The 57671-nt window shown below is 74.6% G+C and carries 29 protein-coding genes and 2 pseudogenes (1 of these 31 running past the window's edge); 7 read left to right on the forward strand and 24 right to left on the reverse strand.

Features of this window, described 5'->3' with window-relative positions:
- Both IH54_RS0129645 and IH54_RS0129650 read right to left on the reverse strand, forming a co-directional pair.
- Positions 1 to 323, reverse strand: a 323-nt coding sequence (locus IH54_RS0129645; RefSeq protein ID WP_031522722.1) for an extracellular solute-binding protein, incomplete at its 3' end; no start/stop codon positions are given.
- Positions 324 to 727: 404 nt separating this feature from the next.
- A complete protein-coding gene (locus IH54_RS0129650) occupies positions 728 to 2821 on the reverse strand; it encodes a SpoIIE family protein phosphatase (protein ID WP_052398012.1) in 2094 nt (697 codons plus the stop codon).
- A 130-nt stretch (positions 2822 to 2951) separates the two neighbouring features.
- On the opposite strand from IH54_RS0129650, the gene IH54_RS0129655 reads away from it, so the two are divergent.
- From IH54_RS0129655 to IH54_RS0129665, 3 genes are read left to right on the forward strand one after another with little or no spacing between them, the layout of a single operon-like run.
- Positions 2952 to 4265, forward strand: a complete 1314-nt coding sequence (locus tag IH54_RS0129655) for an ABC transporter substrate-binding protein (protein WP_031522726.1) — start codon at positions 2952 to 2954, stop codon at positions 4263 to 4265.
- A complete protein-coding gene (locus IH54_RS0129660; RefSeq protein WP_052398013.1) occupies positions 4262 to 5230 on the forward strand; it encodes a carbohydrate ABC transporter permease in 969 nt (322 codons plus the stop codon). The genes IH54_RS0129655 and IH54_RS0129660 overlap by 4 nt, the downstream gene beginning before the upstream one ends.
- Positions 5227 to 6066, forward strand: coding sequence for a carbohydrate ABC transporter permease (locus IH54_RS0129665; protein ID WP_031522727.1), 840 nt, complete (start codon positions 5227 to 5229; stop codon positions 6064 to 6066). Before IH54_RS0129660 ends, IH54_RS0129665 begins: the two co-directional genes overlap by 4 nt.
- A gap of 29 nt (positions 6067 to 6095) precedes the next feature.
- Here IH54_RS0129665 and IH54_RS0129670 read toward each other — a convergent pair whose 3' ends face one another.
- The 5 genes from IH54_RS0129670 to IH54_RS0129690 form a co-directional block, all read right to left on the reverse strand.
- Positions 6096 to 6932, reverse strand: coding sequence for a LacI family DNA-binding transcriptional regulator (locus IH54_RS0129670; RefSeq protein WP_052398014.1), 837 nt, complete (start codon positions 6930 to 6932; stop codon positions 6096 to 6098).
- A gap of 176 nt (positions 6933 to 7108) precedes the next feature.
- On the reverse strand, positions 7109 to 9874 hold the full coding sequence (locus tag IH54_RS0129675) for an AAA family ATPase (RefSeq protein ID WP_031522730.1): 2766 nt from the start codon (positions 9872 to 9874) through the stop codon (positions 7109 to 7111).
- A gap of 37 nt (positions 9875 to 9911) precedes the next feature.
- Positions 9912 to 11225, reverse strand: a complete 1314-nt coding sequence (locus tag IH54_RS0129680) for a cation:proton antiporter (protein ID WP_052398015.1) — start codon at positions 11223 to 11225, stop codon at positions 9912 to 9914.
- A 43-nt stretch (positions 11226 to 11268) separates the two neighbouring features.
- Positions 11269 to 11874 (reverse strand): response regulator transcription factor, encoded by a 606-nt coding sequence (locus tag IH54_RS0129685; RefSeq protein WP_031522734.1) that lies wholly within the window; start codon positions 11872 to 11874, stop codon positions 11269 to 11271.
- A 706-nt stretch (positions 11875 to 12580) separates the two neighbouring features.
- Complete coding sequence (locus IH54_RS0129690) at positions 12581 to 14059, reverse strand: MFS transporter (protein WP_078862629.1); 1479 nt, start codon at positions 14057 to 14059, stop codon at positions 12581 to 12583.
- Between the two features lie 122 nt (positions 14060 to 14181).
- On the opposite strand from IH54_RS0129690, the gene IH54_RS0129695 reads away from it, so the two are divergent.
- Complete coding sequence (locus IH54_RS0129695) at positions 14182 to 14805, forward strand: TetR/AcrR family transcriptional regulator C-terminal domain-containing protein (RefSeq protein WP_031522736.1); 624 nt, start codon at positions 14182 to 14184, stop codon at positions 14803 to 14805.
- 16 nt (positions 14806 to 14821) lie between these two features.
- Here the strand turns inward: IH54_RS0129695 and IH54_RS40385 are convergent, their stop codons facing one another.
- The 11 genes from IH54_RS40385 to IH54_RS0129750 form a co-directional block, all read right to left on the reverse strand.
- Positions 14822 to 15832, reverse strand: coding sequence for an alpha/beta hydrolase (locus tag IH54_RS40385; protein ID WP_052398017.1), 1011 nt, complete (start codon positions 15830 to 15832; stop codon positions 14822 to 14824).
- A 105-nt stretch (positions 15833 to 15937) separates the two neighbouring features.
- Entirely contained in the window at positions 15938 to 16711 is a 774-nt protein-coding gene (locus tag IH54_RS0129705) for a thioesterase II family protein (RefSeq protein ID WP_031522739.1), read from the reverse strand.
- Positions 16708 to 23121: a type I polyketide synthase gene (locus IH54_RS42010; protein ID WP_052398018.1), complete on the reverse strand. Its 6414-nt coding sequence runs from the start codon at positions 23119 to 23121 to the stop codon at positions 16708 to 16710. The genes IH54_RS0129705 and IH54_RS42010 overlap by 4 nt, the downstream gene beginning before the upstream one ends.
- Before the next feature lie 197 nt (positions 23122 to 23318).
- Positions 23319 to 23888: a 4'-phosphopantetheinyl transferase family protein gene (locus tag IH54_RS0129715; protein ID WP_052398019.1), complete on the reverse strand. Its 570-nt coding sequence runs from the start codon at positions 23886 to 23888 to the stop codon at positions 23319 to 23321.
- Positions 23889 to 23897: 9 nt separating this feature from the next.
- Positions 23898 to 24152: a phosphopantetheine-binding protein gene (locus IH54_RS0129720; RefSeq protein ID WP_031522745.1), complete on the reverse strand. Its 255-nt coding sequence runs from the start codon at positions 24150 to 24152 to the stop codon at positions 23898 to 23900.
- The gene (locus IH54_RS0129725; RefSeq protein ID WP_031522746.1) at positions 24145 to 25008 is read right to left on the reverse strand and encodes an alpha/beta fold hydrolase; all 864 of its coding nucleotides are present in this window, start codon (positions 25006 to 25008) and stop codon (positions 24145 to 24147) included. Before IH54_RS0129725 ends, IH54_RS0129720 begins: the two co-directional genes overlap by 8 nt.
- Complete coding sequence (locus IH54_RS0129730; protein WP_052398021.1) at positions 24995 to 25999, reverse strand: NAD(P)H-dependent flavin oxidoreductase; 1005 nt, start codon at positions 25997 to 25999, stop codon at positions 24995 to 24997. The genes IH54_RS0129725 and IH54_RS0129730 overlap by 14 nt, the downstream gene beginning before the upstream one ends.
- The gene (locus IH54_RS0129735) at positions 25999 to 26826 is read right to left on the reverse strand and encodes a hypothetical protein (RefSeq protein WP_031522751.1); all 828 of its coding nucleotides are present in this window, start codon (positions 26824 to 26826) and stop codon (positions 25999 to 26001) included. The genes IH54_RS0129730 and IH54_RS0129735 overlap by 1 nt, the downstream gene beginning before the upstream one ends.
- The gene (locus IH54_RS0129740; RefSeq protein ID WP_031522753.1) at positions 26826 to 27068 is read right to left on the reverse strand and encodes a hypothetical protein; all 243 of its coding nucleotides are present in this window, start codon (positions 27066 to 27068) and stop codon (positions 26826 to 26828) included. Before IH54_RS0129740 ends, IH54_RS0129735 begins: the two co-directional genes overlap by 1 nt.
- On the reverse strand, positions 27065 to 27949 hold the full coding sequence (locus IH54_RS0129745; RefSeq protein ID WP_031522755.1) for a diiron oxygenase: 885 nt from the start codon (positions 27947 to 27949) through the stop codon (positions 27065 to 27067). Before IH54_RS0129745 ends, IH54_RS0129740 begins: the two co-directional genes overlap by 4 nt.
- A gap of 16 nt (positions 27950 to 27965) precedes the next feature.
- The gene (locus IH54_RS0129750) at positions 27966 to 28916 is read right to left on the reverse strand and encodes a hypothetical protein (RefSeq protein ID WP_031522756.1); all 951 of its coding nucleotides are present in this window, start codon (positions 28914 to 28916) and stop codon (positions 27966 to 27968) included.
- A gap of 360 nt (positions 28917 to 29276) precedes the next feature.
- Between IH54_RS0129750 and IH54_RS0129755 the strand changes: the two genes are divergently transcribed.
- Complete coding sequence (locus IH54_RS0129755) at positions 29277 to 33557, forward strand: type I polyketide synthase (protein WP_052398022.1); 4281 nt, start codon at positions 29277 to 29279, stop codon at positions 33555 to 33557.
- A 21-nt stretch (positions 33558 to 33578) separates the two neighbouring features.
- On the forward strand, positions 33579 to 36965 hold the full coding sequence (locus tag IH54_RS0129760; protein ID WP_031522758.1) for a non-ribosomal peptide synthetase: 3387 nt from the start codon (positions 33579 to 33581) through the stop codon (positions 36963 to 36965).
- A 60-nt stretch (positions 36966 to 37025) separates the two neighbouring features.
- Here the strand turns inward: IH54_RS0129760 and IH54_RS0129765 are convergent, their stop codons facing one another.
- Positions 37026 to 37874, reverse strand: a complete 849-nt coding sequence (locus IH54_RS0129765) for an ABC transporter permease (protein ID WP_031522759.1) — start codon at positions 37872 to 37874, stop codon at positions 37026 to 37028.
- Complete coding sequence (locus tag IH54_RS0129770; protein ID WP_031522760.1) at positions 37871 to 38896, reverse strand: daunorubicin resistance protein DrrA family ABC transporter ATP-binding protein; 1026 nt, start codon at positions 38894 to 38896, stop codon at positions 37871 to 37873. The genes IH54_RS0129765 and IH54_RS0129770 overlap by 4 nt, the downstream gene beginning before the upstream one ends.
- Before the next feature lie 64 nt (positions 38897 to 38960).
- On the opposite strand from IH54_RS0129770, the gene IH54_RS0129775 reads away from it, so the two are divergent.
- Positions 38961 to 39557, forward strand: coding sequence for a TetR/AcrR family transcriptional regulator (locus IH54_RS0129775; protein WP_031522761.1), 597 nt, complete (start codon positions 38961 to 38963; stop codon positions 39555 to 39557).
- Positions 39558 to 39666: 109 nt separating this feature from the next.
- Here IH54_RS0129775 and IH54_RS0129780 read toward each other — a convergent pair whose 3' ends face one another.
- The 4 genes and pseudogenes from IH54_RS0129780 to IH54_RS42020 form a co-directional block, all read right to left on the reverse strand.
- Positions 39667 to 46281 (reverse strand): type I polyketide synthase, encoded by a 6615-nt coding sequence (locus IH54_RS0129780; protein ID WP_031522762.1) that lies wholly within the window; start codon positions 46279 to 46281, stop codon positions 39667 to 39669.
- Between the two features lie 7 nt (positions 46282 to 46288).
- Complete coding sequence (locus tag IH54_RS42015) at positions 46289 to 49972, reverse strand: SDR family NAD(P)-dependent oxidoreductase (protein WP_420711807.1); 3684 nt, start codon at positions 49970 to 49972, stop codon at positions 46289 to 46291.
- A gap of 6 nt (positions 49973 to 49978) precedes the next feature.
- Positions 49979 to 52875: pseudogene (locus IH54_RS48160) on the reverse strand (type I polyketide synthase); the annotation flags it as partial.
- Positions 52876 to 53154: 279 nt separating this feature from the next.
- A pseudogene (locus tag IH54_RS42020) lies at positions 53155 to 57671 on the reverse strand (type I polyketide synthase) (its annotated part continues 3898 nt past the right edge of the window); the annotation flags it as partial.

Here is a 57671-nt window from a genome sequence, read left to right on the forward strand (position 1 = left end):
CCGCGCTGCAGGAACACGTCCGGCGCGGAGTTCGAGTTCAGCGCGGTCTGCAGCTTCCCGTCGAAGTCCTCGTTCTGCACGTACTGGATCTTGATCGTCACGTTCGGGTGCAGCGCGTGGTAAGCCGCCGCGGCGGTCTTCCAGTACTCCGCGCCCGGCCCGGGCGAAGCGTTCTCCCACAAGGTCACCGTGACCTTGGCGTCGGACGACCCGCCGCTGCCGCTGCCGCCGTCGTCGTCGCTGCCACCGGCACAGCCGGTCGCAGCGAGGGCGAGGCCCAGGCCGATCGCGACAGCCGTCGCGCCGCGCGTCTTCCTCATCATCGTGGAACTCCCTGATCTTTTCGTTGCTGAAGCAATCGGAGCGAGGGGTCATACGTGCGCGGCGGCCCGTCGGCCGGAGGCGCACTGTATGCAGACGGTCGCAGGGTGCCGGGGCACCGGCGGTAGGGAGTGAGCGCTCACACGCGGTTGTTCCCCCCCGTGACTCGTGATCAGGGGCGAAAATTTTCGGGCTTCTTGCGATCGTTTCGGGCACATTAGGTCAGCCATCGGAGCACGTCAATACATCTCACACAAAGAGCCGACGACCCCCACAGAAGCCCTCCGGCCCGGCAAGATGGCGTACGCGAGACGCGGCGTGACAGCGTGTGCGAAAACTTTCGCGTGTGGCGACTTATGTTTCGGCAGCGTTCGGTCGGGCCACCGGGCGGCTCGCGGGAGCCCGCTCAGAGGGCGGAGGAGAGGGGCTGCTCGGTCCAGATGACCTTCCCCCCGGAGGTGTGGCGGGTGCCCCAGCGGTCGGTGAACTGCGAGATCAGGAAGAGGCCGCGGCCGCCCTCGTCGGTGGTGCGCGCGTGGCGCAGGTGCGGGGAGGTGCTGCTGGCGTCAGACACCTCGCAGATCAGCGAGGTGCCGCGGAGGAGGCGCAGCCCGATCGGGCCGGAGGCGTGGCGGATGGCGTTGGTGACCAGCTCGCTGGTGACCAGTTCCGTGGTGTAGGCCATGTCGTCGAGATGCCAGTCGTCCAGTTGCGCGGCGACTTTCTCGCGGGCCTGCGCGACGGCGGCCGGATCGGCGGGGATGTCCCAGGAGGCGCACCGATCGGCGCCCAGGACGCGGGTCCGGGCCAGCAGCAGGGTCGCGTCGTCGACGGGCCGGGCGGGGAGCAGCGCGTCCACGGTCTGCCGGCACAGGTCGTCGAGGGACGCCGCAGGCCGGCCCAGCACCTGGCGGAGCCGTTCCCGCCGGGCCTCCGCGTTGCCGCGCGGGGACTGGAGGGCGAGCAGGCCCGCGGTGTGGAGGACGATGACGCTGCCCTCCGCGAGCTCCAGCCCCGCGCACTCGAACGGCAGTCCGCCGACACCCAGCGCGGGCCCCAGCGGCATGTCGGGGAAGTCGACCGTGCCGTCCGGGCCGACCACCGCGGGCGGCGGGTGGCCGGCGCCGGCCATGACGCACTGCCTGGTCACGGGGTCGTAGACCGCGTACAGGCAGGTGGCCCCCGACGTGTCGGCGCGTCCCTCGCGGGCGTCCCGGCCGACCGAGTCGTCGAGGCGGGCCAGCAGTTCCTCGGGGGAGAGGTCGAGGTCGGCGAGCGCCTGCACGGTGGTGCGCAGCCGACCCATGGCGGCCGCCGCGTCGATCCCGTGGCCGACGACGTCGCCGACGACCAGGCCGACGCGGGCCCCGGACAGCGGGATGACGTCGAACCAGTTCCCGCCGACGTCGGTGAGCTTCTCGGCCGGGCGGTAGTGGGAGGCGACCTCCACGGCCTGCTGCTGCGGCATGCCGCCCGGCAGCAGGTTGCGCTGGAGCGTCAGGGCCGCGTTGCGCTCGCGGGTGTAGCGGCGGGCGTTGTCGACGGACACCGCGGCCCGGTCGACGAGCTCCACCGCGAGCCGCAGGTCGTCGTCGCCGAACGGCTCGTCGCGGCGGGCCCGGAAGAAGCAGGCGATGCCGAGCGTGGCGCCCCGGGCGCGTACCGGTACCACCATGCCGGTGTGCAGCCCGAGGTCGGCGAAGCACGCTCCGCCGTCGCCCGCGAGGTCCGCGACCCACGCGGGGGCGTCCGGGTCCAGCCGCGCCTCCCGCCAGGACATCCCGCCGGTCAGGCTCTGCAGGGGCGGCGACCCGGGCCGGTAGGCGGCCGCGGCGCCGGTCGGGGCGGACCGCGGGGCGAGCCCGGCGTCCACCGAGCGGTGCCCGACACGCCGCAGCGCGGCGGCGTCGGCCTCGGCGAGCCTGCCGGAGGTGGTCTCGCCGCCCCGGGTCACGGCGTCCAGCAGGTCGACGGTGACGAGGTCGGCCAGCTCGGGCACGGCGACGTCGGCCAGTTCCTGCGCGGTCCGCGAGGCGTCGAGGGTGCGGCCGATGTACCGGCCCGCGCGGTCCAGCAGGGCCAGGCGCAGCCGGGCCCGGTGCCGGGGGGTGACGTCGGTGGCCGTCCAGAGCACGCCCTGGGGGTGGCCCGCGCCGTCGTCGAGGCGGACGAAGGAGAGCGAGAGGGCCCGCGGGCGCGCCGGGTCCGCGCGGCTGCTGCCGACGTGCTCGTAGCCGGTCAGCGGTACGCCGGTCTCCAGCACCTGGCGCATCCTCGCTTCGAGGTTGCGGGCGTCCGGACCTGGCTGGATCTCGCCGGGCCGCCGACCGAGCTGCTCCCCCGCCGGGCCGTCGCCCAGCTCCGCCATCGCGGCGTTCAGCCAGGTGCACCGCAGGTCGAGGTCCGTGACGGCCAGGCCCACCGGGGCGTGCGCGACGAGGCGGTCCGGCGCCGGAGGCCCCGGACCCGGTCCGGGCTCGTTCTCAGCGTCACGCGCCATGGCGACCCCTTCGTCCGCGTAAGGTCCATTTTCACCACGTTCCCTTCCGTGGGCAATGGAGGGGAATTCGTGCGGTATGTTCCGTTACGGGATCCGCCGACCGATCTCACGGAGGGCGACCGAACATCACATGGCTCTGATCACGCGCCGCGCCCTGATCGCCTGGGCGGCCGCCGTACTGGCCGCGGCCGGGCTCACCGGCTGCGCGGCGCGGTCGGCGTCCCCCGCGCACACGCTCACCTACTGGGCGAGCAACCAGGCGCCGAGCCCGGAGCTGGACCGGAAGGTGCTGCGGCCCGAGCTGGACAAGTTCCAGCGGCGGACCGGACTGCACGTGGCGCTGGAGGTCGTCCCGTGGGCGGACCTCCTCAACCGCATCCTCGCCGCCGCCGTCTCGGGGCACGGCCCCGACGTGGTCAACATCGGCAACACCTGGTCCGCCTCGCTGCAGGCCACCGAGGCCCTGGTCCCCTTCGACCGGGCCACGCTCGCGGCGGTGGGCGGCAGCGGCCACTTCCTGGCCACGTCCATGGCCTCCACCGGCGCCCCGGGCAAGCCGCCCGCCGCCGTACCGCTGTACGGGCAGGCGTACGGGCTCTACTACAACAAGCGGCTCCTGGCCGGGGCCGGCCTGCGGCCCCCGGCCACCTGGGAGGAGCTGGTCGCCGACGGCCGCCGGCTCACCGACGCCCGCCGCGGGCGCTACGGGCTCTCGGTGGTCGGGGCGAGCTACACCGAGGGCTCGCACTTCGCCTTCATCTTCGGCAGGCAGCACGGGGCGGACCCCTTCGTGCACGGCAAGCCGCGGTTCGACAGCCCCGGGATGGTGGCCGGCGTCCGGCAGTACACCGACCTGGTCGCACGGGACCGGATCGTCAACCCCTCCAGCGTGGAGTTCGCCACCGACACACCGTTCGTCGCCGACTTCACCTCCGGCAAGGCCGCGATGATCATGGCCCAGTCGAATGCGGACAGCGCCATCCGGGCCAACGGTATGAAGCCCGAGGATTACGGCGTCGAGCCGATCCCGCTGCCCGACCCCCTGCCCCGCGGCGGGCAGCGCATCAACAGCCACGTGGCGGGGACCAACATCGCCGTGCTCACCGGCACCGGCGACCGCGACGGGTCGCTGAGCCTGGTCAGGTTCCTGACCTCGGCGCCCGAGCAGCGCATCCTCAACAAGGCGTTCGGCACGCTCCCGGTCACCACCGACGACTACTCCGACCCCGCGTTCAACACCCCTGCCGCCAGGACCTTCAGGTACGTGCTCGCGCACACGTCGGCCCCCATGCCGATGGTCCCGGACGAGGCGCAGTTCGAGACGCTGGTGGGCAACGCGGTCGCGGCGCTGCTCGCGGACGCCGGCTCCGGCGGGGCGGTCGGCCAGGCGCAGGTGAAGGCGAAGCTGTCCGAGGCCCAGAGCCAGATGGAGGGCCTCGGATGAGGCCCGCCCCGCGCGCCCGGCGTGCCCGGTTGCAGGCGGCCGTACCGTACCTCTTCCTCCTGCCGGCGCTGCTGCTGGAGCTGCTCGTCCACGTGGTGCCGATGGCGGCCGGCATCGGCATGAGCCTGCTGCGGCTGACCCAGTTCCACATCCGCGACTGGACCACGGCGCCCTTCGTCGACCTGGCCCACTACCGCCTCGCCCTGGACTTCCACGGCCCGGTCGGCGCCGCCCTGCTGCGGTCCCTGGGCAGGACGCTGCTCTACACGCTGGTCGTGGTGGCCGGATCGTGGTGCGTCGGCTTCGCCGCGGCGGTCCTCGCGCACGACGCCCGCCGCGGCCGCGGGGCGATCCGGGCGCTGTTCCTGGTCCCGTACGCGCTGCCGGTGTACGCCGCCGTCATCACCTGGTCGTTCATGCTGCAGCGGGACACCGGCGCAGTGAACGCCGTCCTCGTCGACGGCCTGCACCTCACCGGCAGCCGGCCGTTCTGGCTCATCGGCGACCACGCGTTCTGGTCCGTGTCGGCCGTCGCGATCTGGCGGACCTGGCCGTTCGTCTTCCTCGTCGTCACGGCCGGGCTGCAGCCCGTCCCCCGCGAGCTGTACGAGGCCGCCGCGCTGGACGGCGCGGGGATGCTCCAGCAGATCCGGTCGGTCACGCTGCCGTGGCTCGCGCCGGTCAACGGGGTGCTGCTCGTCGTGCTGGCGCTGTGGACCTTCAACGACTTCACGACGCCGTTCACCCTCTTCGGCGCCGCGCCGCCGCGGTCGGCCGACCTGCTGCCGGTGCACATCTACCAGGCGTCCTTCATCACCTTCAACTTCGGTCTGGGATCGGCGATGTCCGTCCTCGTCATGCTCTTCCTGGCGGCCGTCGCGGCCCTGGGCGCTCTCGCCCTGCTCGCCGCCCGGCACGTACGCGGCGCCCGCCGGCCGCAGGCGGGGCGCGGGCAGCCGTCGTGATCACTCCCCCGTGGTTCCGCTGGGTGCGGCGCGCCGGGCTCGCGGTGCTCGCGGCGGCGGTGCTCCTCCCGCTGTACGTGATGGCCGTCTCGTCGGTGAAGCCGCTGGGCGACGTCGAGGGGCCCTTCACCTGGTGGCCCTCGCACCTCACGCTGCGGCCGTACGCCGACATGTGGCGCACGGTGCCGCTGGCGGACTACTTCGTCAACAGCCTCGTGGTGTCGGTCTGCGCCGCGGCGGCCTCGGTGGTGGTCGCGCTCTTCGCGGCGTACGGGGTCAGCCGCTACCGCTTCGCCGGGCGCCGCACCTTCCTCGGGACGATGCTCTTCACCCAGATCCTGCCGGGCATCCTCTTCCTGCTGCCGCTCTACCTGATCTACATCAACATCTACCGCCGCTTCGGGCTGCAGCTCTTCGCCACCCGCACCGGGCTGGTCGTCACCTACCTCACCTTCTCGCTGCCCTTCGCCGTGTGGCTGCTCGCCGGCTACCTGGACTCGATCCCCCGGGAGCTGGACGAGGCCGCGATGGTCGACGGGGCGGGGCCGCTCGGGGTGCTGCTGCGCGTGATCGTCCCGGTGGCGGCGCCGGGGCTCGCGACGGTGAGCGTCTACACCTTCATGACCGCCTGGGGAGAGGTCCTCTTCGCGTCCGTGCTGACCGACGACCACACCCGTACGCTCGCCGTGGGCCTGCGGGCGTACGCGGGCCAGTCCGACGTCTTCTGGAACCAGGTCATGGCCGCGTCCCTGCTGGTCAGCGCCCCGGTGGTGATCGGTTTCCTGGCGCTCCAGCGCTTCCTGGCGCAGGGGCTCACGGCGGGCGCGGTCCAGTGACCGCCTCGCGGGGCGCGGGCCGGGTGGATTCAGGCGGAGGCCCGGCGCACCAGCTCCGTGCCGAGGACGACCTCGCGGCGCGCCCGGTCCGGTTCGGCCATCTCGTCCAGCAGCAGGCGGGCCATGGCGCGGCCCAGCTCCTCGGTGGGCTGCCGGATGCTGGTCAGCGGCGGGTCGGCGCCGCGGGCCACATCCGAGTCGTCCCAGCCGACGAGCGCCACGTCGTCCGGTACGGCCCGGCCGGCCTCGCGCAGCACGCGCAGCGCCCCCGCCGCCATCACGTCGGAGGCCGCGAAGACGCCCTCCACGTCCGGCCTGCGGCGCAGCAGCGCGGTCATCGCGGCGGCGCCGGACTCCTCGCTGAAGTCGCCCGCCTCCACCAGCTCCTCGTCGGCGGCGAAACCGGCCTCCTCCAGGGCACGCCGGTAGCCCTCCAGCCGGGCCTGGGCGCCCTGCTGGTCCAGATCCCCGGTGATGGTGGCGACGATGTGGCACCCGCGGGAGAGCAGCAGGTCGACAGCGTTGTGGGCGCCCCCGATGTTCTCCGCGTACACGCAGCTGAGCGTCTCGCCGTTCGAGCGGCGCCCGCCGAGGACCGCCGGGATGCCCAGCCGCTCGAACACCGACGGAAGTGGGTCGTGGGCCTGCACGGACAGCAGCAGGGCCCCGTCCACCGGGCGCTCCTCGAGGTGGCGGGCGAGCCGGGTCCGCTCGCGTTCCGTGCGCACCACGACCAGCGCCACCTGGAGGTCGGTGGCCGACAGCTCCTCGACCGCGCCCTCGATGATCGCGGCGAAGTAGGGCTCGGAGAACAGCCGCGTGTACGACTCGGGCGCGACCAGGGCGACCGCACCGGTCCGGTCCATAACCATCCGTCCTCGGGGACTTCCCGTCCGCTTCTCGTGCGTTTCCTGCCGTTCCTGTCCATTGTGTCCGCCCCTGCCCATTCTGACCCCTCCGGCCGCTCGGGGCGGCTCGAAGCGGCCCGGCGGCGGCGAACGGCGGAGGCGAACGGCGGAGGCGACGGGCGCAGGGGCGGGGCTCAGGGGACGAGCTGGGAGAGGGAGGTGGGGAGCTGGGTGCGGCGGCGTATGCCGAGTTTGCGGTAGGCGCGGGTGAGGTGCTGCTCGACCGTACTGACGGTGATGAAGAGCTTGCGGGCGATCTGCTCGTTCGTGGAACCCCGGGCGGCGAGGGCCGCCACGCGCCACTCCGCCGAGCTCAGCCGGCGGGCGGCCGGGCCGGGGTCGTCGGCGGGGCGGGGCTCCGCCTTCTCCCGGGCCGCCCCCGCGGTCGGCGGCTCCGGCAGCGGGGCCGCCGAGCACCGCTCGACGAGGGCGCGCGCCTTGTGCGCGTGCCGGCAGGCCTGCACCGACTGGCCCAGCGACTCGTAGGCGCGGCCCAGGTCGGCGAGGGTGTAGGCGAGGTTGAGCGAGTCGCCGCAGCGGTCGAGGATGTTCGCCGCCTTCAGCAGCACCGGGGGCCGCTCGTCCGGCCGCAGGGTGGCCGCCACGGTGCGGTAGGTGAGGCTGCGGGCCCGCGCGTGGCCCAGCGGGAAGAGCGACATGCGCTCGGTGAGGAGTTCCCTGGCCTGGGCGACGCGGCCCATGTGGAGGTACGCGCGGGCGGCGTTGGTGCGCCACGGCACGGCCGAGGGGCAGTCGGCCTCCCAGAGCTTCATCAGGTGGCCGGCCGCCAGGAAGTCCTGGAGGGCGGCGTCGTAGCGGCCGCGCGCGAGGTGGAAGTTGCCGCGCGCGTCGAGGTAGACGACTCCGCCGAGGGTGCCGAAGGCCGCGCTGGGGACGGGGATGTCGAGGTAGCTCTCGGCCTCCGTGAGGTTGCCCATGGCCGTGGTGGTGAGGATGAGCTGCGACAGCGGGATGACGATGGCCGCGCCCCAGCTCTCCCGCGGCATGAGCGTGAGCGCCGCCCGAGCCTGCCGGTTGGCGTTCGCGAGGTCGCCGAGGCGGTAGTGGATCTCCGCGCGCGCGGAGGTGAACAGCGCGTTCCAGACCAGCCCGTACGTCCCCCGCAGCGAGGCGCGCAGCGCGTCGCACCACACCGACGCCTTGTCGAGGTTGTCGGAGTAGATGAGGACCATGAGCGCGGCCAGCGACGACGCCGGGCTGACCGCCCCGGCCAGGGCCTCGCGCAGCACCAGCTCGGCGGCCGGCACGGCACCTTCCTCCCCGGCGCTGCGCAGCACCGCGCCGAACGCGGCGGCGGCCCGGTGCTCGGCGGTGCCGGGGCGGGTGGCGGCCCGGGCCTTCTCGCCGCCGGTCGCGGTGGGCGCGATGCCGGGGTAGGTGAGCGGCAGCCAGCGGCGGATCTGCTCGGCGTACGGCAGCGCGTCCTTGCCCGCCGACGTGCAGGTGCCGTCGGCGAAGCGGGCCATGACGCGCGTAGCCTGCTCGACCTGACCGTTCCACAGCAGGCTGCGGACGACCGGCACCGCCTGCCGTACCGACAGCTCGCCCTCCTCCGCGGCGGCCACCAGCTCGGGCAGATAGCTCTTGACGGCCGCCGGGTCGTAGCGCCACAGCACGTCGGTGAGCCGGGCGGCGGTGTCGATGCGCTCCCGGCTGTCCACACACTCCCGGTGGGCGCGCTCCAGGTAGCCGATGGCCTGCTCGTGCCCGCCGCCGGCGAGCGCCTGCTCGGCGGCGTCGCACAGCACCTGCCGTGCCCACGGGACCGCGTCGTCGATGCGCATCAGGTGCTCGGCCGTCACGAGGGCGGGGGCGCCCTCCTGGTAGAGCAGCCGGGCGGCGCGGCCGCGCAGCTCGTGCCGCTCCTTGGCGGGCAGGCTGCCGAGCACCACCTCCCGGATGCAGGGCTGCCCGAGCAGGTCGTGGTCCAGCAGCCCGCCGACCCCCGGGGAGGCGACGACGCACTCGACGGAGCCCGGGTCCATGCCGCACAGCCGCGCGACGGCGGAGGCGGAGCGGAATTCCCCGAGCGCGGCGATGGCCTGGGCGATCTGCAGCACGACGGGCTCGGCCCGGTACAGGCAGCTCAGCACGGCGCGCCCGAAGGCGCCGCCGGCCGCGGGCGGCGAGGTGTCCGGATCGGCGCCGCGGGCGGCGCACTCCTCGGCGAGCGCGTGCACCAGCAGCGGGCGGCCGCCGCACAGCGCCGCGGTGTCGGCCGCGACGCGGCCCGCGGTCTCCAGGTCGCAGTATTCCTCCAGCACCGCCGCGACGCCGGTGACCGACAGCGGCTCCAGTTCCAGCTGGGTGCAGTTGGGCATCCGCAGCACCTCGGCCTGGAGGATGCGCTGGACGGTGTCGCGGCCCGTGCCGGGGCAGTAGGCGAGGGCGACGGTCAGCGGCGCGCCGCCCATCCGGCGCATGAGCGCCAGCAGGTACTGGAGCGACTCGACGTCCATGAAGTGCGCGTCGTCGATGCACACCACGAGCGGCGAGCTGTCCGTCAGGTACTGGAAGGCGCCGTGCAGCAGGCCGAGGATCGGCGGGGAGATCTCCCGGTGGCGGTGCGCCCCCGCCTGGCCGACGCTCTCCACCAGCCCGCGCACCTCCAGGTCGGCACCGCTCAGGTGCGGCCGGTAGCCGCGCAGGAGCTGGTCGATGACGCCGAGCGGCTGGTAGCGCTCGAAGCTGGACGCGGTGGCCTTCAGGACGGTGGCACCCGCGGAGTCGGCGTCACGTGCGAAGGAGTCCAGCAGTGCGGTCTTTCCCTGCGCGAGCGGGCCGCCGATGGCGACCATCTGACATCGGCCCGCCGAGCATTCGCTGTAGATCTGGGCGAGGGTCTTCTCTTCCTCGTCCCGTTCGACCAGTTTCTCCATGACAACTCACCATCTCGCATTCAGGGGCAGCGCCGATTCAGCGCGGACGAACGGTCGAGTACGGGCTCTCGGAAGCACTTCCGCTCCCCGCGGACGATGCCGTCGGCGGGTCGGCCGGGTGCGCCGCGGCCGGGTACCGGCGCTCGATCACAGTGATGAGCGGCGCGGTCATGAAGGTCGTGATCAGGGCCATGAGGACCAGGACGGTGAACAGCCGGGTGTCGATGATCCCGGCGTTCAGGCCCACGTTGAGGGCGATCAGCTCGGTCAGGCCGCGGGTGTTGACGAGCGCGCCGATCATGGCGGACTGCCGGGTGTCGAGGCCGCCGAGCCGCGCCATCGCGTAGCCCGCGCCGACCTTGCCGCCGATCCCGCACACCAGCACCACTCCGAGCAGGGCCAGCCCGGCGCCGCCCAGGTCGCCGATGTTCATGGTCAGCCCGGTGACGACGAAGAAGAGCGGCAGCAGCAGCCCGCCGGTCTGCTCCATCGCGCGCAGCAGGCCCTTGTCCGGCGCGCCCTTCGGTTTGGGCATGACCATCCCGGCGACGAAGGCGCCGAAGATGGGGTGCAGTCCCAGCGACGCGGTGGCCCAGGCGCCCGCCGCCGCGAGTACGAGCGCGACCGGGGCCTTGTCCGACAGGACCGAACCCGGGCGCAGCAGTGTCCAGTTGAGCAGGGGGCGGACCACCGCAACCGCCGCCGCGACGAAGCCGGCGAGCAGCAGGATGGTCTCGGGTAACGGGCGGTCACCGGCCACGTCGGTACCGACGACGGCGGCGGCGAGAACCAGCCAGGCGACCACGTCCATGAATCCCGCGGCCGATGTCGCGATGTCGCCCACGGTGGTGCCGGCGATGCCGCGTTCCCGGACGATCGACGCGAGCACCGGGAGCGCGGTGATCGAGGTCGCCACGCCGAAGAAGAGGACGAAGGAGCGGCCTTCGGTGTGCGCGCCGTGCAGGGTGCCGAGCCCGTCCATGGTCAGGGCGATCGTGGTGCCGATGGCCAGCGGGACGGCGATCGCGCCGACCGCGATGAAGGTCACGGGTCTTCGGTGCCGGCGCACCGACCGCAGATCGATCTCGTAGCCGACGCCGAACATGAAGATCACCACGGCGATCTGGGCGATGAGGGAGATGAAGGGCACGGCCGCGTGCGAGAAGAGACGTTCCGTCAGGTTGCCCGGGAGCCGGCCGAGGACGCTCGGTCCGAGGATGACACCCGCGGTGATCTGGCCGACGACGGTGGGCTGTCCGATCCTGCGCGCGAGGGCGCCGAGCAGGCTGGACGTACCGAGGACGAGGGCGATGTCGCCGAGGACGTCGGCGGTCAGCGCATCCGTGTTCATTACCATCCCTTGCTCGGCGGAACGACATGGGGAAGCGGGACTTTCAGATCCAGCGCGCATCCTTGGCGATTCGCAGGGCGTCGATACGGTTGCGTGCGTCGAGTTTCGTCACGAGTGACGAGAGGTAATTGCGCACGGTGCCTTCGGAGAGATGAAGCCGTGAGGCTATTTCCACGGTCGTGTCGCCCTGGGAGAGGCGCTCCAGGACGGAAAGCTGACGGGAGGTCAGAGGGCAGCCCTCGTTGGCGAGCGCGGCGACTGTCAAATCCGCGTCAAAAACGCGTTCACCCTGGTGGATCCGGTGCAGGGCCTCGAAGAACCAGCTGGGCGGTACGCGCCGCTGGAGCATGCCGTCGACCCCGCCGGAGAAGGCCTGGCGGACGATCGACCGGGTAAAGCTCTCGGCCAGCAGCAGGGTCCGGCATTCCGGTAGCGACCCTATCTTCTCGGCGACTCTTATCACGCTGCCGTCGGCGCCGTCGAATCCTATGATGGCAACGTCCGGACGATGCGTCTCGGCGAATTCCACCGCTTCCGAATCACCGCCGACCGATCCGGCGACGACAATGTCGGCACGCTTTTCCAGTAATGCGCCGAGCGCACTCCGGGACAGCAGTAATTCATCTGACAACATCACTCTGATGCTCATCGATGCTCCCCTGGAATGAGAAACGACTCGCCGGTTGTCAAGAACAGGTCCAGCCGAGTTTCGGCCGTACTTCAGTCCGGGAGCGGCCCGTCCGACACCGCGCCGGTTCGGGCGAGCCATGAGCCGAGAGCACCCGTACCGGCGGTCCCGAAGGCTCCGGCACCCGTGACACCGGGCTCGGAGCGGGGGACCCGCCGAGGGTCTGTTCCACCGGTGCGGCCGACGGGTCCGAAAAGGACCACGCCAACTCCTCGGCGGCGGAACCGTACCGTACGACAGATGTCGTGGGTGATCAAGAAACGCACCGTGCTCCCCCGTTTTGAGCGACGTGTGACTTCATGGAAGATAGTCAGTCGGCCAGATCCAAGTCAACAGGTTTCGGCCAAAGGTTCGGTACACCCTTGAACAATCTGGGGCCGCCCCGCGGGCATGTGACAGACATGCCCCGGACACAGGTTCGGGCATTAACCGAAATTCCGGTATTGGGCGCCGCTGCAAATGCGACAGGAATTGCTTCAATGGATTTTAGCGCGACCGGCCGACGTTCGGTCTGCGCTCGGCCGGCACGGACGGTGATGCACGGACGGCGAGTTCGCGCATCGTAGCGCTCCACGGCGCCGGTGGACACACAAAAGAGCGGGCCGGGACACGTTTCCGTGTCCCGGCCCGCTTCTCGGGCAGAATCCTGGTGCCTTCCCCCCGGCGGTTACGACCGGGTGGTCACCGGCTTACCTTCCAGCGGCTCTTCGGCGGCATTCTTTTCCGCCGGTGCGGCGACCGGCAGAGCGAGAGCGGCGACCGCGGCGAGAAGCATGCAGCCGGCGATCACCAGGAATGCGACCCGGTAGCCCTGGACGAGCGCGTGGGCGTGGCTGCCGCCGGCGTGCGACGTGACGCTGGAGGTGACGGTCACCAGGACGGCCAGGCCCAGCGCGCCGCCGATCTGCCGGGAGGTGTTGAGCAGCCCCGAGGCGGCGCCGGCGTTGTGCGGGGGGACGCCGGTGGTGCCGCTGACGGTGACGGCGAGCAGCATGATGCTGATACCGAAGCCGCCGACCATGTTCGGGCCGAGCACGTGCGAGACGTACGCGGCATGCGTCGGGATGGTCGCGAGCCAGGCGGTGCCCGCGGTGGCGAACAGGCCGCCGGCGATCAGCATCGTGCGCGGGCCCAGGACCGGGGTCAGCGACCGGGAGACCAGGCCGCCGGCGATGAAGACCACCGTGACCGGCAGCATCGCCATTCCGGTGCGCAGCGCGCTGTAGCCGATGACCTGCTGGAGGTAGAGCGACAGGAAGAACATCAGCGCGGTCAGCGTCACGCCCACCGCGAACATGAACACGTTCGCCACCCGCAGTGTCCGCATGCGGACGAGGTCCAGCGGGATGAGCGGGCGGGCGCTCCGGCTCTCGACGGCCAGGAAGGCCACCACGAGGACCGCTGCGGCGACGAGCGACGCCACCACCTCCGGGGAGCCCCAGCCCTTGCTGGAAGCCTCGGAGAGGCCGTAGGAGAGCGCTCCGATGCCGAGGGTGACGCACAGCGCGCCGGGCAGGTCGAGCCGGGTCTCGCGGGAGCCGGCGGCGGGCAGCAGGAACATCACGCCGGCGGCGGTCAGCGCGATGCCGGGCGGGACGTTGACGAACAGCACCCAGCGCCAGTTGATCTCGGCGGTGAGCACGCCGCCGAGGACCACGCCGAACAGGCCGGCGACGCCGCTCATCATGCTCCACAGTGCGAGCGCCTTCTCGCGCTCGTGCTCGTCGGTGTGGCTGGCGGTGATCAGGCTCAGGCTCGCGGGGGTCAGCGCGGCGGCGCCGGTGCCCTGGGCGATGCGGGCGGCGATCAGCACGCCGCCGTTCCCGGCGAGGCCGCCGACCAGGCTGGCGGCGGTGAAGACCACCGCGCCGAAGAGGAAGACCCGCTTGTGCCCGTAGAGGTCGCCGGCCCGCGCGGCCATCAGCAGGAAGCCGCCCAGGGTGATCAGGTAGCCGCTGACGATCCACTGCTGCTGGCTGTTCGACAGGTCGAGACCGGACTTCATGTCGGGCAGCGCGACGGTGACGATGGTGGAGTCCAGCACCACCATGAACAGCGCCAGGCAGGACATGGCCACAACAACACCGAGCGGCAGGTTCGGCTTGAGAACCGCGGGTGGTGCGGGTGGTGTTCGGGTCTCGGGCATGAGGTCTCCTCAAAGCAACCACGAGCGAACGACCGTTCACGTGAACAGCGTTTACGTGAACGTTGTTCACGCTACGATACGGGGCAGGGGATGTCAATCAGAGGGATCAGAGGGAGTAGCGGATGGCACTGCGCGAAGCCGACGTCGTCGACGGGGCCCTGCGCTTCATCGATTCCGAGGGCCTTGACCAGCTCACGATGCGCAAGCTCGGTGCGGCGCTGAACGTGCAGGGCGGGGCCCTCTACCGGCACTTCCCGAACAAGGAGGCGCTGCTGGACGCCATGGCGGACAAGATCGTGGAGGGCATCGGCGACCCGCTGCCGGACGCCCCCTGGCCGGAGCAGATCCGGATCCTGGGCGGGCGGCTGCGCGCGGCGCTGCTCAGCCGCCGCGACGGGGCCCGGGTGGTGGCCGGCACGTTCGCGCCCGGCGCCAACACCATCATCGGCTCCGACACGTCGGTGCAGGTGCTCTGCCGGGCCGGGCTGCCGCCCGCGCAGGCGGGCTGGGTCAGCTTCTCGCTCTTCTACTACGTGCTCGGCCACGCCATCGAGGAGCAGGCCCAGCTGCGGCTGCCGCGCGACCACGACTGGCGGGACCGCAACGAGCGGCTCAAGGTCGAGGTGTCGCCGCAGTTCGCGGCCGCGCTCGACTCGCTGACCGGAGCGGATCCGGCCGAGCGTTTCGACTACGGCCTGAACGTCTTCATCGAGGGGCTGGTCCGGCTCCAGGGCGAGCCCACCTGACCGGCCGCCCCGCCCGTCAGCCGGCGTCGCCCCGGGGCGGTCCACCGCCGTCACCCCCCGCGCCCGGCTCGCCCTGCCCGCCGCTTCCGCCGCTCCCCGCGCCGCCGCCGCCATCCGGGCCCAGCAGCGCCTCCAGCTCGCCGATGACCCGGCGGGCGCACGCGGCGGCCGCCGGCACCATGGCCTGCATCAGGAAGTAGCCGTGGACGAGTCCGTCGCCCGGTTCGTGGCGTACGGGCACTCCCGCGGCGCGCAGCCGCGCCGCCAGTTCCACCCCCTCGTCGCGCAGCGGGTCGAACTCCGCGGTGGCGACGACCGCGGGCGCCAGACCCCGCAGGTCCGCCTTCAGCAGGTCGACGGCAGGGTCGGCGCGCAGCCGCGGGTCGGGGACGTACTGCTCGTAGTTCCAGGCCATGTCCTCGACGCTGAGCAGGTAGCCCTTGGCGCACTCGCCGGCCGAGGCGAGGATCAGGCTCGGGTCCACCGGCGGGTAGACCAGCAGCTGCGCGGCGAGGCGGAGTTCCGGCGCGTGCAGGCCGACCCCCAGGGCGAGGCTGGCGCCGGCGCTGTCGCCGGCGAGGACGTGCCGGGCACCGGGGTAGGTCCTGGCGGTCCAGCGGGCGGCGGCGACGGCGTCGTGCAGCGCCGCGGGGTAGGGGGACTCGGGCGCCAGCCGGTAGTCGGCGGCGACCACGACGGCGCCCAGCGAGGCCGCGAGGTCCCGGCAGACCCAGTCGTGGCTGTCGAGGTCGCCCAGCACCCACCCCCCGCCGTGCAGGAAGGTGACCACCCGCCGCCCGGCGTCCCGCGGGGTGTGGACCCGCAGCCGCAGCCGCGTCCCGTCGGGGCCGTCGACGAGCAGGTCCTCCGACTCCACGGCCGGGGCGCCGGTGCCCTCGTGCCGGCGGACCGCGTTGTCCCGGTAGCGCTCGCGGGCCTGCCCGATCGTCAGGTCGCGGTCGGCGGCCGGCGGGCCCTCCGCGCTCTGCCAGGCGATCAGGTGCCGGAGCAGACGGTCCAGAGGCATCGCAACTCTCCTACATGCGTACGCGTTCGGCGTGGCTGAGTACGGGCGCGGCACCGCCGCCCCGGGGGCCGGGGCGGCGGTGCCTGGTGGTTCTGCCGCGGGCGGTCAGCCCGCCGTGGCGGTGGCCCCGACGGTGCCCGCGGTCTGCGCCAGGTCGGCGAGCAGGTCGTCCAGGACCTCCGGGAAGTGGTGCCGGATGTAGAAGTGGTCGCCCGGGTAGCGGTGCAGCGTGAAGGCCTCCGGGCCGGACGCCCAGTCCTGCCACCCCGTCATGTCCTTGGGGTCGGCGATGGCGTCGTCGTCGCCCGCGAACGCGGCGACCGCGCACCGCAGCGGGACGGGCGGCTGGATGCCGAGCCCGGTGTAGAGCCGGGCGTCGGCGCGGATCAGCGAGATGAACGAGTCCACGGTCGCCTGGTCGTGCTCCAGCTGCCCGGGGAGGGCCTCGCCGCCGAGCATCAGGTACGCGGTGACGGGATCGGTGAGCAGCTTCTCCGCGGTGCTGGTCCAGTACGGGTGGTTGGGCGCCGAGATCCCCGAGGGGCACAGCAGCGCGGGGCCGCGGTTGGCACGCTCCAGGGCACGGGCGACCTCGAAGGCGTAGCGGCCGCCCGCGGAGTGCCCGAAGAGCGCGGTGGGGCGGTTGCCGCAGAGCCCGGCGATCGCGTGGGCGGTCTGCCGGACCAGCCGCGGCAGGTCGGTGATGGGCAGTTCGGCGGTGCGGGCCTCGCGGCCCGGCGGCTGGACGGCGAGGATCTCGACGCCGGTCGCGTCGGCCCAGGGCGCGTAGAAGTTGGGACCCCCGCCGGGGTGCGGCAGGCCGATGATGCACACCGGCGCGTCCGGGTCGGAGACGATGGGAACGATCCAGTCGTTCACGAGTGCTGCTCCTTGGCGTGGCTGACCCCGGCGGCGGACATGGCGCGGGTGGCCAGGTCGCGGATGCCTTGGCTGGCAAGGATCTCCAGGGTGGGGATGTCGAGGTCGAGCTGGCGGCGCAGGGTGACGCCCAGCTCGGTCGCCAGGATCGAGTCGAGTCCCAGGCGGTTGAGCGGTACGGAGGGCGAGAGGCGTTCCGGCTCGGTGCGCAGGATGGTCGCGATGACGCCGGTGAGCGCCTGGGTGGCCAGCTCCTCCGCCTCGGCCTCGCCGCTCGCGAGCAGCTGCTCGCGCAGGCTCGCGCCGCTGCGGTCGGCCGGCCCCGACGCCGAGGTGACGAGCGGGGAGAAGCGGGCCGCGGAGGCGGCCGGGAACATCAGCCCGGCCCGCTCCCAGTCGACGCGCGCGATCACCGCGCTGTGCGGCGCGTCGCCGGTCAGGAGGCGGCCCAGGCAGTCGAGGGCCTCGGACGGCGGGATCGGCTCGAGGCCGAGCCGGGTCATGGAGTCGGACAGGTTGTCGCGGACGACGACGCCGGTGCCCGCGATGGCGCCCCAGCCGACGGCCAGCGCCGCCTTGCCGCGGTCGCGGCGCTGCCTGGCCAGGGTCTCCAGGCCCAGGTTGCCGGCCGCGTAGGAGGCCTGGAGCCGGTTGCCGAGCAGCGCGGAGATGGAGGAGTAGAGGACGAAGTGGTCGAGGTCGATGTCGCTCGTCAGCTCGTCGAGGATGCGGGCGCCGGCCAGCTTCGGGGCGAGGACGAACGTGTAGCGCTCGCCGGTCAGGTCCTCCAGCGGGCCGTCGTCGTAGCCGGCGGCGCAGTGGAAGACGCCGCGCAGACCGCCCGGGGCGCAGGTCCTGGCGTGGTCGACGACCCGGGTCATCGCGGCCCGGTCGGTGACGTCGGCGGCCATGAAACCGATGCCCTCGCGGTCCGGCAGCTCGGCGGGCTCGCGGCGGCCGGTGACGATGACCCGCCCGGCGCCGTGGTCGACGAGCCAGCGCGCGGTGGCGGCGCCGAAGCCCGCCGTGCCGCCGGTGACGAGGTAGGCGCCGTCGGGGTCGAAGGAGACGCGCTGGGCGGCGATGCCGGTGGTGTCGATGACGAGCTTGCCGATGTGCTCGGACCGCTTGAGCCGGTTGAAGGCGTCGTCCAGGGCGGCGGACGGGTAGACGGTGTGCGGCAGCGGCTCGATCTCGCCCTCGGCGGCGAGCCGGGAGATGTCCCGCATGACGGCCCCGGCGCGGTCCGGGCGGCGGTCGATGAGCTGGGCCAGGTCGACGGCGAAGTAGGACAGCGTGTTGAGGAACGGGCGCAGCCGCAGCCCCGCGTCCCCGTACAGGTCGCGCTTGCCCAGCTCGACGAAGCGGCCGTCGGGCGCGAGCAGTTCGAGGCAGGACACGGCGGCCGTGCCGGTCAGGGAGTTGAGGACGATGTCCACGCCCCGGCCGCCGGTCAGCTCCCGCACCTGGTCGGGGAATTCGGCGGAGCGCGAGTCGAGGGTGCGCCAGGCGCCGCGCTCCGTCAGCAGCTGCCGCTTCTCCGGTGTGCTCGCGAGGGCGATGACGCGTACCCCGGCCAGCCGCGCCAGGTTGAGCGCGGCCAGGCCGACGCCGCCGGCTGCGCCGGGCAGCAGCAGGATCTCGCCCTCGGCCATCCCGGCCAGGACGTTGAGGCTGTAGTGGGCGGTCGCGTAGACCAGCGGCAGGGTGGCGGCCTGCTGGAAGTCCATGCCGTCGGGTACGGGGACGGTGACGGCGGCCTCGGCCAGGACGTGGCTGGCCAGCGAGCCGCAGCCGACCGCCATGACGGCCTGGCCGACCTCCAGGCCGGTGACGCCCGGGCCGGTCCTCGCGACGACGCCGGCGCACTCCTGGCCGATCAGCGGACCGGCGTTGACGCCCGCGCGCCAGTCCGCCTGCATCGGCTCGATGGGCATCAGGCCGGTGGCCAGCATGACGTCCTTGTAGTTCAGCGCGGCCGCCTTGACCTCGATGACGACCTGGCCGGGGCCGGGCTCGGGCATCGGTATGGCGGCGGGCCCGAACTGCGGGGTGAGCGCGATCGTCCGCACCTGGAGGGCCGTCGCCCGGTCCGCGGACCCGCCGCGGCGGGCGGTGTTCCCCGCGGTCGACGCCGGTACGGGGGCGACGCGCGGCACGCGCACCTCGTCCGCGAGGACGGCGAACTCGTCCTCCTGACCGGTGTCGCCCGCGAGCAGCTCGGCGACGCGCCCGGCCAGCGCCGGGTCGACGGCGGGCTCGACGGCGATCCGGCGGGTGGTGATGCCGGGGACCTCGTTGGTGATCGTGCGCGCGGTGCCCCAGGCGGAGGAGGCCGCGGCGCTGCCGGCGCCGTCCGTGCCGGGGTGCGCCATGGCGCCGCAGGGGCCGGTGACCAGCCAGACCGCCAGCCGGGCGTCGGGGGTGCCGGCCAGGCGCTCCTGCCAGGCGAGGGTCAGGTCGCGCAGGATCTGCCCGGCGTCCGCGGCGGCCGCGACCGGGTCGTCGCCGCCGTCGGAGAGCACGAGCGCCACGGCGGCCTCGCCCTCGGCCTCGGCGGCCTGCTGGACCGCCTCCGCCCAGCGTGCGGTGTCCCCGGGGGCGACGGCGGCCGGGGCCGCGGCGCCGAGGGGGCCGGCGAGGGCCTGTGCGAAGGGCAGGCCGCCCTCGTCCGCCAGCAGCGTCCAGGCCACCTCGGCCGCGGCGGTCTCCGCGACGTCCGGGGTGCCCTCCTGGGCGCCGTCCGAGGTGCCGGTCTCCGGCGCGAAGGTCTCGGAGAAGGCCGACCAGATGCCCAGCGCGGGCTGCGGGCGGCCCTCGATGAGCCGCAGCCGCATGTCCTTGATGGTGACGGCGACGGTGCCGTCCGGCGCGGCCAGCGTGACGTCCCAGACGGCTTCGCGGCCGGTCTCGGAGTGCGCGACGACGTGGATGACGCCCTGCGTCGGCGGCCGGGTCCAGGCGGTGAGCGCGCCGAACTCGACGGGCATGAAGAGCATCGAGCCGTCGCGCAGCGAGGAGTTGAGCGGGCCGCCCGCGTGCAGCGCGACGTCGAGCAGCACGGGGTGGGCGATGTAGCGGCTGGTGGGGCCGGTCATCTCGGCGGCGGGGGCGGGGGGCATCGTGTAGTCGGCGAGCAGTTCGCCCCTGCCGGCCTCGTCGCAGCGGAACCAGGCGCCGGTCACGGCCCGGAAGCCGGGGCCGTAGACGGTGCCCGCGCGGTCGCTGATGCCGTAGAACTCGTCGTGGTCGAGCGTCATCTCACCGTCGAGGCGGGTGCGGATCGCGGTGACGTCGAGCGCCTCGGGGGCGGCTCCGGTGACGGCGCGCAGCCGGCCGCGGGCGTGCTGCTGCCACGGCTGGGGGGCGCCGCCGAGGCGGTCCCGGCGCGAGGCGATCGTGATCATGTCACCCGCAACGGCGGTGCTGAGGTGCACCTGCGCCGGGTCGCCGGGGGCGGGCATGGTGAGGCCGGACGTCACGGCGAGGTCGGTCACCTGGATCGCGTGGTCGCGGATCGCCGCGGGGCCGGCGGTCAGGGCCATCTCGGCGAAGGCCGCGCCGGGCATGACGATCGAGCCCGCGACCGAGTGCTCGCTCAGCCACGGCACCCGGGAGACCTCGACCGTGCCCTCCCACTGCGGTTCCGCGACGGGCACGCGCTCGCCGAGCAGCGGGTGGACGAGCTTGCCGTCGCCGGGGCCGTGCCCCCACCAGGAGGGCTCGCCGACCCACAGCCGCTCGCGCTGCCACGGGTAGGCGGGCAGGTCCGCGACGCGGCCGGGCGCGTCGAACCAGGTCCGCAGCTCGACCGCGCCGCCGGCCGCGAGGACCGCCGCGGCGTTCGCGTCGAGGTCCGGCTTCTGGTTGCGGCGCAGCGTCTCGGTCGCGGTGAAGGAGGGGCTGTCCGGGGCCTGGGAGATCCGGCGCAGGTAGGTGGCGAGGACGGGGTGCGGGCCGATCTCGACGAGCACCCCGGCGCCGGCCTCGGCCATCGCCCCGACGGCCTCGGCCATCAGGACGGGCTCGCGGATGTTGCGCCACCAGTAGTCGGCGTCCATCGTGCCGCCGTCCGCGACGGCGGAGCCGGTCACGGTGGAGTACATCGGCAGGCCCGGGTCGCCGGTGGGCAGGTCCTTCAGCTCGTCGAGGATCTGGGCCCGGATCGGGTCCATCTTGGCGCTGTGGAAGGCGTAGTCGAGCGGCAGCACGCGGAAGAACACGCCGCGGTCGGCGAGCGTCCTGCCGATCTCCTCCAGCGCCTCGCGGTCGCCCGAAAGGGTCACGTCGGTGGGCGAGTTGACGGCGCTGACCTCCACCTCGGCCCCGCTCGACGCGATCAGCTCGGCGGCGTCCTCGGCGCTGACGGCGGCGGCCGCCATCGCGCCGGTGCCGGCGGTGCGGCCCTGCGCGGCGCTGCGGATCGCCACCACCTTGCAGGCCGCCGCCATGTCGAGGATGCCCGCGGCGTAGGCCGCGGCGATCTCCCCGACGCTGTGCCCGGTGACCATCGACGGGGTGACGCCCCGCTCCCGCAGGCTCGCCACCAGCCCCACCTGGACGGCGAACAGCAGCGGCTGCGCGACCTCGGTACGGGCCAGGTCGTACTCGCCGTCGGCGAGCGCGGCGGACACCGACCAGCCGAGCAGCGGCGTCAGATGGGCGTCGGCCTCCTGGACGGCGGCGCTGAAGGCGGGGTCCGACCCGGCGCCCTCGCCCATCAGCGCCGAGCCCATGCCGGCCCACTGGGAGCCGTTGCCGGCGAACACGAACCCGACGGGGGTGCCCGCCGCGGCGGCCGACTCGCAGCGGGCCGCGGCCTCCGGCAGCGTCCCGGCGGAGATGCTGTAGAGGTCCTGGGCGGCGCCGGCCGCGTCCCCGGCGAAGACCACGGCGGTGTGCTCGTAGCGCTGCCGGCGCAGGACCGAGGTGTAGGCGGCGTCGTAGAAGTCGCCCGGGGTGTCCTCCAGGTACTCGGCCATCGCCCAGGCGGCCTCGTTGAGCGCCTCCGGGGTGCGGGCGGAGACCAGCACCGGCAGCCGCCGGTCCTCGGCGTGGGAGGGGCCTTGCGCGGGGGCGTCGGCGGACTCGCCGGCCTTCGCGGGGACGTCGGTCGGCTCGACGAGGACGACGTGGGCGTTCGCGCCGCCGATGCCGAAGGAGTTGATGCCCGCCGCCGCGCGGCCCTTGCCCCGGCTGATCGGGATCTCCACGTCGGTGGGCAGCAGGCCGAGCCCGTCGAAGTCGATGGCGGAGTTGCGCGGCTGGACGTGCAGGGACGGGGGGATGCGGCCGCTGCGCAGCACGACCATGGCCTTGAGCAGGCCGGCCATGCCGGAGGCGCACTCCAGGTGCCCGATGTTGGTCTTGACCGAGCCGATCGGGAGCGGGCGGTCCGCGGGACGGTGCACGCCGAGCGCGGCGCCGAGCGCGGTGCACTCCACCGGGTCGCCGACCGGGGTGCCCGTGCCGTGGCATTCGAGGTAGACGAGCTCGTCGGGGCTGACGCCGGACTCCGCGTACACCTCTTCCAGCAGGGCCTGCTGGGTGACCGGGGAGGGCTGGCTCATCACGTTGACCGAGCGGCCGTCGGTGTTGGTGCCGGAGCCCGCGATGACGGCGAGGACCCGGTCGCCGTCGGCGATCGCGTCGTCCAGCCGCTTGAGCAGCACCACGCCGGCGCCCTCGCCGCGGACGAAGCCGTCGGCGAGCTCGGAGAAGGCGTGGCAGCGGCCGGTGGGCGACAGCACGGACGCCTCGGCGAAGCCCAGGTAGTCGACGGGGTTGAGCAGCAGGCCGACACCGGCGGCGATCGCGGTCTGCACCTTGCCGGACGTCACCGCCTGGGCGGCCTGGTGCAGGGCGACCAGCGCGGAGGAGCACGCGGTGTCGATCGAGTACGACGGGCCCCGCCAGTCCAGCAGGAAGGACAGCCGGTTGGAGGCGTTGCAGGTCAGCGTGCCCTGCAGCGAGTGGGCGTCGACCGCTTCGGGCCGCGCGGAGACCAGCTCCCAGTAGCCGCGGGTGGAGGTGCCGACGTAGACGCCGCCCTCCTGGCCCTCCAGCTTCGCCGGGTCGATGCCGGCGTGGTGGAAGGCCTCGACCGTCAGTTCCAGCAGCAGCCGCTGCTGGGGGTCCATCTGGGCCGCCTCGCGCGGCGAGATGCCGAAGAAGCCGGGGTCGAAGCCGGTGACGTCCTGCAGGAAGCCGCCGGCGGCGGTGTAGCTCAGGCCCGGCCGGTGGTCGCCCGGGGCCGTCCACAGCGCCGGGTCGAACCGGTCCGGCGGCACCTCCGTCACCAGGTCGAGCCCGGCGAACAGCGCCGACTCCAGCTGGTCCAGGTTGTTGATGCCGCCCGGTAGCCGACAGCCCACTCCCACGATCGCCGCGGAGTTCCCAAGACCGCCCACGAGTCTCTCCTCACTTCGAGTGAGCACGGTTGCGTACGTTTTCATTTCTCACCGCACCGTGATTGGAAAATTCGTCGTCAAGCAGACAGAAAAAATCGGGCACCTCCGCCGGAACCGCGGCAGCCACATAATCGAAGGCTACCAGGCGGTCAACTGCCGCGAACAGGTGAGAATTTCACGTACGGCAGTGCAATAAATCACCGCAGGACGGCGACGGCAAACGAGAGTTCTTCCGTGGAGCGTATCCACACCGGTACCGCCGCATCGCGGTAGGACGCCGTCAAGGCATCGCCGGAGCGGGCGAGTTCGATCCTCCAGAAGAGGAAATCGCCCAGCCCCGCAATACCCGACAGCGCCTTGAAAGCCGCTTCCTTCGCCGAGAAGAGTTCACGCGCGGCATATTCTCCGGCGGGCGCCAGCAGCATGTTCCGCTCGCGTGTCCGCAGAACGAACCGCGCCATCCGGGGACCGATCTCCGCGCTCTCGATGTCGACGCCGACCGCCGCCGCACCCGGCACCACCGCCGCGACGGCCAGCCGGTCGCAATGGGAGATCGACCCGGCGAACCCCGGCGGGAAGCCGGGCCGGCCGCCGCCGGGGCCGCGCGGCACGGTGCGCTCCGCGGAGCCGGCCGCGGCGAGCGCGGCTGCGGCCGCCCGGCGGCCGGCCGCGGACTGCTCCTGCGGTCCGTACGGCCGGCGCACCGGGCGCCAGGCGACGTGCAGCCCCGCGGCGGCGCCGGCCGGGACCGCCGGCAGGGCAGCCACTGCGGGCCGTCAGGCGCGGAGCGCCACGACGTGGTCGGCCAGCGACCCGATCGAGCGCAGCACCTCGGGGTGGACGTCGTCGTCCCACTCGAAGTCGAACTCGTCCTCCATGGCCACCAGCAGCGCGACCAGCGCGTTGGAGGACATCCCCGCCTGCCGCAGCGACTCGCTGTCCGACACCGAGTCCACGAACCGGTCGCCGCCGTGCTGGTCGCGCAGCAGTGCGCGGATGCTCTGCCGCACCGCGGACACGTCCTCAGGCACGGGATTCCACTTCTTCGACGAACTTGTGGACGATCGACTGGTAGCCCTCCGGGTCGTCGATGAAGGCGATGTGGCCGGCCCGCGGGATGATCTCGCAGCGGCCGTCCGGGAAGAGGTCGGCCAGTTCCTTGGCGCCGGTCGGGCCGAGCAGGAAGTCGTCGTCACCGGTGAGGACCAGCGTCGGGACCGTGACCTTGGCGATCATCTCGGGGCTGCTCTTGTCCTGCATGGCGCGCTTGAGACCGTTGGTCATCTCCTCGACGGTGGCGAGCGCGCTGAAGCTCTCGCGGAAGCCCAGGAAGCCGGGCGCGCCGAGCGCCTCGTTCATCTCCGCGCTGAAGACCTCGGGGTAGAGGTGCTCGTACAGCCCCTCCAGGCCGTGGCTCTCCAGCGTGCGCAGCCACGCGCGCTGGATCTGCCGCTGCCGCCGCATGCCGCGCGGGCCGAAGGCCGGGCCGGTCAGCACCATGCCCTTGATCCGGTCGGGGTGCCGCAGCGCGGCCTCCCGGGCGAAGACGGTGGAGGTCGACAGGGCGACCAGGTACGTCGACTCGATCTCCATCGCGTCGAGCAGGCCCATCAGGTCCTGCACGTGCTCCTCCCACGTCGGCTCCTCGGGAACCTTCGAGGACGCGCCGTGGTTGCACAGGTCGAAACTCAGCAGACGGTAGTTCTTCTCGAGTTCGCCGGTGTAGACCCGCCACGCGGGAACGGGCAGGAAGAAAGTGTTGAGCAGCGTGATGTCCGGTCCCTCGCCACGCGACTCGTAATAGATCTCGACGCCCTCCCTCGTACGTATGCGGGGGGTGTCGTTGTAGGTCATATCCAGCCGGGAAAGCTCTTCATAGCCTGCCATGCGATTCCTCCACAGATTCGGTTCCAACAGCGCCGGCACCCGGCAGAACGCCGGCGAATCCGGCGACGATCTCGGCCGCCGGGAGTTCGCCGGAAATGGCACCGCAGGACAGGCCGCAGTACATCGCCATCTCCTCGATACGGCCGCTCGTGGCGGTCGTGGGCACCGCGGCACTGAACCGCGGCACGACATAGGGCTTTCCCTCGACCACGGTGCGGCCGATGAATTTCTTCGGCTGGTCGGGATCGCGTGTGACGTCGGTCGCCAGGACCCGGTGGCGGCGACCCGGCCAGCCGATCTCGTACACGTCGGAGATGACCGTGTCGGCCTCGGCGGCGGCGACGACGGCGCTCTTGAAGACCGGGTGGGCCATCGACTCGCGCGCCACCACGAAGGCGGTGCCGAGCAGCACGCCGTCGGCGCCCGCGGCCGTCGCGCGGGCCGCCTCGGCGGCCGAGCCGATACCGCCGGCCGACACCAGGCAGGCGTCGGGCAGCAGCGCGCGCAGCTCGCCGACCAGGTCGTCGCGCAGCGCCGTGCCGAGCAGGTGGCCGCCCGCCTCGGTGCCCTGGACGACGACGATCGCGCCGTGCCCGGCCGCGCGCACGCCGTCGGCGACGGTGCCGACCTGGACGACCAGCTTGCGCCCGGCAGCGGTGACGCGCTCGAACACGGCGTCGTCGGGCATCCCGAACAGCGACACGTAGACGTGCTGCGGGGTCTCGTCGAGCACCTGGCCGAGCTGCAGGTCGAGGTCCTCGGGCCCGACGACCTCCGGGATGAGGTTGACGCCGACAGGGCGGTCGGTGCCCGCGACCAGCCGCTTGAGCGCAGCCGACAGCGCCTCGCCGGCCAGCTTGTAGCCGCCCAGGCAACCCGCCCCGCCCGCCTCCGACACCGCGCAGGCCAGGTCGGGGCCCGCGACGCCGCCCATCCCCGACTGGAGCAGGCCCACCCGGATCCCGAGCGCCTCTGCCAACGTGGCGCGCATCAGTCCAGCGCCTCCACCGCGGACAGCGCGGCGGCGGTGTCGCCGAAGCGCCGGGTGAGGGTGTGCACCCAGCGCTCCAGACCGAAGGCCAGGCAGCTGGTGTGCGCCGTGTCGTCGCCGGCCGAGATGGTGCAGCGCTCGCCGAAGAAGTTCCGGTGGTAGTTGACCGAGCCGATCGACAGGCCGTCGACGATGAACTCCTCCTTGACGGGGAAGAGCCGCTGCATCTTGGCCTTGCTGCTGTTCTTGTCGAAGAACGGGTCGGTCGCGACCTCGACGCCGACCTCCAGGCCGAGCGCGGAGCACAGCGCCAGCACGGTCTCCTTGGCGCGCACCAGGTGCTGCTTGGCGCCCTCCTCGGGGCCGATGAAGACGATCTCGCGCATGGAGAAGCCCAGCAGCCGCTGCAGGCCCGCGTAGTGGTCCTCGTTGCGGAAGCAGGTGGCGACCGTGGTGCGCATGAGCCCGTCGGCGGGCAGCGTCCGGCCGGCCAGGTCGACGTAGATCGCGTAGCAGGCCGCGGACGGCAGCGCGAAGGCCGTGGGCTCCATGACCTCGGGCGGGACGCGGTCGACCGGGCGCTCGGCGTCGGTGAGCAGCTTCGCCAGCCGCTGCGGGTCCAGCCGGGTGGCGGCGAGGCCCAGGTGCGGGAAGTTGTCGAAGTAGTCGAACCGGTCCAGGTGCTCGGTCCCGATCAGGAACGGGAAGCGGAACTCCGGCGCCTGCCAGCCCGCGGCGAAGCGCTGGAAGACCCCGTCGATCGCGCGCAGCAGACGCAGCTGGCCGCCGTCGAGAACGCCCAGGCCGTTGTCGGTTGCTGTGGTCATCACGCCGCCTTCTGCTTGAAGAATCGCGCTTCTATCGCGTCGAGGGTCCGGAAGTCGTCGAGGTCGATGTCCTCGGGGTCGATCGCGTCGCCGGTCAGCTCCTCCAGCAGGAAGATGAACTCGACGAAGGCGAGCGAGTTGATGGCCCGGCTGTCGATCAGGTCGAAGTCGCCGGACAGCTGGTCGAGCTTGGGATTGCGCCCCAGGATGAACTCCTGGACGGCCGCCATGGGTTCGCTCATGACTCGGCAGGCTCCCCGACGATCGCGCCGGCCTTCACCAGGAAGCGCCGGGTGCGCTTGAGGATCTGCTCGTGCGCCTCCTTGCGGGCCGGGTGCTCCAGCGCCCGCCGGCGCAGCTTCAGCGCGTCCGGGATGCCCGCGTCGCGGTAGGCGGCGGGGTTGTAGAGGGTGGCGATGCTGTACTGGAGGTAGCTCTCCAGGTACTCCGCGATCACCGGGACCTCTTCGGGGTCGCGCTTCCTGACCTGCTCCAGCAGGTTGACGAAGATCATCCGGCCGAACGCGACATGCCGGCTCTCGTCCTGGTGGTGCACCCGGTTGATCTCGCGGGCGATGAACGGCAGCGACTCGTCGGTCGCCATGTGCGCGTTGTAGTAGTCGACGATCTCCTCGAAGATCAGCACCCGCGCGAAGACGATGAGTTCGCGGGCCAGCGGCGAGAGGTGCTCGACCGAGTCGGCCTGCAGGTTCGGCTGCGCGGGGTAGAGCTTGCCGCCGTAGCGCAGGCAGAACTGGGCGAAGAACCACATGTGCTCGTTCTCTTCGCCGATGAAGTGGTGCATGAACTCCGAGACGCCCGCGTAGGTGCGCTCGTGGATGCGCATGACGACTTCGCTCATCAGCTCACGGATGCCGTGGATGTTGAGGCTGAAGAAGTTGATCGTCTCGTAGCGGGTCAGCGCCACCTGCTGCTCGCGGGTCAGCTCGTCCCACATCTCGGTGCCGGCCAGCGTGGTCAGGCTCTCGCTCATCCACGGTTTGTCCGGCTCGATGGTCTCCGGCCAGTCGAAGTACGTGTACGGGTTGTAGTAGCCGGACGAGGCCAGTTGCTCCAGGCGGTCCAGGTCCAGTTCGACCGGCTCGATGTCGCGTACAGCCATGGGTTCAGTCGTCTCCTCAACGCACCGATCGGATATCCGCGCGCACGTGGACCGGCGTCTTCGAGCCGCACTCGTGGTAGCCCAGGGCGGCGTTGCCGGACGCTGTGGACGGAATGACTTTGTTGTAGATCGAGCCCAGGCACAGCTCCTGGAAGTCGCCGGTGCTCGCGGAGAGCCGCGCGGCCAGCTGCGACTTGGCGATGTCGATGGTCTTGAGCGTCCCGTCGTCGTCCTCGACCTCGACGCAGGCGTGCGGCAGGTCGAGGGCGCCTCCGAGCACCCCGCAGAACCAGCCGCGCTTGGCCTCGGCGCGGTAGCCGGCGTCCCGGAAGCGCTCGGTGAGCAGCAGGCTCGCGGCGATGCAGCTGGTCGCGCCCAGCTCGTGCACCAGCCCGTAGTCGGCCTGCATCGGCACCGGGATCATCTGCCAGCGGTAGCCGGCCGCGAGGTACTCCTGCGTCAGCTCGCGCAGCACCGGGGAGATCACCGGGGTACGCGCGCCCGTCGTGGTGACGGTCGCGGTGTACGCCGCCGAGCCCGCACCCGGGTCCGGCTCCGACACCTCGGCGAGCCGGCCGCCGAACCGGTCGATGTCCGGGGCCTCCAGGCGCCACGGCGCCTCGCCCGCGCAGTCCGGGCACTCCAGGGTGACCTGGAAGTCCCAGGTCTTCGCCCGCAGCAGGTCGTCGACCGGGCGGCCGGCGAACCGGAAGAGCATCCGGAAGGCCAGCTCCGGCTGGGTCTTCGAGGTGTTCGAGTACATGCCGAGGTTGTAGAGGTCGTTCGTGTCGAAGTGCCGGACGCCGTCGCGCTCCTCGCACGGCAGGCCGGCGGCGACGAGCCGGTCGATCTCCGCCGGCCCGCAGCGCAGCATCTCCTGCGCCACCGATTCCGGCTGGTCCCGCACCGAGTATTCGGCGGGAATGAACTCGATCGAGTCCGCGACCCTTTCCCAGGGCGTATCCACTGCTACTGACTGGCCCGACACGGTACCTCTCCCCCGCAGAATCGGCGCGGCACGGTTGTGACCTTGCGGCCCAGATTAACCGTAATAAAAGCGTGGCGGTATATGAGAAACTCACTATCGAAGGTGCATCCGGCACGCCGGCAAGAGACTCAGCAGGCCACCGGCCTGCACTAGCCCATTCCGGAAGCCCCATCAACCCCTATCGCACCCCTGGCCAACCCTGTAAGACTTATGCGTAGGGGTAGGGGTGGGGTATGAGGAGAGACCCCGGCGCAGTAGGGTCGGCCGGGATCCAGTGAATCCTAAATCATTTGCTTTCGACAGCAGCGAATTTCTTGAGAATCGGGAGCCGGCGGGCCAATGGCTGATGAAGAAAAGCTGCGTCAGTACCTCAAGAAGGCAACCGGCGACCTGCGGCTGACGGCCCGCAAGCTGCAGGAGGCCGAGCTCAAGGACTCGGAGCCGATCGCGATCGTCGGCATGGGCTGCCGTTTCCCGCCGGGCCTGCGGTCGCCGGAAGGGCTGTGGGAATTCGTCGCGGGCGAGGGCGACGGCATCTCGCCCTTCCCCGGCGACCGCGGCTGGGGCGCGGACGGAGGCTTGGACGGAGGTCAGGGCGGAGGCTCGGACGACGCCGGGCCGGGCCGCCGGGGCGGCTTCCTCGGCGGCCCGGCCGGGGCCGACCGCTTCGACGCGGGCTTCTTCGGGATCACCCCGCACGAGGCGCTGGTGACGGACCCCCAGCAGCGCCTGCTGCTGGAGACCGCGTGGGACGCCGTCGACCACGCCGGGATGGACCCCGCGGGCCTGCGCGGGACGCGCACCGGCGTCTACGCCGGGGTGTCCTACTGCCACTACGGCGCCGGCCCGCAGTCGGCGCTCCCCGAGGGCGCCGCGGACCAGCAGATCATCGGCGGCGCCCCGAGCACCACCTCCGGCCGCGTCGCCTACGCCCTCGGGCTGCACGGACCGGCCCTCAGCATCGACACGGCCTGCTCGTCCTCGCTCGTCGCGATCCACCTGGCCTGCCAGGCGCTGCGCCGCGGCGACTGCGAACTCGCGCTGGCCGGCGGCGTCACCGTCATGGCGACGCCGAACGTCATCCTGGAATTCGGCCGCCGCGGCGCCCTCGCCGCGGACGGCCGCTGCAAGCCCTTCGCCGCGGGCGCCGACGGCATGGGCTTCGGCGAGGGCGCCGGGCTGCTCGTCCTGGAGCGGCTGTCGGCGGCGCGGGCCGCGGGCCACAGCGTCCTCGCGGTGATCCGCGGCTCCGCCGTCAACCAGGACGGCGCCACCAACGGCCTGACCTCGCCCAGCCGTTCCGCCCAGGAGGCGGTCATCCGGCAGGCCCTCGACAGCGCCGGACTCGCCCCCGACCAGATCGACGCGGTGGAGGGCCACGGTACGGGGACGGCGCTGGGCGACGCGATCGAGGCGGAGGCCGTCATCGCGACGTACGGCGAGAACCGCCCGCAGGGGCGGCCGCTGCGGCTGGGCTCGGTGAAATCCAACATCGGCCACACGCAGACCGCCTCCGGCGTGGCGAGCGTCATCAAGATCGTCATGTCCATGCGCGCGGGCGTCCACGCCCGCACCCTGAACATCGACTCGCCCTCGACCTACGTCGACTGGTCCGCCGGCTCCGTCGCCCTCACGACCGAGGCGTGCCCGTGGCCGGCCACCGGCCGCCCGCGCCGCGCGGGCGTGTCGTCCTTCGGCATCAGCGGCACGAACGCGCACGTGATCGTGGAGGAGCTGAGCGCGGCGGGTGCCGCGGGAGTCACGCTGCCGGGCGCAGCGGACGCCGGGGACAGTGCGGCGCGAAGCGCCGCGGGCGGGGTGAACGGTACGCCGCTGGGCGCCGCGGGCAGCGCGGGCAGCGCGGGCAGCGCGGGCAGCGCGGGCAGCGCGGGCAGCGCGGGCAGCGCGGGCAGCGCGGGCAGCGCGAACGGTACGGCTGCCGCCGCCGGCACGGGTACCGCAGGCCGCACGGCCGCAGGTGCCGCGAACAGCGCGGCTGCCGTCGGCGGTACGGCCGGAGGCATGGTGCCGGGCGTGGCAGGCGTCGGTGCCGCGGGCGGGGGGGTCGGGGACGGCTGCGGGCCCTGGGTGCTGTCGGCGAAGGATGCGGGCGCGTTGCGCGACATGGCCGGGGAGTTGGCAGGCTTTCTCGCTGGGCGGCCCGCGGACGAAGTGGCCGGGGTGGGGCGGGTGCTCGCCAGGTCGCGGGCGGGGTTCGCGCACCGGGCCGTCGTCGTCGGCTCCGCCGCCGACCGCCTGGACGCGCTCGCGGCGCTGGCCCGCGGGCAGGAGGCGCCCGGGCTCGTCACCGGTACGGCCACGGGTGCGGGCGGTGCGCCGACCGCGCTCGTCTTCACCGGCGACGCGCCGGGGGCCGCCGACGCGGCCCGCGAACTCGCCGCGCGCTTCCCCGTCTTCGCCGCCGCCCACGCCGAAACCCTCGCGCGGCTGGAGGAGGCGCTCGGCGCGCCGCCCGCCGCCTACCGGCAGGCGGCGGTGTTCGCCCTCCAGACGGCACTCCTCGCACTGGTCCGCTCCTTCGGGGTGGAGCCGGAAGTCGTCGCGGGCGCGGGCATCGGCGAGATCGCGGCGGCCCGCGCCGCCGGGGTCCTGTCGCCCGCCGACGCGGCGGTCCTCGCCGCCGCCGCGGCACGTGCCGACGCCGACGCGGACGCCGACGCGGGCGCGCTGCGCGGGGACGGCGACCTGTCGCCGGCCGACGCGGCCGCGCTCGCCGCCGCCGCGGCACGTGCCGACGAGGACGCGGGCGCGCTGCGGGCCGCAGCGGAGGGCGTCGCGTACGGTACGCCCGACCGCACGCTCGTCCTCGCGGCAGGCGGCGCGGCGGGCGAGCCCGAACGCTGGGCCACCGGCGGCTTCCTGGGCGCGGGCGGCGACGTCCTGGCGCGCGTGCGGGAGCAGGGCGCGGCGGTCTGCCTGGAGCTGGACCCCGGCGCCGTCACCACCGCGGGCGAGCTGCTGGCCCGCCTCGCGGCGGCGTACACCGCCGGGGCGGCGGTGCGCTGGGAGGCGGCCTTCGACGGCGTCGCCGAGTCCGGCGAGCAGGTCCGCCTGCCCGGCTACCCCTTCCGGCGCAGCCGCTACTGGCTGGCCTCGCCCGCCCTCGGCGGCCACGGCCCGAGCGAGCCCGCCCGCGAGCCCGTGCATCCGCTGCTCGGCAGCGAGATCGACCTCGCCGACCCCGCCGAGCGGCGCTTCGCCCGTACCCTGACGGGCCGTGAGCCCTGGTACGCCGGGCAGTACCGGCTGCGCGGCGCCGCCGTCCTGCCGCCCGCCGCCGTCGCCGAATGGGCCCTCGCCGCCGCCCGCCACGGCGCCGGGGAGGGCATCGACCCCGCGGACGTCCGCACCATCGAGGACCTCGTCTTCGGCCCCCCGGCCCTGCTCACGGGCACCCGCCCGCTCCCCCTGCAGACAGCGGCGGAGACCCACGGCGCCACCCGCCGGGTACGCGGCTTCACCGCGGAGACCGCGGCCGCGGCGGACCCCGCCGGTGGCGGCACCTCCCACGCGGACCACGCGGAGCACGCCGCCGTCGCGGACTACGCCGGTGGCGGCACCTCCCACGCGGACCACGCGGCGCGCCCCGCTGCCGCGGACCACGGCGGCTCCGGTGCCTCTTCCCCCCTCGCAGCGGTCCCCGGCGCCCCGAACGGCGTCGCGGTCCCCGGCGCCTCCCCCCGGCGCCCGCGCTGGACGCACCGGTTCACCGCCTGCGCCGCGGAGAAGAATCCGCCCGCGCCCTCCCGGGTCGAGCTCGACGGGCTGCGGGGGCGGATGGCGGGGCGGGACCCGGAGGGGCTGTTCGCCCGGCTCGACGCGAGCGGGGTCGCGTGCGGGTCGGCGTACCGGGACGTCGTGCGGGGCTGGTGGCAGGCGGAGGACGAGGCGCTGGCGCTGCTGGACAGCGGGGCGGCGGGCGGGGAGGGGTACCTCCTGCATCCCGTCGTCCTCGAGGTCTGCCTGCTGGCCGCCGCGCCCCTCGTCACGGACGCCGGCGGCGAGCTGTGGCTGCCGGCCGGGCTGGCCCGGCTGACCTGCCACCGCGAGCTTCCCGGACGGGTGTGGTGCCATGCGCGGCGCGCGGCGGACGGCACGGTCGGCGTCGAGCTGTACGACGACGCGGGCGAGCCCCTGGTCAGCGTCGCCGGGCTGGTGTTCGCCCCCGCCGAGCTGCCCGCGCAGGACGTAGGGGACCCGCAGGACACCGCGGACGGCGGCGAGCCGTGGAATTCCGAGGCGCTGGCGCGGCTCGCGATCGAGAACCCCGACGGCGCCAGGCAGGCGCTCACCGACACCCTGTTCGCCCGGGTGAGCTCGATGGTCGGCGCCTTCGCCGACGACCCGGCGACCGTGCGCACCCGCTTCCCCGTCTCCCGGCTGGGCGACCTCGGCCTCGACTCGCTGCGCGCGATGCGGCTGCGGGAGCAGTTCCGCACCGGGCTGCAGGTGGACGTACCGCCGCAGAAGCTGCTCGGCGAGAGCACCGTGGCGGACGTCGTGGACCTGGTCTGCCGCTCCCTCGCGGCGCGCAGCCTCGTCGTGACCGGCGACGAGGAGCCGGCGGCGGGCGAGCCACTCGAAGAACTCATCCTCTAACCCGCCAGAAGGGCAGCCACCATGACCACCGACCTCTTCGCCGAGCTGTACCGCCGCGGGGTCAGACTGCGGCTGGCCGACGGCCGGCTGCATGTGACGGCCCCGCCCGGTGCGCTGACTCCCGAGCTGCGCGACGAGATGAAGCTGCGGCGGGACGAGCTCGTCGAGATCGTCTCCCGCTCCGCCGCCGCGTCGGACGGGGCGGAGGCGCTCGTGCCCCGGCCCGAGGAGCGGCACGAGCCCTTCCCGCTGACCGACATCCAGCAGGCCTACTGGGTGGGCCGGACACCCGCGGTGGAGCTGGGCGGCAACTCGACGCACTGCTACCTGGAGTTCGACGCCGCCGATCTCGACGTCCCGCGCCTCGGGCGGAGCCTGGACGAGCTCGTACGGCGGCACGACATGCTCCGGGCGGTCATCCAGCCGGACGGCCGGCAGCGCGTGCTGCCGGAGGTGCCGGCGTACGAGGTGCGGGCCCTGGACCTGTCCGGGCTGGACGAGGCCGCGCAGGAGGCGGGGATCGAGGAGATCCGCCAGGAGCTGGCGCACCAGGTGCTGCCCGCCGACCGGTGGCCGCTGTTCGAGGTGCGGGCCACGAAGCTGGACGAGCGGCGCTGGCGGCTGCACCTGAGTCTGGACATGCTGATCATGGACGGCTTCAGCTTCGGGATCTTCCAGCGCGACTGGTTCCGCTTCTACAGCTGTCCGGACGAGCCGCCCGCGCCGCTCGGTGTGACCTTCCGCGACTGCGTCCTCGCCGAGCAGCGGGCGCAGGGCGAGCAGCGCTTCGAGGACGACCGGAAGTACTGGCTGGACCGGCTCGACACCCTGGCGCCCGCGCCGGAACTGCCGCTGGCCGTGCAGCCCGGGCAGCTCAGCCGCCCGCGCTTCGCCCGGCAGCACGCCCGGCTGCCGCGCGAGAGGTGGACGGCGGTGAAGGAGACGGCCCGCAGCCGCGGCCTCACCCCTTCCGCGGTGCTCATGACCGCGTACGCCGACGTGCTGCGCCGCTGGTCGAAGCGGCCCGAACTGACCATGAACCTCACGCTGTTCAACCGCCCGCCGCTGCACCCGCAGGTCGGCGAGGTGATCGGCGACTTCACCTCGCTGGTGCTGCTGGAGACCCGGCCCGAGGCCGGGGACTCCTTCGCCGGGCGGGCCAAGCAGCTGCACCTGCAGCTCATGGAGGACCTGGGGCATTCGACCTTCTCCGGCGTGCGGGTGCTGCGCGAGCGGGCCCGGAGGCTGGGCGGGCGGCCGGGCGCGGCCATGCCGGTGGTCTTCACCAGCATGGTCGGCTTCGACTCCGGGTCCGGCCCGACCGAGACCGCCCAGGTCTTCGGCGACGTCGTGTACGGCGTGAGCCAGACGCCGCAGGTGTGGCTGGACTACCAGGTGCTGGAGGACCGCGGGGAGCTGCTGGTCAACTGGGACTACGTCGAGGGCCTCTTCCCCGACGGCATGCTGGAGGAGATGTTCGAGGCGCACCGGGCGGGCCTGGAGCGGCTGGCCGGCGGCGAGGCGGCGTGGGACGAGCGGGAGATCGTCGTCCTGCCGCAGGAGCAGGCCGAGGAGCGCCGCCGGGCCAACGACACGTACGTCGACATCCCGGAGCGGACGCTGTGCGCGCTGGTCGAGGAGCAGGCCGCGCGGACCCCGGACGCGGTCGCGGTGATCGCCCCGGACGGAGCGCACGGCTACGCCGAACTCGTCGCGGACTCCCACCGGCTGGCGCACGTGCTGCAGGCGGCGGGCGCCGCGCGGGACACCCTGGTCGGCGTCATCGCCGAGAAGGGCTACGAGCAGGTGGCGGCGGCCCTCGGCGTCACCCGGTCGGGGGCGGCGTACCTGCCGGTCGAGCCGCGCTGGCCGGCGGCCCGCCGGGCGAAGCTGCTCGAACAGGGCGGGGTGCGGGTCGTGGTGACGACCCCGCGGCTGCGCGAGGAGCTGGAGTGGCCCGCGGGCGTCCGGCTGGTGACGCTCGCCGACGACGAGGTGCGGTCCGCGCCCGCGACGCCGCCGGCGGCCGGTCCCGACCCGGCGGACCTGGCGTACGTCATCTTCACCTCCGGCTCGACCGGCACCCCCAAGGGCGTCATGATCGACCACCGGGCGGCCGCCAACACCATCCAGGACCTGGCCGAGCGCTACTCGGTCACGGCCGCCGACCGCGCGCTGGCGCTGTCCGCGCTGAGCTTCGACCTGTCCGTCTACGACATCTTCGGCATGCTCGCGGCGGGCGGCGCGGTGGTGATGCCGGAGCCGGGCCGGGCGCAGGAGCCGCAGCACTGGTCGGAGCTGGTGGAACGGCACGGGGTGACGGTCTGGAACAGCGTCCCGGCCCTGATGCAGGTGTGGATCGACGCGCACGACACCGCCGCTCCCCCGCCCGGTCACGCCCTGCGGCTGGTCATGATGAGCGGCGACTGGATCCCGGTCGCGCTCCCGGACCGCATCCGCGCCTGCTACCCCGACGCGGTGCTGATGAGCCAGGGCGGCGCCACGGAGGCGTCGATCTGGTCGATCCACCACCCGATCGGCGAGGTGCCCGCGGACTGGTCGCGGATCCCGTACGGCAAGGCGCTCGGCAACCAGACGATGCACGTCTACGACGAGTGGCTGGAGCCGAGCCCGGTGTGGGCGACCGGCGAGATCTACATCGGCGGCAGCGGGGTGGCCCGCGGCTACTGGGCCGATCCGGAGCGGACGGCGGAGCGCTTCTTCACGCACCCGCGCACCGGGGAGCGGCTCTACCGCACCGGTGACCTCGGCCGCTTCCTGCCCGGCGGGGACATCGACTTCCTGGGCCGCGAGGACTCGCAGATCAAGCTCAACGGCTACCGCATCGAGCTGGGCGAGATAGCCGCGCCGCTGCGCCGCCACCCCGGGGTGCGGGACGCGCTGGTCGCGGTGGACACCAACCCGCGCACCGGCAGCCGGCAGCTGGTCGCGTACCTGGTGCCGGACGGGGGCGAGGCGGTGCCGGGGCGTACGCACCCGGACGCGGCGCTGCTGCGGGCCCAGCTGGAGGAGCTGCTGCCCGAGTACATGGTGCCGCGGCACTACCTCGTCATCCCGCGGGTGCCGCTGAGCGCGAACGGCAAGGTGGACGCGTCCGCGCTGCCCGCCCCGCGCGAGCAGCAGCCAGCGGGCACGCACTCGGCGCCGCAGGACGACGTGGAGCGTACGCTGCTCGGTTTCTGGCAGGAGGTCCTGGAGCGCGACGACTTCGGGACGGACGAGAACTTCTTCGAGCTCGGCGGCGACTCGCTGCACGCGATCGGCATCCTGGAGCGGGTCGCGCGGGAGTTCGGCACCACGGTGAGCCAGGACGAGGGGCTGCGCACCCTCTTCGACAACCCGACGGTCGCCCGGCTCGCAACGGTGCTGCGGCCCGCCGCCGGCTGAGCCCCGCACGACGGAGCCGGGCCACCCCCCATGGGCGGCCCGGCTCCGTCGTGCGTCGCGTCAGCTCTCCTTGCCGTACAGGTGCAGGCAGATCGGTGCGCAGACGGCGGTGATGACGGCGCTCGCGACGAGCGTCCAGGCGACCGCGCCGCCGGTGCCCGAGCCGCCGTTCATCAGGTCGCGGGCGGCGGTGGCGACATGGCTGAGCGGGTTGACCTTGACGAAGGCCTGGAGCCAGCCGGGCATGGTGCTGGGCTTGACGAAGACGTTGCTGGCGAAGGACAGCGGCATCAGCACGGCGTTGGCGATGCTGATGACGACGGCCGGGTCGCGCAGCGCGAGGGCGAGCGCTGCCCACACCAGGGACAGCGCGAGGCCGAAGACGATGACCAGGGCGACGGCGCCGAGGACGCCGAGGAAGCCGTTGTCGGGGCGGTAGCCCATGGCGACGCCCAGCACGATGACGATGACGGACGCGAAGACGTACCGCGCCCCGTCGCTGAGCAGGCCGCCGAGCACGAACGCGCCGCGCCAGATGGGCAGCCCGCGGAAGCGGTCGAACGCGCCGCTGCGGACGTCCTGGGCGAGCCGGCCGCCGCCGTACATCGTGACGATGGCGATGCTCATGCTGAGCACGCCGGGCAGCAGGACCTTGAGGTATTCGGACGTGGAGCCGCTGATCGCGCCGCCGAAGAGGTAGGTGAAGAGCACCGTGAACAGGATCGGGATGGCGGTGGAGTCCACGAGCTGCTTGGGGTCGTGCTTGAGCTTGAGCATGGCGCGGCTGCCGAAGGCGGCGGAGGCCGCGACGGGGCCGGCCCGGTGGCGGGTGCGGCCGGCGGCGAGCAGGGCGTCGACGGGGTCGGCCGCCGCTGCGGCGGGGCGCGCGGGGGCGGTGGGGCTGCTCATGCGGTCTGGTCCTCGTGGTCGGGGGTGGCCGGGGCCGTCCGGTGGCCGGTGAGGGCGAGGAAGGCCTCGTCGAGGCTGGGCTGGCCGAGCGAGAGGTCGGCGACGCCCACGCCGGCGTCGGCGAGCCGGGTCATGGTGCGGCCGACGAGCCGGCTCACGTCCTTGTCGCCCTTGCCGCCCTGCGCGGTGGCGAGCATCACGGACAGCGCGAAGGGGTCGGCGTCCAGCTCCACCGTCCCTTCGAGGGACTCGCCGAGGATCTGCCGGGCCCGGTCGCGCTGGGCCTCGTCGAGCAGCCGCAGGTGCAGGGTGCCGGAGCCGACGCGGGACTTGAGCTGGGAGCTGGTGCCCTCGGCGACGATCCGGCCGTTGTCGATGACCGCGATCTGCTCGGCGAGCTGGTCGGCCTCGTCCAGGTACTGCGTGGTGAGCAGCACGGTGGTGCCGGCCGCCGCGACCCGGCGGACCAGCTCCCACACCTGGTTGCGGCTGCGCGGGTCGAGCCCGGTCGTCGGCTCGTCCAGGAACAGCAGGTCGGGCGTGACGACGAGGCTGGCCGCGATGTCCAGCCGGCGGCGCATACCGCCGGAGTAGCCGCTCACCGGGCGGCCCGCCGCGTCGGTCAGGTCGAAGGCGGCCAGCAGCGCGTCGGCCCGGTCCCGGCAGGCGGGGCGGGGCAGGCCCTGGAGGCGGCCGAGGAAGATCAGGTTCTCGTATCCCGTCAAATCCTCGTCGAGCGAGGCGTACTGGCCGGTGAGCGACACCCGGGCGCGGATCGCGTCGGCCTCGGTCAGCACGTCGTGGCCGAGCACCTTGGCGGTGCCGCCGGTCGGTTTGATCAGCGTGGCAAGGATCCGGATGGTGGTGGTCTTGCCCGCACCGTTCGGGCCCAGGAACCCGAACACCTGGCCGCGCGGGATCGTCAGGTCGATCCCGTCCAGCGCCCGCTTCTCCCCGTAGGCCTTGGCCATGCCGCGTGCCTCGACCGCCGGTTGATCCTCGTCCACGCGATTCTTTGACATGCCGTAAGAGTTGACTATCTCTCACAGCTTGTCAAGGTTATGGCGGAACGCATACCGTCGGGGAATGGTCGACTCGCAGGAAACCGCCCCGCCGCCGCGCCGACGCCGCGCCGACGCGCAGCGCAGCATCGACGCCATCCTCAACGCGAGCCGGGTCGTGCTCGGCGAGCGCCCGGACGCGAGCATGGACGACGTCGCCTCCGCGGCGGGCGTCACACGGCAGACGGTCTACGCGCATTTCCCCTCGCGGGACGCGCTGGTCGCCGCCCTCATCGAGGCGGCCGCCGCCGAGTACCTCGGCGCGCTCGACGCCGCCGGGCTCGACAGCACCCCGCCCCCGCAGGCGCTCGCGCAGTTCCTGGACGCGGGCTGGCGCTTCCTGCGCCGCCACCCGATGCTGCTCAACCCGACCGCGCCGCGCACGCCGGAGCCCAACCACAACGCGCTGTCCGACGTGGTGCCGCCGCGGCTCGAACGGCTCGTCACCCGCGGCATGGAGGGCGGCGACTTCGACGTGTCGCTGCCCGCGGCCTGGCTCGCCGCCGCGATCATCGGCCTCCAGCACGCCGCCGCCGCGGAGGTCGCCGCCGGCCGCCTGCTCGCGGACGACGCGGAGGCGCTGTGCCTGCGGAGCGCACTGCGGTTGTGCGGGAGCAGGTAGACCGCCCGGGCCGTGTACGGCACATCCCGTCCGCCCGGCGGGCGGACGACGCCATGTGTCGGGCACCGCCCGGCGGAGGGACTCCTCCGCCGGGCGGCCCGCTCCCGCGTCAGTCCCGCGCCCCCGGGAGGTCCTCCTCCGTCAGGCCGCCGTCGAGCAGGGCGAACAGCTCCTCGTCGGTGGCCGTGTCCAGGGCCAGCTCCGTACCGTCCCCCTCGTCGCCGGGGGCGGTGGCCGCGCCCTGCGGCGCGATGTCGTCCCAGCGGCTCAGCAGCGCCCGCAGCCGCCGGGTGATCCTGCCGTGCAGCTCCTCGCCCGGCGCGGACCGCAGCAGGGACCGCTCCAGGCTCTCGATCTCGTCGAGTACCGGCTCGGGCGCGGGCCCGGCCTGCGCGCCCTCGTCCGGGGTGAGCTTCGTCCGCAGGTGGCGGGCCAGCTCGGCCGGGGTCGGGTGGTCGAAGACCAGCGTCGCCGGGAAGGTGCAACCGGTCGCCGCGGCGAGCCGGTTGCGCAGGTCCACCGCGGTGAGCGAGTCGAACCCGGCGTCCCGGAAGGCGCTGTCGGGGTCCATGGACTCCGCGTCGCCGCCGCCCAGCGCGACGACCGCGTGCGAGCGGACGAGCTGGAGCAGGAAGGCGTGCCGCTCGGCCTCGTTGAGCGGCGCGAGCTGCCGCGCGACGCCCGTGCCGGGGTCGGCCGCCGCGGCCTGCGGCTGCACCGGCGTGCTGACCAGCCCGCGCCACAGGGCCGGGAGGGCGCCCTCGCGGGCGAGGGCGCGCAGCCTGCCGGTGCGGATGCCGGTCGCGAGCAGCAGCGGCTCCGCCGAGCCGCGGGCCGCGTCGAACAGGCCGAGCGCCAGCGGGGTGGGCAGGGCGGTGTAGTAGCCGGACATCCGGGTCCGGCTGGAGGTGGTGATGGTGGCCGTCAGGGCGCTGGTCTGCGCCCACAGGCCCCAGGCGATCGACGTCGCCGGCAGGCCCAGCGACCGCCGGTGGTGGGCGAGCGCGTCCAGGACGGTGTTCGCCGCCGCGTAGTTGCCCTGAGCGGGGGCGCCGGTGAGACCCGCGCCGGAGGAGAAGAGGACGAAGTCGGCGAGGTCGGCGCCCGCGGTCAGCTCGTGCAGATGCAGCGCCGCGTCGGCCTTGGGCCGCAGGACGGCGTCGATCCGCTCCGGGGTGAGCGAGCCCAGGATGCCGTCGTCGAGGACACCCGCGGTGTGCACCACCGACGTCAGCGGGTGCGCGGGCGGTACGGCGGCCAGCGCCCGCGCCAGGTCCGCACGGTCGCCGACGTCGCAGGCCACGATGTCGGCGGCGGCGCCGAGTCCGGCGAGGGCGGTGCGCAGCTCCTCCGCGCCGGGTGCCGCGGGCCCGCTGCGGCTCAGCAGCAGGAAGTGCCGGGCGCCACGGGCGGCGAGGTGGCGGGCGACGAGGCCGCCGAGGGTGCCCGTGCCGCCGGTGACCAGCACCGTGCCGTCGGGGTCCGGCTGCCGCGGCACCGTCAGCACGTTCTTGCCGACGTGCCGGGCCTGGCTCATGTGGCGGAAGGCCCCGACCGCCTGCCGCACGTCCCACGTCGTCAGCGGGGCCAGGTGCAGCGCACCCGCCCGGAAGAGGTCCATGACCTCGGCGAGCATCGCGCCGATGCGGTCCACTCCCGCGTCGTCCAGCACGAACGCCCGGTAGCCGACGCCGGGATGGGCGGCGGCGACCTCGGCGGCGTCCCGGACGTCGGTCCTGCCCATCTCGACGAAGCGCCCGCCGGACCGCAGCAGCCGCAGCGAGGCGTCGACGAACTCGCCGGCCAGCGAGTCGAGGACGACGTCGATGCCGCGCTCCCCCGCCTCGGCGGCGAAGCGCTGCTCGAAGTCCAGGGTGCGGCTGGACGCGATGTGCGCGTCGTCCAGCCCCGCGGCCCTCAGCACCGGCCACTTGGCCGGGCTCGCGGTCGCGAACACCCGGGCGCCGCGGTGCCGCGCGAGCTGCACGGCGGCCATGCCGACGCCGCCGGCCGCCGCGTGCACCAGCACCGACTCGCCGGCTTCCAGCCCGGCCAGGTCGGACAGCGCGTAGTGCGCGGTCACGAAGGCCACCGGCACGGAGGCGGCCTGCTCGAAGGACCAGTCCGCGGGGATCGGCGCGAGCAGCCGCTCGTCGGTCACCGCGACCGGCCCGAACGCGTGCGTGAGCAGCCCGAGGACGCGGTCGCCGGGCGCCAGCCCGGTGACGTCGCTGCCGACGGCGGTCACGGTGCCCGCCCCCTCGCCGCCGAGGTCGGCCTCGTCCGGGATGAGCCCGAGCGCCACCACGACGTCGTGGAAGTTGAGCCCCGCCGCACGCACCGCGACCCGCACCTCGCGCGGGCCCAGCGGCCCGTCCTGCGGGGCGCACTCGGCGAGGGTGAGCCCCTCCAGCGTGCGGGTGCCGGTGCACTCCAGCCGCCACCCGGCCGCCCCGGCGGGCGGTACCAGGCCCTCCCCCGACGCGGCCCGGGCAAGCCGCGGGACCAGCAGGGCCCCGGCGCGGACGGCGAGTTGCGGCTCGCCGGCCGCGGTGACAGCGGCCCACAGCTCCCCCGGCGCGGGCTGCTCCGTGTCGTCGTCGACCAGGACGAAGGCCTCGGGGTGCTCGGTCTGCGCCGACCGCACCAGCCCCCACACGGCGGCCGCCGCGAGGTCCGCGACCCCCGCCCCGGCTTCCGCGGCGACCGCCCCCCGCGTCCTGACCACCAGCCGCGCACCGCCGAGGACGTCGTCGGACGCCTTGTCCTGGAGGACGCTCAGCGTGGCGGCGGTGACCTCCCGGACCCGGTCGGCGATGTCCGCGCTGCGGAATCCGCCGTCGGCGGGCGCGGCCCCGGCCCCCGCCGGGCTGCGGTCCCCGGCCGCCTCCCCGGCTTCGGGCAGCGTGTCGCCACCCGCACGGGCTTCCGGCACGCACCACACCACCGTGGCCGGGACGGGGGTCCCCGCGGCCACCGCCGCGCGGAGCGCGTCGAGGTCGGGGTAGGGGGTGGCGTCCTGGCCGGACTCCGTCAGCCGGCTGGTGACTGCCGCGGCCCCGCCGTCCGTGCCGAGCACGGCCCAGCGCTGCGGGGCGCCCGCCGCGGGGACGGGAACCGGGGTCCAGTCGACGCGGAAGAGGGCGTCGCGCAGCGACGAGGTGTCGGCCGCGCGCAACTGCTCGGCGGTCACCGCCCGTACGACCAGCTCCCCCACCGAGACGACGGGGCGCCCGTCCAGGTCGGCGGCGGACAGCGCGACGCGCTCCGGGCCCAGCCGGCGCACCCGGACACGAAGGTCGGTCAGGCCCGGGGCGGCGAGGGCGACCTCGCCGAAGAGGAAGGGGAGCCACAGCCGCGCGGGCCCGTCCTCCTCCGCCATGAGGATGCCCGCCGCCTGCATCGCGGCGTCCAGCAGCGCGGGGTGGACGCCGTAGCGCCCGGCCTCGCCGCGCTGGGCGGCGCCGAGGCCGACCTCGGCGAAGACCTCGTCGCCGCGCCGCCAGGCCCGCCGGATGCCGCGGAAGGCCTCCCCGTAGGCGTAGCCGCGCTCGGCGTAGCCCTCGTACAGCCCCTCCGTGGGCAGCACCTCGGCCCCGGCGGGCGGCCAGACGGCGAGGTCGGCGGCTTCGGCGGCGAGCGGCGGGCCGCTCAGCTCCCCCGCGGCGTGGGACGTCCACTCGCCGTCGAGGGAGGAGTCCTCGGGCCGCGAGTAGACGGTCACCCGGCGGCTGCCCGCGGCGTCGGCGGCCGCGGCGACGACCTGGACCTGCACCGCGCCCTCCGGCGGGATCGCCATCGGGGCCTCCAGCGTCAGCTCGGTGACGCCGGAGCAGCCGGTCTCGGCCGCGGCGCGCAGCGCGAGTTCGACGAAGGCCGTGCCGGGCAGCAGCACCTGGTCCTCGACGGCGTGGTCGGCGAGCCAGCCGTGGGTCTGCGGCGACAGCCGCCCGGAGAGCACGACGGCGCCGTTGTCGGCGGCGTCGATCGCGGCGCCGAGCATCGGGTGCTCGCCCGCGCGCAGCCCGGCCTTGCCGAGCGCGTCGCCGGAGGGCTGCTCCTGGTCCAGCCAGTAGCGCTGCCGCTGGAAGGCGTACGGCGGCAGGTCGACGCAGGCGCCGCCGGGCCGGCCGAGCAGCCGCTCCCAAGCGACGGGCACCCCGCCGGTGTGGGCCTGCGCGACCGAGCCGAGGAAGTCGTCCGGGCCGCCGCGGTCGCGGTGCAGGGTGCCGAGGACGAGTGCGGCGGCGTCCGCGGCCGCGATCGTCTCCTCCAGACCCATCGTCAGCACCGGGTGCGGGCTGGCCTCCACGAACAGCTCGTACCCGCGCTCGGTCAGGGTGCGGGTGACCTCGTCGAAGCGCACCGGCCGGCGCAGGTTGCGGTACCAGTAGTCCGCGTCGAGCCCGGTGGTGTCGAGCTGGCCGCCGGTCACCGCGGAGTAGAAGGGGATCCGGGAGGGCACGGGCGTGACGCCCGCGAGCTGCACGAGCAGTTCGTCGCGGATGCGCTCGACGTGCGGCGAGTGGGAGGCGTAGTCGACGGGCAGGCGCCGCACCCGTACGTCCGAGTCCCGGTAGGTGTCGACGAGTTCGGCGATCGCGTCGGTGTCGCCGGAGACGACCACGGAGCCGGGCCCGTTGACGACACCGACCGCGAGCCGGCCCGCCCATCGGGCGAGCGCCGCCTCGGCGTCGTCGCGTCCCATGCCGAGCGAGGCCATCGCGCCCTGCCCGGACAGCGCCACGATGGCGCGGCTGCGCAGCGCCACGATCCGGGCCGCGTCCTCCAGCGACAGCCCGCCCGCGACGCACGCGGCGGCGATCTCGCCCTGCGAGTGCCCGACGACGGCCGCGGGCGCGATCCCGGCGTGCTCCCACAGCGCGGCCAGCGACACCATGACGGCGAACAGGACCGGCTGGACGACGTCCACCCGCTCCAGGTCCGGGGCGCCTGGCGCGCCGCGCAGCACGTCGCGCACCGACCAGCCGGTGAAGGGGGCGAGCGCGGCCTCGCACGCGGCGAGCCGGTCCCGGAAGACCGGCTCGGCGTCGAGCAGCCCGAGCGCCATGCCCGCCCACTGCGAGCCCTGGCCGGGGAAGACGAACACCGCCTCGGCGGAGCGGCTGCGGGCCGCGCCCTGCACCACGCCGGGCGCGGGCCGCCCCTCGGCCAGCGCGTGCAGCCCGGCGAGCAGGGCCTCCCGGTCGGGGCCCAGCACCACGGCCCGGTGGCTGAGCGCGGCTCGCCGGACCAGCGCGGCGGCGGTGTCGCGCGCGTCCAGCTCCGGGTGCGCCGCGGCGAAGCCGGCGAGCTGCGCGGCCTGCCCGCGCAGCCCGCGCTCCCCGCGGCCGGAAAGGACCCACGCGACGACGCCCGGTCCCCCGGACGCGGGACCGGTGTCCGCGGTACGGGCAGGGGTGGCGGCACCGGCGTCGGCGTCGGCGTCGGCAGAACGGGCAGGCCCGGACCCGGCGGCCCTCCCCGGGGCCGTGGCAGCGGCAGGCGCCTCCGCCGCCGGGGCCTGTTCGAGGACGAGGTGGGCGTTGGTGCCGCTCACGCCGAAGGAGGAGACTCCCGCGCGGCGCGGGTGGCCGGCGTCCGGCCAGGGCTGCGCCTTGACGGCCAGTTCGACGTCGCCCGCCTCCCAGTCGACGTGCCGGCTCGGCTCGTCGACGTGCAGCGTCGCGGGCAGCATGCCGTGCCGCATCGCGAGCACCATCTTCATCACGCCCGCCGCGCCCGCGGTCGCCTGCGTGTGGCCGATGTTGGACTTCACCGACCCCAGCAGCAGTGGCTTGCCGTCCGGCCGGTCCTGCCCGTACGTCGCGAGCAGCGCCTGCGCCTCGATCGGGTCGCCCAGCGTGGTGCCGGTGCCGTGCGCCTCGACGACGTCCACGTCCCGCAGCGTCAGGCCCAGGCCGAGGCCCTCGGCGAAGCCGAAGCCGTCCGCGGCCTCGGCGAAGGCCTTGCACCGCCCGTCCGCGGACAGCGCGCGCTGCCGGCTGAACTCGACGATGACGCGCGGGCTCGACATGACGGTCACACCGCCCGCGACGGCGAGCGTGCACTCGCCCGACCGCAGCGCCTGGCAGGCCATGTGCAGCGTCACCAGCGACGACGAGCACGCCGTGTCGACCGTCACCGCGGGCCCTTCGAGGCCGAAGACGTAGCTCACCCGGCCGGACAGGATGCTCGGGGTCGTGCCCGCGACGGCGTAGCCCTCCATGCCGTGCGGGTAGTCCGAGGGCCCGGCGCCGACGAAGACGCCGGTACGGCTGCCGCGCAGGCTCTGCGGATCGATCCCGGCGGCCTCGAACAGCTCCCAGGTGCCCTCCAGCAGCAGCCGCTGCCGCGGGTCCATGGCGAGCGCCTCGCGTGGCGAGATCCCGAAGAACTCCGCGTCGAAGCCCGCCACCCCGGTCAGGAAGCCGCCCTCGCGGACGTAACTGGTGCCGAGGTGGTCGGGGTCGGGGTCGTACAGCCCGCCCAGGTCCCAGCCGCGGTCGGCGGGGAAGCCGGTGACGGCGTCGCGGCCGTCGGCCAGCAGCCGCCACAGCTCGTCGGGCGAGGTGACGCCGCCGGGCAGCCGGCAGGACATCGCGACGATCGCTATGGGCTCGCGGAGCGTCGCCTCCAGCTCGTCGTTGCGCGCCCGCAGCCGCCGGGTCTCCTTGACCGATTCGCGCAGCGCCTTGGTGATCTCTTCGATGGATGCACTCATCGGGACCTCACTCTCCGGAGTTCACGGCGCGGATCAGCTCGTCCACGTCCATGTCGTCGACCAGACCGTCGACCAGGTCGACGTCCGCCGCCGCCGCTTCCGCGGGATCGGCGGGATCGTCCGCCGGGGTCTCGTCCGCGGGGGCGAGCATGTCGTTCAGCCGGCGGGCGAGGTCGGTGGGCGTCGGGCAGTCGAAGATGACGGTCGCGGGCAGCCGCAGGCCGGTCGCGCCGGCGAGCCGGTTGCGCAGCTCGACGGCGGTGAGCGAGTCGAAGCCCATCTCGACGAAGCCGCGGTCGACGTCCAGCGCGGACGCCGAGCCGTGGCCAAGGACCGCGGCGGACTGCTTCCTGACCAGCACCACGAGCGCCTGCCGCCGCTCGCCCGCCGTCATCCCGGCGAACTGCTCGGCCCCGCCCGGCGCGGCGGCCGCACCCGAGGCGGCGGTGCGCTCGGGCCTGGTGCGGCGCGGCGCCAGCAGCCGCATCACCGGCGGCAGCGTGCCCGCGGCGTCCTGTGCGCGCAGCGCCTCGCGGTCGATGTGCGCGGTCACCACCAGGGCCTCGGCGGCGCGGGCGCCCTGGTCGAAGAGGGCGAGGCCCTCGGCGGCGGACATGGCCTGCGCGCCGGAGCGCGAGAGCCGGTCGCGGTCCTGTGCGCTCATCTGGCCGGTGAGCGCGCTGTCGTTGGCCCACAGGCCCCAGGCGAGCGAGCTGCCGGCCTGGCCGCGCGAGCGGCGGACGGCGGCGAGGGTGTCCAGGAAGACGTTCGCCGCGCCGTAGTTGGCCTGGCCGGGGTTGCCGAGCAGACCGGCGGCGGAGGAGTACATGACGAACATGCCGAGGTCGAGATTTTCGGTCAGCTCGTCGAGGTGGACGGCGGCGTCGACCTTGGGCCGCAGCACGGGGGCCAGCCGCTCGGGGGTGAGCGAGCCGAGCACCGTGTCGTCCAGCACGCCCGCGGTGTGCACCACGGCGGTGAGCGGGTGCCCGGCGGGCAGGCCGCCGAGCAGCGCGGCGAGCGCGTCGCGGTCGGCGATGTCGCACGCCGCCACCCGCGCCTCGGCGCCCAGCTCGGCCAGCTCCGCGACCAGTTCGGCCGCTCCCGGGGCGTTCGGGCCCTGCCGGCTCGCAAGGACGAGGTGGCGCATGCCCCACGGCCCGGCGAGGTGCTTGGCGACCAGGGCGCCGAGCGTTCCGGTGCCGCCGGTGACCAGGACGGTGCCCTCGGGGTCGGGCGAGTGCGGGACGGTCAGGACGAGCTTGCCGACGTGCTTGGCCTGCGCCATGTGGCGGAAGGCGGCGGGCGCGTCGCGTACGTCCCAGGTGCGGACGGGCAGCGGCGCGAGTGCGCCCTCCCGCAGCAGCCCGACGACCTCGGCGAGCGTGTCCCGCACGACCTGCGGGCTCATGTCCGGCACCAGGTCGACCGGCGTGTAGAGCACGCCGGGGAAGTCCGCGGCGACCTGCGCGGGGTCGCGCCGGTCGGTCTTGCCCAGCTCGACGAAGTGCCCGCCGTTCGGCAGCACCCGCAGGCCCGCGCCGACGAGGTCGCCCGTCAGCGAGTTGAGCACGGTGTCCACGCCCGCGCCGCCGGTGGCGGCGAGGATCCGGTCGGCGAAGTCGGCGTCCCGGGAGGACGCGATGTGCGTGTCGTCCAGGCCCATGAGCCGCAGCGTGTCGTGCTTGCCGGGGCTCGCGGTGGCGAAGACCTCGGCGCCCAGGTGGCGGGCGATCCGGACGGCCGCGGTGCCGACGCCGCCGGCCGCCGCGTGGATCAGGACGCGCTGCCCGGCGCGCAGGCCCGCCACCGCGGTGAGCGCGAAGTAGGCGGTGAGGTACGCGGACGGGACCGCGGCCGCCTGCTCGAAGGTCCAGCCCGCGGGCATCGGCACGACCCAGCGGTGGTCGGTGACCGCTTCGGTGGCGAAGGCCCGCGGCATCAGGCCGAGGACCCGGTCGCCGGGCTTCAGGCCGGTCACCCCGGAGCCGACCGCGGCGACCGTGCCCGCGCCCTCACCGCCGATGAACAGGCCCTCGTCCGGCGGCAGTCCGAGCGCGACGAGCAGGTCGTGGAAGGCGATCCCGGCGGCGCGGACCCGGATGCGCACCTGGTCGGGCGCGAGGGCCTCCCCGGTGTCCGGGCAGGGCACGGCGGTGATGGCGTCCAGGACGCCTGCCGGGTCGGGTTCGAGCCGCCAGCGCCCGCCGAGCGGCGGGGTCAGCCGGCCCTGCGGGGTGCCGGTCGCCGCGAGCCGCGGGATCAGCAGCGCGCCGCCGCGGATCGCGAGCTGCGGCTCGTCCCCGGCGAGGGCGTGCACGAGGGCGGTGGCCCACTCCTCCTCGTCGAGGTCGACGAGCACGATCCGCCCGGGGTTCTCCGCCTGCGCCGAGCGGACCAGGCCCCACACCGGTGAGGCCGCCAGGTCGTAGACGTCGTCGCCCTCGCCCGCCGGGAGGGCCCGGCGGGTGACGACGACGAGCCGGGTGTCGGCCGTCCGCTCGCTGTCCAGCCAGGCCTGGAGGTCGCCCAGCACGGAGGCGGTGAGGTCGAGCACCGCGCCGGGCAGCGCGGCCCCGGGCTCCTTGGCGCAGCACAGCAGCGCGACACGGGGGGCCGCCGCGCCGCGGTCGAGGGCGCCCAGCAGGGCGGCCAGGTCCGGGTGGGCGGTGAGGTCCACCCCGGCGCCCGGCAGCGCGCCGGACAGGCCGAAGACGTCCTCGCCGGCGAGTGCCCAGTCGCCCGCGGCGCTCGCCCTGGGCGCCGGGAGCGGCACCCAGTCGAGCCGGTGGAGCGAGCGGCCCGCGGGGCTCGCGGCCGTCGACAGCGCCTCGGCCGACACCGGCCGGGTGACGAGGCGTTCGACGGCGAGGACGGGCTCGCCGGTCTCGTCGGCGGCGGTCAGCGCGACCGCACCCGTACCGGCCGGGGCGATGCGCACGCGCAGGGTGCGGGCGCCGGACGCGAACAGCCGGATGCCCGCGAGGCTGAACGGGAGCCGCACGGTGCGGCCTTGGCCGTCGCCCTGGGCGTCGCCCTGGACGGCGTTCGGCGCGAGGACCATGGCGTGCAGGGCGGCGTCGAGCAGGGCCGGGTGCATGCCGTAGCGGTCGGCCTCCTCCTGCACCCCCGCGGGGGGCGTCACCTCTGCGTAGACCTCGTCGCCGCGCAGCCAGGCGCGGGCCAGGCCCTGGAACGACGGGCCGTAGGTGTAGCCGGCCTCGGCCCCGGCCGCGTAGAAGGACTCCTGGTCCATCGCGACCGGTTCGGCGCCGGGCGGAGGCCAGGCGGTGAGCGGGGCCGGTTCGGGCCCTTCGGCCTCGGCGAGCAGCGCGGAGGCGTGCCGCGTCCACTCGCCGTCCTGGCCCTCGGGCCGGGAGTAGACGGCGAGCGGGCGCTGCCCGGTGTCGTCGGGGGCGCCGACCATGAGCTGGAGGCGGACCGCTTCGGTGCCGCGCAGCAGCAGCGGGGCCTCCAGGGTCAGCTCCTCGACCCGCGGGCAGCCCGCCTCGGCCCCCGCGCGCAGGGCGAGTTCGGCGAAGCCGGTGCCGGGCAGCAGGGCCACACCGTTGACGGCGTGGTCGGCGAGCCAGGGGCGGGTCGCCGCGGACAGCCGCCCGGTGAGGACCAGGCCGCCGCTGTCGGCGAGTTCGACGGCGGCGCCGAGCAGCGGGTGGTCCGGGGTGCCCACGCCGAGGTCGGCGGGGTCGACGGCGGCGCGCTCCTCCTCCAGCCAGAACCGCTGCCGGTCGAAGGCGTAGGTCGGCAGCGGGACGGACCGGCCGCCGGGGAGCAGCCTGCCCCAGTCCAGTTCGGCGCCGTTGGCCCAGGCCTCGGCGAGAGAGGCGGTGAAGCGGGCCATGCCGCCCTCGTCGCGGCGCAGCGAGCCGACGGTGACGGGCTCGGCGGAGTCGTCCGCGGACACCGCGGTGTCCATGACGGCTGCGGTGAGCACCGGGTGCGGGGTGACCTCGACGAACATGCTGAAGCCGTTGTCCAGCAGCGCCCTGGTGGCGCGGGCGAAGAGCACCGGCTCGCGCAGGTTGCGGAACCAGTACCCGGCGTCCAGCTCCGTGGTGTCGAGCGGCTCGCCGGTCACCGCGCTGTAGAAGGGGATGCGGGCGCGCTGCGGGGCGATGCCCTTGAGCTTGGCCAGCAGGTCCTCGCGCATCGGCTCGACCTGGGGCGAGTGGGAGGCGTAGGTGACCTCGATGCGCCGGATGCGGATGCCGCGCCGCTTGCACTCCTCGGTCAGCTCGTCGAGGTCGCCGGTGTCTCCGGCGACGACGACCTGCGAGGGGCTGTTGACGGTCGCGACCGTGAGGCGCCCCCCGGCGGGGGCGAGGAGTTCGGCCGCCTGCCGCTCGTCGGTCTGCAGCGAGGCCATGCCGGACGAGCCGGTCAGCCTGGTGATCTCCAGCGAGCGTACGGCGACGATCCGCGCGGCGTCCTCCAGCGACAGCGCCCCGGCCACGTGGGCGGCGGCGATCTCGCCCTGCGAGTGGCCGACGACGGCCGCCGGGCTCACCCCGTAGTGCTGCCACAGCCGGGCGAGGGAGACCATCACGGCGAAGAGCGCGGGCTGCACGACGTCGACCCGATCCAGGCCGGGCGCCCCCTCGGCCTGCCGCAGCACGCCGGTGAGCGACCAGTCCGTGTACGGGGCGAGGGCCTGCTCGCACTCGCGGATGCTGCTCGCGAACTCCGGTGAGGTGTCGAGCAGTTCGGCGGCCATGCCGGCCCACTGGGAGCCCTGGCCGGGGAAGACGAACACGACGCGCGGCTTGCGGCGCGCGACGCCGTGCACCAGCCCGGGGTCGGGCTCGCCGTCGGCCAGCCGGGCGAGCCCGGCGATCCGGTCGGGCCCGTCGGGGGAGGTCCCGGTCCCGCCGCCCAGCACCACCGCGCGGTGCGGCAGCGCGGCCCGGCTCGCGGCCAGGCTCCAGCCGACGTCGCGGGGCAGCGGTCCGGCGGTGCCGGACTCGGCCGCGAGCGCCTCGGCGAGCTTGCCCGCCTGCTGCCGCAGCGCGGCCGCGGAGGCCGCCGAGACGGGCCACAGCACGGGCGGGGCGGCGGGCGCCTCCGGCGCGGGGTCCCCGGCGGCCTGCTCGGACGGCGGCTGTTCGAGGATGAGGTGGACGTTGGTGCCGCTGACGCCGAAGGAGGACACGCCCGCGCGCCGCGGGTGGTCGTCGGCGGGCCACGGCTGCGCCTTGACGGCCAGCTCGACCGCGCCCGCCGTCCAGTCGACCTTGGTGCTGGGCTCGTCGACGTGCAGCGTCGCGGGCACCGTGCCGTGCCGCATGGACAGCACCATCTTCAGCACGCCGACCGCGCCGGCCGCGGCCTGCGTGTGGCCGATGTTGGACTTGCCCGAGCCGAGCAGCAGCGGCTTCCCGGCCGGGCGGTCCTGGCCGTACGTCGCGAGCAGCGCCTGCGCCTCGATCGGGTCGCCCAGCGTGGTGCCGGTGCCGTGCGCCTCGACGACGTCCACGTCCCGCAGCGTCAGGCCCACAGCGGCATGACCAGCAGCAGGCCCATGCCCTCGGAGAAGCCGGTGCCGTCGGCGGCCTCGGCGAAGGGCTTGCACCGCCCGTCCGCGGACAGCGCGCGCTGCCGGCTGAACTCGACGAAGACCTTCGGGCTGGAGATCACCGCGACACCGCCGGCCACCGCCATCGTGCACTCGCCCGCGCGCAGCGCCTGGCAGGCCATGTGCAGCGACACCAGCGCCGACGAGCACGCGGTGTCGATGGTCACCGCCGGGCCTTCGAGCCCGAAGAAGTACGACACGCGGCCGGAGATGACGGCCGGCGTGCTGCCCGTGACGGCGTACCCCTCGGCGCTCGCGGGCGCCAGCGGCGCGCCGGTCGCGTAGTCGGTGGGCCCGGCGCCGACGAAGACGCCGGTACGGCTGCCGCGCAGGGTCTGCGGATCGATCCCGGCGTTCTCGAACAGCTCCCAGGCGCCCTCCAGCAGCAGCCGCTGCCGCGGGTCCATCGTGACGGCCTCGCGCGGCGAGATCCCGAAGAACTCCGCGTCGAACTCGCCCGCCTCGTGCAGGAATCCGCTCTCGCTGACGTACGACTTGCCGAGCCGGTCCGGGTCGTCGTCGAACAGCGTGCCCAGGTCCCAGCCGCGGTCCTCGGGGAAGCCGGAGACCGCGTCGCGGCCCTCGGCCAGCAGCCGCCAGTAGTCGTCCGGGGTGGCCACCCCGCCGGGCAGCCGGCAGGACATGCCCACGATCGCCATCGGCTCGTCCACCCCGAAGGTGTTCTCGGAGGCGACGGCCGCCTCCTGCGCGGCGGCGGCGCCGGGCGCCAGCTCCAGCAGGCAGCCCGCGACGGCCGCGGCGGTCGGGTAGTCGAAGGCGATGGACGCGGGCAGCGTCAGCCCGGTCGCGGTGTTCAGCCGGGTGCGGAACTCCACCGCGGTGACGGAGTCCGAGCCCATCTCGGTGAAGGGCCGGTCGGGGTCCACGTCGGCCGCCTTGCCGAAGCCGAGCACGGCCGCGGCCTCGGTGCGGACCAGGTCCAGCACCGCCCACTCGCGCTCGGACTCCGGTGTGCCGGCGAGCAGTCGGGCCAGCGCGCTGTCCCCGGTCCCCGCGCCGCCCTGGGGGGCGGCGCCACGGACGTCCGGGAGCGCGTCGAGGAAGGGCCGGGGGCGGGCGGCGGTGTAGAGCGGGGCGAAGCGGTCCCACTCGACGTCGGCGACGGCCACGGACGGCTCGTCCCGGTCGAGCACCTGCCGCAGCGCCGCCAGCGCCTGCGCCGGGTCCAGCAGCGGCAGGCCCTGGCGCTCGGACTGGCTGGTGAACATCTCCTGCACCTCGGCGTCCCCGGCGTCGTCGCCGAAGGCGTTCCAGAAGCTCCAGGCGACTGCCGTACCGGCCCGGCCGCGGGCGCGGCGCCGCGCGGCGAGGGCGTCGAGGTAGCCGTCGGCGGCGGCGAAGGCGCCGTTCTCGGCGGCGCCCCACACCCCCGCGACGGAGGAGAACAGCACGAAGGCGTCCACCTCCGCGCCGTGCTCGCCGTCCAGCAGCTCGTCGAGCACGCGCGCGCCGGTCGCCTTGGCCCGCAGCGTGCCCGCGAGCCGGGCGAGGGACGTGCCCGCCAGCGGGCCGGGTTCGGGGACGACGGCCGCGTGCAGCACGGTGCGCACCGGGCGCCCGGCGGCGCGGGCCGCGTCCAGCAGGGCGGCCGTCGCGGCCGGGTCGGCCACGTCGGCGGCGGTGAGCGTCACCGAGGCCCCGGCGCGGACGAGTTCGGCCTCCAGTTCGGCCGCGCCCGGCGCGTCCGGTCCGCGCAGGCTCGCCAGGATCACGTGCTCGGCGCCGGAGGCCGCGAGCCAGCGCGCCAGCCTGCGGCCGAGCCGGCCGGTGCCCCCGGTGACGAGGACGCTGCCCTCGGGCCGCCAGGTGCGCGGGGCGGGGCGCTCGGCCACCGGGTCGCGGACCAGGCGGCGGACGAGCACACCGCTGTCGCGTACGGCCACGTGGTCCTCGGCGCCCAGGCCGCCGCCCAGCACCGCGCACAGCACGGCGAGGTGCTCCGCGCCGGGCGCGGCGGGCAGGTCGACCAGGCCGCCCCAGCGCTGCGGGGCCTCCAGGCCCGCGACCCGGGCCATGCCCCAGACCTGGGCCTGCTCGGGCGCGGTCAGGTCGCCGCCCTCGGCGCTCACCGCACCGGCGGTCACGCACCACAGGGGCACGTCGGCGGCGGCGTCGCCGAGCGCCTGCACGAGGGCCAGCGTCGCGGCGGTCCCGGCGGGCACGTCGGCGAAGTCGCCGTGCGGGCGGCCGTCCAGCGCGAGCAGCGACAGCACGCCCGCGGCCTGCGCCGCGCCCGCGCCGCGCAGCAGTTCGGCCAGCTGCTCACGCCCGTCGCGCGCCGCGTCCGCCGCGAGCGGTACGACGTCGGCGCCGCCCGCGGCAACGGCCTCGGCCGCGGCCCTCGCGAGGGCCTGCCCCTCCCCCTCGGCGGGGACCAGGACCAGCCAGCGGCCGGTGGGCGGGGTGGCGGCGGGTGCCTCGGCGGGCTGCCAGTCGACGCGGTAGCGCCAGGCGTCGAGTTCGCGGCCCGCGAGGTCCGGGATGTCCGTCGGCTCCGGCTCGCGCCCGGCGAAGGCGGGCCGCCAGTCGACGGGGGCGCCCAGCGCGTAGGCGTCGGCGAGGGCCGTGTGGAAGCGGGTGGTGCCGCCGTCGTCGCGGCGCAGCGTGCCGAGGGCGCGGGCGCCGCCGCCCGCCTGCTCGGCGGTCTCCTCGACCGCGGGGGTCAGGACCGGGTGCGGGCTGGCCTCGACGAGCAGGGTGTGCCCGTCGGCGAGCAGCGCGCCGACCGCCTCCTCGAAGCGGACGCGCTCGCGGAGGCTGTAGTACCAGTAGTCCGCGCCGAGTTCGGCGGTGTCGAGCAGCCCGCCGGTCGCGGAGGAGTAGAACGGCACGGTCGCCGGGCGGGGCGTGATGCCCGCGAGGACCTCGGCGAGCCGGTCGCGGATCTGCTCCACGTGGGGCGAGTGCGAGGCGTAGTCGACGTCGACCCGGCGGAAGCGGATGCCGCCGCGCTCGCACACGCCGGCCATCTCCTCCAGCGCGTCCACGTCGCCCGCGACCACGGTGCTGGCCGGGCCGTTGATCGCGGCGACCGACAGCCGGCCGGCGAAGCGCTCCAGGATCGCGGTGACGGCGTCCTCGCCGAGCGCGACCGAGGCCATGCCGCCCTGCCCCGACATCTGCGCCAGTTCGGCGCTCCGCAGTGCCACCACCCGGGCGGCGTCCCGCAGCGACAGCGCGCCCGCGACGTACGCTGCGGCGATCTCGCCCTGCGAGTGGCCGACGACGGCGGCGGGTTCGACGCCGTAGGCGCGCCAGAGCGCGGCGAGCGAGACCATCACGGCGAAGAGGGTGGGCTGCACGACGTCCACCCGGTCGAGCGGGGCGGCGCCGGGTTCGCCGGCGACGACGTCGGCGAGCGACCAGTCGGTGAACTCGGCCAGCGCGTCGGCGCACTCGCGCATCTGCGCGGCGAACGCGGGCTCCGCGGCCATGAGTTCGCGCGCCATGCCGGGCCACTGGGCGCCCTGGCCGGGGAAGACCAGGGCGATCTTCGCGCTTCCCGCCGAGCCCTGGTGGAGCGGGGCGGCGGTACGGCCCTCGACGAGGGCGGCGAGCGCGTCGCCGAAACCCTTGGCGTCGGCGGCCAGCACGACCGCGCGGTGCGCGCCGCCACCGGCCGGCGCACCGGCGAGGCCCACCCCGGGGCCGCCGGATCCGGCGCCCTCCGGCGCCGCACCGGCCCCCGGCTCGGCGACGTCCGCGGACGCACCGGCCCCAGGCACGGCAACCTCCGCCGCATCAGCCCCCGACCCAGCAGCCCCCGGCACCGCACCGGTCCCCGGCCCGGCGACATCCACCGGCGCACCGGCCCCAGGCACGGCGGCCTCCGGCTTCGAGCCCGTCCGGGGCACGGTGGCGCCCGGCGCCGCACCGGACCCGGACACGCCGACCTCCGCCGCCGCACCGATTGCGGACGCGCCTGCGCCCGCCGCCGCACCGGACCCGGACGCCGCAGCCTCCGCCAGCGCCGCGCCCACCGCCGACACGTCGGTCCCGGGGGTCGCCGCGGTCTCCGACAGTGCGGCGGCGCGGGCCCGCAGGCCGGTCGCGCTCGCGGCGGACAGCACCCACGGGATCCGCGTCCCGTCGGCGGGGAGTTCGGCAGCCTCGCGGTACCAGTGGCGCTGGTGCTGCCACGGGTACGCGGGCAGGCTCACCGGCGGGCGCGCGGACTTCACCGGCGCGGGCACGGCCCCGGCCACGAGGAGTGCGGCGGCCGTCGCCGCGAGCCGCTCCAGCGGGTCTCCGGCGTCCGTGTCCGGCGCGCCGAGCGCGGCCAGCTCCTCCGGCAGGTCGCGCGGCAGCACGTCGACGAGGACGTCCACGCCCTCCGCCGCCAGGTCCGCCGCGAGGGTCGCGGACAGCTCCGAGGCCGCCCCGCGGCGGGCGCGGGCGGCGAGGTCGCCGGGCTTGGCGGCGGGCTCCGCGCCGTCCGCGGGGAGTTCGGGGACGGCGGCGGGGCGCAGCGCGGCGCCGGACTCCTGGCCCGCGCCCAGCCGCAGCGCGTCGTCGAGGTCGAGCCGGCCCGCGGCCCAGGCGGCGCCCAGCTCGCCCGCGCCCTGGCCGGTCACGGCGTCCGGCGCGAGCCCGACGGAGGTCCACAGCCGGGCGGCGGCGACGTGGTGGCACAGCAGGTACGCGGCCGGCAGCGCGGCGGGCGGCTCGCCGAACGGGTCGACATCCGCGCCGGTCAGCGCGGCCAGCCGCTCGACGCAGGCGCGCAGCGCGTCGGCGTACTCCGGTATCGCGGCGAGCTGCTCGCGCAAGGGCCCGGACGGCGGCTCGGCCCCGTAGAGGAAGCCGGTGGCGCGCTCCACGCCCTCGGGCACCTGGGCGGTCCGCACCGCGGGCGTGCTGCCGCCGCGGGCGGCGACCTCCAGGGCGGCGGCCAGCGCCCCGGCGTCCTGGCCGGTGACGGCGAGCCGGTGGCCGAGCCAGGAGCGGCGGTAGGCGGCGGTGTGGACGATGTCGTCCACCTCCGCCGGGGCCGCGCGCAGCCGGGCGGCGAGGCGCCCGGCGGCCTGCCGCAGCGCGGGTTCGGCCGCCGCGGTGACCATCAGGACGTACGGGGCACGGCGCGGCGGCAGCGGGGCGGGCGCGGGCGCCGCGGGGGGCTGCTCGACGACGACGTGCGCGTTGCTGCCGGTGAAGCCGAAGGCGCTCACGCCCGCGCGCCGCGGGTGGCCGCGCTCGGGCCAGGCGCGGCGCGAGGTCACGACGGAGACCGGGAGGGTGTCCCAGTCGATGTGCGAGGAGGGCCGGTTGAGCGGCTGCGGCGGCAACTCGCCGCGGTGCACGGCGAGGACGACCTTGAGCAGGCCGGTGACACCGGCGGCCGCCTCCAGGTGGCCGACGCTGGCCTTGGCCGCGCCGATCAGCAGGTTCTCGTCCGCGGCGCGCCCGGAGCCGAGCGCCTCGGCGAGCGCGCGCACCTCGATCGGGTCGCCCAGCGGGGTGCCGGTGCCGTGCGCCTCGACGTAGTCGACGTCGCGCGGCGCCCAGCCCGCGGCCTGCACCGCGCGCCGGATGACGGCGACCTGCGCGGAGGCGTTGGGCACGGTCATGCCGCCGCTGGCGCCGTCCTGGTTGACGGCAGAGCCGCGGATCACGGCGTAGACGCGGTCGCCGTCGCGCCGGGCGGCGGACAGCGGCTTGAGGACGAGGGCGGCCGCGCCCTCGCCGCGGCCGTAGCCGTCCGCGGCCTCGTCGAAGGTCTTGCAGCGCCCGTCCGGGGCCAGCGCGCCCGCGCCCGCCATGGACACGGACACGGTGG

Source organism: Streptomyces sp. NRRL F-5123, assembly GCF_000721495.1.
In the GTDB taxonomy this organism is placed as follows: domain Bacteria; phylum Actinomycetota; class Actinomycetes; order Streptomycetales; family Streptomycetaceae; genus Actinacidiphila.

What these genes read in the sequence shown, in the direction of transcription:
- IH54_RS0129650 (WP_052398012.1), bottom strand. Translation starts at nt 2,821, where the DNA reads ATGGCGCGTGACGCTGAGAACGAGCCCGGACCGGGTCCGGGGCCTCCG.
- IH54_RS0129655 (WP_031522726.1), top strand. Translation starts at nt 2,952, where the DNA reads ATGGCTCTGATCACGCGCCGCGCCCTGATCGCCTGGGCGGCCGCCGTA.
- IH54_RS0129660 (WP_052398013.1), top strand. Translation starts at nt 4,262, where the DNA reads ATGAGGCCCGCCCCGCGCGCCCGGCGTGCCCGGTTGCAGGCGGCCGTA.
- IH54_RS0129670 (WP_052398014.1), bottom strand. Translation starts at nt 6,932, where the DNA reads ATGGACCGGACCGGTGCGGTCGCCCTGGTCGCGCCCGAGTCGTACACG.
- IH54_RS0129675 (WP_031522730.1), bottom strand. Translation starts at nt 9,874, where the DNA reads ATGGAGAAACTGGTCGAACGGGACGAGGAAGAGAAGACCCTCGCCCAG.
- IH54_RS0129680 (WP_052398015.1), bottom strand. Translation starts at nt 11,225, where the DNA reads ATGAACACGGATGCGCTGACCGCCGACGTCCTCGGCGACATCGCCCTC.
- IH54_RS0129685 (WP_031522734.1), bottom strand. Translation starts at nt 11,874, where the DNA reads ATGAGCATCAGAGTGATGTTGTCAGATGAATTACTGCTGTCCCGGAGT.
- IH54_RS0129690 (WP_078862629.1), bottom strand. Translation starts at nt 14,059, where the DNA reads ATGCCCGAGACCCGAACACCACCCGCACCACCCGCGGTTCTCAAGCCG.
- IH54_RS0129695 (WP_031522736.1), top strand. Translation starts at nt 14,182, where the DNA reads ATGGCACTGCGCGAAGCCGACGTCGTCGACGGGGCCCTGCGCTTCATC.
- IH54_RS40385 (WP_052398017.1), bottom strand. Translation starts at nt 15,832, where the DNA reads ATGCCTCTGGACCGTCTGCTCCGGCACCTGATCGCCTGGCAGAGCGCG.
- IH54_RS0129725 (WP_031522746.1), bottom strand. Translation starts at nt 25,008, where the DNA reads ATGGCAGGCTATGAAGAGCTTTCCCGGCTGGATATGACCTACAACGAC.
- IH54_RS0129730 (WP_052398021.1), bottom strand. Translation starts at nt 25,999, where the DNA reads ATGCGCGCCACGTTGGCAGAGGCGCTCGGGATCCGGGTGGGCCTGCTC.
- IH54_RS0129735 (WP_031522751.1), bottom strand. Translation starts at nt 26,826, where the DNA reads ATGACCACAGCAACCGACAACGGCCTGGGCGTTCTCGACGGCGGCCAG.
- IH54_RS0129740 (WP_031522753.1), bottom strand. Translation starts at nt 27,068, where the DNA reads ATGAGCGAACCCATGGCGGCCGTCCAGGAGTTCATCCTGGGGCGCAAT.
- IH54_RS0129745 (WP_031522755.1), bottom strand. Translation starts at nt 27,949, where the DNA reads ATGGCTGTACGCGACATCGAGCCGGTCGAACTGGACCTGGACCGCCTG.
- IH54_RS0129755 (WP_052398022.1), top strand. Translation starts at nt 29,277, where the DNA reads ATGGCTGATGAAGAAAAGCTGCGTCAGTACCTCAAGAAGGCAACCGGC.
- IH54_RS0129760 (WP_031522758.1), top strand. Translation starts at nt 33,579, where the DNA reads ATGACCACCGACCTCTTCGCCGAGCTGTACCGCCGCGGGGTCAGACTG.
- IH54_RS0129765 (WP_031522759.1), bottom strand. Translation starts at nt 37,874, where the DNA reads ATGAGCAGCCCCACCGCCCCCGCGCGCCCCGCCGCAGCGGCGGCCGAC.
- IH54_RS0129770 (WP_031522760.1), bottom strand. Translation starts at nt 38,896, where the DNA reads ATGTCAAAGAATCGCGTGGACGAGGATCAACCGGCGGTCGAGGCACGC.
- IH54_RS0129775 (WP_031522761.1), top strand. Translation starts at nt 38,961, where the DNA reads ATGGTCGACTCGCAGGAAACCGCCCCGCCGCCGCGCCGACGCCGCGCC.
- IH54_RS0129780 (WP_031522762.1), bottom strand. Translation starts at nt 46,281, where the DNA reads ATGAGTGCATCCATCGAAGAGATCACCAAGGCGCTGCGCGAATCGGTC.